General features: G+C 73.6%; 48 protein-coding genes (1 of these 48 cut by a window edge). 27 read left to right on the plus strand and 21 right to left on the minus strand.

Annotation, left to right across the window (positions count from 1 at the left end; genetic code table 11):
- Positions 1 to 288: the 3' end of an aa3-type cytochrome oxidase subunit I gene (gene ctaD / locus AMK11_RS25010; RefSeq protein ID WP_079187690.1), read on the plus strand. The gene continues 1,428 nt to the left of window position 1, outside the view; only the last 288 of its 1,716 coding nucleotides appear in the window; its start codon lies beyond the left edge, outside the window; it ends in the stop codon at positions 286 to 288.
- A gap of 9 nt (positions 289 to 297) precedes the next feature.
- Here ctaD and AMK11_RS25015 read toward each other — a convergent pair whose 3' ends face one another.
- Positions 298 to 1,539: a cytochrome P450 gene (locus tag AMK11_RS25015; RefSeq protein ID WP_073730257.1), complete on the minus strand. Its 1,242-nt coding sequence runs from the start codon at positions 1,537 to 1,539 to the stop codon at positions 298 to 300.
- Between the two features lie 153 nt (positions 1,540 to 1,692).
- On the opposite strand from AMK11_RS25015, the gene AMK11_RS25020 reads away from it, so the two are divergent.
- A complete protein-coding gene (locus AMK11_RS25020) occupies positions 1,693 to 2,559 on the plus strand; it encodes an MBL fold metallo-hydrolase (RefSeq protein WP_073730258.1) in 867 nt (288 codons plus the stop codon).
- 362 nt (positions 2,560 to 2,921) lie between these two features.
- Here the strand turns inward: AMK11_RS25020 and AMK11_RS25025 are convergent, their stop codons facing one another.
- Positions 2,922 to 3,335 carry an SRPBCC family protein gene (locus AMK11_RS25025; RefSeq protein ID WP_073730259.1) on the minus strand — a complete coding sequence of 138 codons (414 nt, stop codon included), beginning with the start codon at positions 3,333 to 3,335 and terminating at the stop codon, positions 2,922 to 2,924.
- A gap of 168 nt (positions 3,336 to 3,503) precedes the next feature.
- Between AMK11_RS25025 and AMK11_RS25030 the strand changes: the two genes are divergently transcribed.
- Complete coding sequence (locus AMK11_RS25030; protein ID WP_073730260.1) at positions 3,504 to 4,688, plus strand: PP2C family protein-serine/threonine phosphatase; 1,185 nt, start codon at positions 3,504 to 3,506, stop codon at positions 4,686 to 4,688.
- 27 nt (positions 4,689 to 4,715) lie between these two features.
- On the opposite strand, the gene AMK11_RS25035 is transcribed toward AMK11_RS25030, so the two are convergent.
- Positions 4,716 to 5,027, minus strand: a complete 312-nt coding sequence (locus AMK11_RS25035; RefSeq protein ID WP_073730261.1) for a hypothetical protein — start codon at positions 5,025 to 5,027, stop codon at positions 4,716 to 4,718.
- A 133-nt stretch (positions 5,028 to 5,160) separates the two neighbouring features.
- Here AMK11_RS25035 and AMK11_RS25040 point away from each other — a divergent pair, with 133 nt between their 5' ends.
- Genes AMK11_RS25040 through AMK11_RS25050 form a run of 3 tightly spaced genes read left to right on the plus strand, consistent with a single transcriptional unit; the run spans position 5,161 to position 6,928 of the window.
- Positions 5,161 to 5,883 (plus strand): nucleotidyltransferase family protein, encoded by a 723-nt coding sequence (locus tag AMK11_RS25040; protein WP_073730262.1) that lies wholly within the window; start codon positions 5,161 to 5,163, stop codon positions 5,881 to 5,883.
- A complete protein-coding gene (locus AMK11_RS25045; protein WP_241847073.1) occupies positions 5,880 to 6,203 on the plus strand; it encodes a BON domain-containing protein in 324 nt (107 codons plus the stop codon). Before AMK11_RS25040 ends, AMK11_RS25045 begins: the two co-directional genes overlap by 4 nt.
- Positions 6,203 to 6,928 (plus strand): metallophosphoesterase family protein, encoded by a 726-nt coding sequence (locus tag AMK11_RS25050; RefSeq protein WP_073730263.1) that lies wholly within the window; start codon positions 6,203 to 6,205, stop codon positions 6,926 to 6,928. The genes AMK11_RS25045 and AMK11_RS25050 overlap by 1 nt, the downstream gene beginning before the upstream one ends.
- Before the next feature lie 18 nt (positions 6,929 to 6,946).
- Here the strand turns inward: AMK11_RS25050 and AMK11_RS25055 are convergent, their stop codons facing one another.
- The gene (locus AMK11_RS25055; RefSeq protein ID WP_073730354.1) at positions 6,947 to 7,585 is read right to left on the minus strand and encodes a GNAT family N-acetyltransferase; all 639 of its coding nucleotides are present in this window, start codon (positions 7,583 to 7,585) and stop codon (positions 6,947 to 6,949) included.
- 110 nt (positions 7,586 to 7,695) lie between these two features.
- On the opposite strand from AMK11_RS25055, the gene AMK11_RS25060 reads away from it, so the two are divergent.
- From AMK11_RS25060 to AMK11_RS25075, 4 genes are all read left to right on the plus strand, one after another.
- A complete protein-coding gene (locus AMK11_RS25060) occupies positions 7,696 to 10,185 on the plus strand; it encodes a molybdopterin oxidoreductase family protein (protein WP_073730264.1) in 2,490 nt (829 codons plus the stop codon).
- Positions 10,182 to 10,673, plus strand: coding sequence for a hypothetical protein (locus AMK11_RS25065; RefSeq protein ID WP_073730265.1), 492 nt, complete (start codon positions 10,182 to 10,184; stop codon positions 10,671 to 10,673). Before AMK11_RS25060 ends, AMK11_RS25065 begins: the two co-directional genes overlap by 4 nt.
- A 153-nt stretch (positions 10,674 to 10,826) precedes the next feature.
- Positions 10,827 to 11,360, plus strand: coding sequence for a DoxX family protein (locus AMK11_RS25070; protein ID WP_073730266.1), 534 nt, complete (start codon positions 10,827 to 10,829; stop codon positions 11,358 to 11,360).
- Positions 11,361 to 11,447: 87 nt separating this feature from the next.
- Positions 11,448 to 12,011, plus strand: a complete 564-nt coding sequence (locus AMK11_RS25075; RefSeq protein WP_073730267.1) for a hemerythrin domain-containing protein — start codon at positions 11,448 to 11,450, stop codon at positions 12,009 to 12,011.
- A 67-nt stretch (positions 12,012 to 12,078) separates the two neighbouring features.
- Here AMK11_RS25075 and AMK11_RS25080 read toward each other — a convergent pair whose 3' ends face one another.
- Together AMK11_RS25080 and AMK11_RS25085 are read right to left on the minus strand one after the other, a co-directional pair.
- A complete protein-coding gene (locus AMK11_RS25080) occupies positions 12,079 to 12,849 on the minus strand; it encodes a glycosyltransferase family 9 protein (RefSeq protein ID WP_079187691.1) in 771 nt (256 codons plus the stop codon).
- Positions 12,846 to 13,847, minus strand: a complete 1,002-nt coding sequence (locus tag AMK11_RS25085) for an NAD-dependent epimerase/dehydratase family protein (protein WP_073730269.1) — start codon at positions 13,845 to 13,847, stop codon at positions 12,846 to 12,848. The genes AMK11_RS25080 and AMK11_RS25085 overlap by 4 nt, the downstream gene beginning before the upstream one ends.
- 450 nt (positions 13,848 to 14,297) lie before the next feature.
- On the opposite strand from AMK11_RS25085, the gene AMK11_RS25090 reads away from it, so the two are divergent.
- Positions 14,298 to 15,524, plus strand: coding sequence for an MFS transporter (locus AMK11_RS25090; RefSeq protein ID WP_241847074.1), 1,227 nt, complete (start codon positions 14,298 to 14,300; stop codon positions 15,522 to 15,524).
- Positions 15,525 to 15,949: 425 nt separating this feature from the next.
- On the opposite strand, the gene AMK11_RS25095 is transcribed toward AMK11_RS25090, so the two are convergent.
- From AMK11_RS25095 to AMK11_RS25105, 3 genes are all read right to left on the minus strand, one after another.
- Positions 15,950 to 16,465, minus strand: a complete 516-nt coding sequence (locus AMK11_RS25095; RefSeq protein WP_073730271.1) for a hypothetical protein — start codon at positions 16,463 to 16,465, stop codon at positions 15,950 to 15,952.
- A gap of 148 nt (positions 16,466 to 16,613) precedes the next feature.
- Positions 16,614 to 17,375, minus strand: coding sequence for a maleylpyruvate isomerase family mycothiol-dependent enzyme (locus tag AMK11_RS25100; protein WP_073730272.1), 762 nt, complete (start codon positions 17,373 to 17,375; stop codon positions 16,614 to 16,616).
- Between the two features lie 71 nt (positions 17,376 to 17,446).
- A complete protein-coding gene (locus AMK11_RS25105) occupies positions 17,447 to 17,770 on the minus strand; it encodes a hypothetical protein (RefSeq protein WP_043376270.1) in 324 nt (107 codons plus the stop codon).
- 82 nt (positions 17,771 to 17,852) lie between these two features.
- Between AMK11_RS25105 and AMK11_RS25110 the strand changes: the two genes are divergently transcribed.
- On the plus strand, positions 17,853 to 18,731 hold the full coding sequence (locus AMK11_RS25110) for a fructosamine kinase family protein (RefSeq protein WP_073730355.1): 879 nt from the start codon (positions 17,853 to 17,855) through the stop codon (positions 18,729 to 18,731).
- 3 nt (positions 18,732 to 18,734) lie between these two features.
- Here the strand turns inward: AMK11_RS25110 and AMK11_RS25115 are convergent, their stop codons facing one another.
- On the minus strand, positions 18,735 to 20,393 hold the full coding sequence (locus tag AMK11_RS25115; protein ID WP_073730356.1) for a catalase: 1,659 nt from the start codon (positions 20,391 to 20,393) through the stop codon (positions 18,735 to 18,737).
- A 182-nt stretch (positions 20,394 to 20,575) separates the two neighbouring features.
- Positions 20,576 to 20,812, minus strand: a complete 237-nt coding sequence (locus tag AMK11_RS25120) for a hypothetical protein (protein WP_073730273.1) — start codon at positions 20,810 to 20,812, stop codon at positions 20,576 to 20,578.
- A 158-nt stretch (positions 20,813 to 20,970) separates the two neighbouring features.
- On the opposite strand from AMK11_RS25120, the gene AMK11_RS25125 reads away from it, so the two are divergent.
- From AMK11_RS25125 to AMK11_RS25135, 3 genes are read left to right on the plus strand one after another with little or no spacing between them, the layout of a single operon-like run.
- Positions 20,971 to 21,636 carry a TetR family transcriptional regulator gene (locus AMK11_RS25125; protein WP_073730274.1) on the plus strand — a complete coding sequence of 222 codons (666 nt, stop codon included), beginning with the start codon at positions 20,971 to 20,973 and terminating at the stop codon, positions 21,634 to 21,636.
- Positions 21,637 to 21,646: 10 nt separating this feature from the next.
- Positions 21,647 to 22,438: an SDR family NAD(P)-dependent oxidoreductase gene (locus tag AMK11_RS25130; RefSeq protein WP_073730275.1), complete on the plus strand. Its 792-nt coding sequence runs from the start codon at positions 21,647 to 21,649 to the stop codon at positions 22,436 to 22,438.
- 43 nt (positions 22,439 to 22,481) lie between these two features.
- On the plus strand, positions 22,482 to 23,522 hold the full coding sequence (locus AMK11_RS25135) for an NAD(P)-dependent alcohol dehydrogenase (RefSeq protein WP_073730276.1): 1,041 nt from the start codon (positions 22,482 to 22,484) through the stop codon (positions 23,520 to 23,522).
- Between the two features lie 139 nt (positions 23,523 to 23,661).
- On the opposite strand, the gene AMK11_RS25140 is transcribed toward AMK11_RS25135, so the two are convergent.
- Positions 23,662 to 25,200: a helix-turn-helix domain-containing protein gene (locus tag AMK11_RS25140; RefSeq protein ID WP_073730277.1), complete on the minus strand. Its 1,539-nt coding sequence runs from the start codon at positions 25,198 to 25,200 to the stop codon at positions 23,662 to 23,664.
- Between the two features lie 135 nt (positions 25,201 to 25,335).
- Here AMK11_RS25140 and AMK11_RS25145 point away from each other — a divergent pair, with 135 nt between their 5' ends.
- A complete protein-coding gene (locus AMK11_RS25145; protein ID WP_073730278.1) occupies positions 25,336 to 25,956 on the plus strand; it encodes an L-threonylcarbamoyladenylate synthase in 621 nt (206 codons plus the stop codon).
- On the plus strand, positions 25,953 to 26,453 hold the full coding sequence (locus AMK11_RS25150; RefSeq protein ID WP_383585470.1) for a dienelactone hydrolase family protein: 501 nt from the start codon (positions 25,953 to 25,955) through the stop codon (positions 26,451 to 26,453). Before AMK11_RS25145 ends, AMK11_RS25150 begins: the two co-directional genes overlap by 4 nt.
- Before the next feature lie 244 nt (positions 26,454 to 26,697).
- Here AMK11_RS25150 and AMK11_RS25155 read toward each other — a convergent pair whose 3' ends face one another.
- Positions 26,698 to 27,675, minus strand: coding sequence for a TauD/TfdA dioxygenase family protein (locus tag AMK11_RS25155; protein ID WP_073730280.1), 978 nt, complete (start codon positions 27,673 to 27,675; stop codon positions 26,698 to 26,700).
- A gap of 165 nt (positions 27,676 to 27,840) precedes the next feature.
- Here AMK11_RS25155 and AMK11_RS25160 point away from each other — a divergent pair, with 165 nt between their 5' ends.
- Positions 27,841 to 28,671 carry an aldo/keto reductase gene (locus AMK11_RS25160; RefSeq protein WP_073730281.1) on the plus strand — a complete coding sequence of 277 codons (831 nt, stop codon included), beginning with the start codon at positions 27,841 to 27,843 and terminating at the stop codon, positions 28,669 to 28,671.
- A gap of 51 nt (positions 28,672 to 28,722) precedes the next feature.
- A complete protein-coding gene (locus tag AMK11_RS25165; RefSeq protein WP_073730282.1) occupies positions 28,723 to 29,343 on the plus strand; it encodes a DNA polymerase ligase N-terminal domain-containing protein in 621 nt (206 codons plus the stop codon).
- 48 nt (positions 29,344 to 29,391) lie between these two features.
- Here AMK11_RS25165 and AMK11_RS25170 read toward each other — a convergent pair whose 3' ends face one another.
- Genes AMK11_RS25170 through AMK11_RS25185 form a run of 4 tightly spaced genes read right to left on the minus strand, consistent with a single transcriptional unit; the run spans position 29,392 to position 33,337 of the window.
- Positions 29,392 to 31,734, minus strand: coding sequence for a SpoIIE family protein phosphatase (locus tag AMK11_RS25170; protein WP_073730283.1), 2,343 nt, complete (start codon positions 31,732 to 31,734; stop codon positions 29,392 to 29,394).
- Between the two features lie 55 nt (positions 31,735 to 31,789).
- The gene (locus AMK11_RS25175) at positions 31,790 to 32,257 is read right to left on the minus strand and encodes a peroxiredoxin (RefSeq protein ID WP_073730284.1); all 468 of its coding nucleotides are present in this window, start codon (positions 32,255 to 32,257) and stop codon (positions 31,790 to 31,792) included.
- Positions 32,254 to 32,634, minus strand: a complete 381-nt coding sequence (locus AMK11_RS25180) for a DoxX family protein (RefSeq protein ID WP_073730285.1) — start codon at positions 32,632 to 32,634, stop codon at positions 32,254 to 32,256. Before AMK11_RS25180 ends, AMK11_RS25175 begins: the two co-directional genes overlap by 4 nt.
- 52 nt (positions 32,635 to 32,686) lie before the next feature.
- Positions 32,687 to 33,337, minus strand: coding sequence for a TetR/AcrR family transcriptional regulator (locus AMK11_RS25185; protein ID WP_073730357.1), 651 nt, complete (start codon positions 33,335 to 33,337; stop codon positions 32,687 to 32,689).
- 210 nt (positions 33,338 to 33,547) lie between these two features.
- On the opposite strand from AMK11_RS25185, the gene AMK11_RS25190 reads away from it, so the two are divergent.
- The 4 genes from AMK11_RS25190 (at position 33,548) to hemC (ending at position 38,009) form a co-directional block, all read left to right on the plus strand.
- Positions 33,548 to 35,005: an MFS transporter gene (locus tag AMK11_RS25190; RefSeq protein ID WP_079187676.1), complete on the plus strand. Its 1,458-nt coding sequence runs from the start codon at positions 33,548 to 33,550 to the stop codon at positions 35,003 to 35,005.
- A 98-nt stretch (positions 35,006 to 35,103) separates the two neighbouring features.
- Positions 35,104 to 36,084 carry a non-homologous end-joining DNA ligase gene (ligD, locus tag AMK11_RS25195; protein WP_073730287.1) on the plus strand — a complete coding sequence of 327 codons (981 nt, stop codon included), beginning with the start codon at positions 35,104 to 35,106 and terminating at the stop codon, positions 36,082 to 36,084.
- A 134-nt stretch (positions 36,085 to 36,218) separates the two neighbouring features.
- Positions 36,219 to 36,998 carry an NPP1 family protein gene (locus tag AMK11_RS25200; protein WP_073730288.1) on the plus strand — a complete coding sequence of 260 codons (780 nt, stop codon included), beginning with the start codon at positions 36,219 to 36,221 and terminating at the stop codon, positions 36,996 to 36,998.
- Between the two features lie 75 nt (positions 36,999 to 37,073).
- Positions 37,074 to 38,009 carry a hydroxymethylbilane synthase gene (hemC, locus tag AMK11_RS25205; RefSeq protein WP_073730289.1) on the plus strand — a complete coding sequence of 312 codons (936 nt, stop codon included), beginning with the start codon at positions 37,074 to 37,076 and terminating at the stop codon, positions 38,007 to 38,009.
- A gap of 18 nt (positions 38,010 to 38,027) precedes the next feature.
- Here the strand turns inward: hemC and AMK11_RS25210 are convergent, their stop codons facing one another.
- Positions 38,028 to 38,552 carry a hypothetical protein gene (locus tag AMK11_RS25210; protein ID WP_073730290.1) on the minus strand — a complete coding sequence of 175 codons (525 nt, stop codon included), beginning with the start codon at positions 38,550 to 38,552 and terminating at the stop codon, positions 38,028 to 38,030.
- 301 nt (positions 38,553 to 38,853) lie between these two features.
- On the opposite strand from AMK11_RS25210, the gene AMK11_RS25215 reads away from it, so the two are divergent.
- Positions 38,854 to 39,645, plus strand: coding sequence for a SigB/SigF/SigG family RNA polymerase sigma factor (locus tag AMK11_RS25215; RefSeq protein WP_073730291.1), 792 nt, complete (start codon positions 38,854 to 38,856; stop codon positions 39,643 to 39,645).
- Positions 39,646 to 39,648: 3 nt separating this feature from the next.
- On the opposite strand, the gene AMK11_RS25220 is transcribed toward AMK11_RS25215, so the two are convergent.
- On the minus strand, positions 39,649 to 39,972 hold the full coding sequence (locus tag AMK11_RS25220; RefSeq protein WP_198941450.1) for an ANTAR domain-containing protein: 324 nt from the start codon (positions 39,970 to 39,972) through the stop codon (positions 39,649 to 39,651).
- Positions 39,973 to 40,199: 227 nt separating this feature from the next.
- Here AMK11_RS25220 and AMK11_RS25225 point away from each other — a divergent pair, with 227 nt between their 5' ends.
- Entirely contained in the window at positions 40,200 to 41,003 is an 804-nt protein-coding gene (locus AMK11_RS25225; RefSeq protein WP_073730293.1) for a VOC family protein, read from the plus strand.
- A 13-nt stretch (positions 41,004 to 41,016) separates the two neighbouring features.
- Here the strand turns inward: AMK11_RS25225 and glgX are convergent, their stop codons facing one another.
- Together glgX and AMK11_RS25235 are read right to left on the minus strand one after the other, a co-directional pair.
- The gene (gene glgX / locus AMK11_RS25230) at positions 41,017 to 43,164 is read right to left on the minus strand and encodes a glycogen debranching protein GlgX (RefSeq protein WP_073730294.1); all 2,148 of its coding nucleotides are present in this window, start codon (positions 43,162 to 43,164) and stop codon (positions 41,017 to 41,019) included.
- Positions 43,161 to 43,676 carry a pep a2 gene (locus tag AMK11_RS25235; protein WP_073730295.1) on the minus strand — a complete coding sequence of 172 codons (516 nt, stop codon included), beginning with the start codon at positions 43,674 to 43,676 and terminating at the stop codon, positions 43,161 to 43,163. Before AMK11_RS25235 ends, glgX begins: the two co-directional genes overlap by 4 nt.
- Positions 43,677 to 43,912: 236 nt before the next feature.
- On the opposite strand from AMK11_RS25235, the gene AMK11_RS25240 reads away from it, so the two are divergent.
- A complete protein-coding gene (locus AMK11_RS25240; protein ID WP_073730296.1) occupies positions 43,913 to 44,185 on the plus strand; it encodes a DUF5133 domain-containing protein in 273 nt (90 codons plus the stop codon).
- A 52-nt stretch (positions 44,186 to 44,237) separates the two neighbouring features.
- A partial coding sequence (locus tag AMK11_RS25245) for a maltotransferase domain-containing protein (protein ID WP_143194596.1) occupies positions 44,238 to 44,974 on the plus strand: 737 nt, incomplete at its 3' end.

Genomic DNA, 44,974 nt, shown 5'->3' on the forward strand with positions numbered 1-44,974 from the left:
TTCCTGCTGGGGCTGTCGACGCTGCCGTTCCTCTACAACGTCTGGAAGACCGCCAGGTACGGGCGGCCGGTCGGGGTCGACGACCCCTGGGGGTACGGGCGTTCACTGGAGTGGGCCACGTCCTGTCCCCCGCCGCGCCACAACTTCCACGCGCTGCCCCGGGTGCGTTCCGAGTCGCCGGCCTTCGACCTGAACCATCCTGAACTCGTCCGGCTCGACCAGGCCGAGCAGACGGGGCGGCGCGACGCGGTGGAGCCGGGCCGGGGGCACAAGGGCGCCCGCTCGTGACGGACCGCGTCAGGGCGCCCGTACGCCGGTGACGGCGAAGCCGCTGCGCGGGCGGGTCGGGATGCGGCGCAGGGGGATGCGCAGGTCCTGGGCGGGGACCGTGTACTCCAGGCGGGCCAGCCGCACCGCCAGCGCCTCCAGCAGGCCCACGGTGAGGCGCTCGCCGGGGCAGCGGTGACCGGTGGCCGGATCGGCGCCGCCCTGCGGGACCAGTTCGTCGCGCTCGGGGGGCCGGCCGAGGAACCGTTCGGGCCGGAAGGCGTACGGGTCGCCCCACAGCTCCTCGTCGTGGTTCTGTCCGTAGACGTCCAGCAGCAGGATGCCGCCGGCCGGGACGGACTCGCCGTGCCAGGTGAGGTCGGTGACGGTCCGGCCGCCGAGGAACGGGGCGAAGGGGTAGAAGCGGCGGACCTCGTGCGCGAACGCCGTGGCGAACGCGCCGTCCCCGCCACGCAGCCGCTCCCGGTGGCCCGGCCAACGGTGCAGGGCGTGCGCGGAGAAGGCCACGAACCAGCTGACGGCGGCCGTGGGCCGCAGCACGTTCAGCAGTTCCACCGCGGCGGTCCGGGCATCCAGTGGGCCGTCGGTGCCGTCGCGGTGCCGGGCGACCCGTTCGAGCACCGAGCCGGCCGGGGCGGTGACCGTCCCGGACCGCACGTCCTCGATCAGCCGGGCCGTCCGGGCCTCCTGCCGGGACCGGGCCCGGCGGGCCCGCAGGTGGCGCGGTCCCGGGGTGGCGAAGCCGTCGACCATCGCGATCAGGTCCCGGGCGAGGGGCTCCGCGTCGACGGCTTCGTCGGGGAGCCCGGCCCAGCGGCAGACCCCGCGGGTGAGCACCACGGCCGCCTCGTCGAACAGGACGACGCGGGCGCGTCCGCTCCAGGCGGGCACGGCCTCGTCCCAGGCCTCGGTGACGTGCCGGGTGAGGCCGGCGACCCGGTCGGGGTCGAGCAGCGGCAGGAACAGTTCCTTGCGGGCACGGTGGGCGCCGCCGTCGAGGGTGTGCACCGCGCCTTGCCCGAACAGGGTGTCCAGCACGGGCGCGGGGACGGCGCCGTGCCGGCGGACGTGTGTCTCGTCGTAGAAGAAGCGCACGGCGTCCGGTCCGCGTACGGCGAGCGCGGGCCTGCCGAGCAGCCGGGTGCGCACCACGGAGCCGGCGCTCTCGCGCATCCGGTCGGGCAGCCAGGCGTACCCCTCGGTGAGCACGGCCAGGGTGCGGTCCATGAGCGGGCGTCGTCGTGCGTCCATGGCCGGTGGGTGCCCCGGGCCGCGCCAGGGACACCTACGGCGTGGGCGGCCGGGTGAGGGTCCGAGGTCGGGGTACGCCGTCCTCCCACGGGGACCCGGAGCCGGGCGGCCCGGGCCCCGGCCCGTACTCCCGGACAGGATCGGACCACCCTCATGTCCCCGTCCACGCCTTCGTCCCCGGCCCAGAGCCCGGACGACTCCCTGCGGATCCACTTCGTCGGCAACGCGACGGTGCTGCTCCGCTACCGCGGGCTGAGCCTGCTCACCGATCCGAACTTCCTCCACCGCGGCGAGCGCGCGCACCTCGGGTACGGGCTGGTGAGCCGGCGCCTGACCGAGCCCGCGCTGGACCCCGGCGAGTTGCCGGAGCTCGACGCCGTGGTGCTGTCGCACCTGCACGGCGACCACTGGGACCGCAGGGCCCGGCGGTCCCTGTCGCGGTCGCTGCCGATCGTCACCACCCCGCACGCCTCCCGCCGCTTGCAGGGCGTGCACGGGTTCCACCGTGCCGTAGGGCTGCGCACCTGGCAGGAGGAGACCGTGCGGCACGCGGACGCGCAGGTGCGGATCACCTCGCTGCCCGGTCGGCACGCCGGGCACCCGGTGCTGCGGCGCCTGCTGCCGCCGGTGATGGGCAGTCTGCTGGAGTTCGGCCCGGCCGCGGGTCCCCCACGGCACCGGCTCTACGTCTCCGGCGACACCCTGCTCTTCGACGGCCTGGACGAGATCGCCCGGCGCTTCCCGGGCCCGGACCTGGCGGTGCTGCACCTGGGCGGGACGACGCTGCCGGGCGGCTTCGTGGTGACCATGGACGGACGCCAGGGCGCGGAACTCGCCCGCCGTCTCGACCCGCGCCTGATCCTGCCGGTGCACTACGACGACTACTCCGTCTTCCGCTCACCGCTCGACGCCTTCCTCGCCGAGGCCGACCGGAAGGGGCTCGCCGACCGGCTCGTGCACTGCCGGCGCGGTCAGCGGGCCGTCCTGCGCCCGGACGGCGGCCCGCCCGTCGTGACGTGACGGCGAACCGGCGGGACCGCTCGCGCAGCGTGTCGACCGTCTCGCCGACGTTCCTCGGCAGCGGGCCGGGCTGCCCGGCGGTGACCGGCCGGCCGGAGGGCGGTGTCGCGGCGGGCGTCGGGACCGCTCGGCCCGTCGGGTGCCGCGCTCCCTGACCGTCACCCGGAGGGCGCCGGTGCCGCACTCGGTCCGGTACCCGCGGTGGGAAACGGTGGGCGGCAGCGTCTCGCCGACGCACATCGGCAGCGGGTCCGGCTGCCCGGCGGTGACCGACCGGGCGGAGGGTGGCGTCGCGGCGGTCGCCGGGAACACGGCCACGGCGAGGGCGTACGCCCCGGCACGACCGCCACGGGCCGCCCGCGTCAGCCGGCCGCGTTGTCGGTGCGCATCCGCACCTGTTCCTCCAGGCGCCGCAGGCTGCCGTCCAGGGCCTCGGCCACCGCGGGCTGCCCCGGGTCGTGGTCCTCGTCGAAGAACGACAGGTGCACCGTCACCTCGCTGGCCCCGCTGTCCAGTCCGGCGACCTGCAGCCAGCCGGCGTAGCTGCCCTGGTCGCGGGTGCCCCACTCGAGCCGCATCTGCTCGGGCCGGGCGCTCAGCAGCGCGGAGGTGTCCTGGTCGGTGCGGTCCTCGTGCACGGTGACGGCGGGCGGTTCCTCCGGCTCCACGTGCAGGTCCCGAGGGAGCCACGTGTCGAGTTGCCCGACGTTCGCGGCCTGGTCGAAGACCTGTTCGGGATGGGCCGGCATGGTGCGGGAACGCTCGTACTCGGTCATGTGGCACCACTCCTCGGCGTTCGGGGGCCTACGACGGGACGCGTGCCCCCTCTGCCGGGACCGAAGCGCTCGGCGGGTGACCGGCCCGCCGGGCGGGGCGGGGCGCGCGGTGCCAGACTGCTGGCAACGTGTCCCGTCCCGGCGGGTTCGTCGACGAGGGGAGACGAGGTGTCGACGTCAGAGGCGAGCGAGGCGCTCCTGCAGGAGTTCCTCGCCGATCCGGCCCATCTGACACTGGACCTGGCCACCGCCGTGACCCGTTGCACCGAGGCCCTGGACCTCCAGCACGCCGTGGTCTACCTCGTCGACCTCCAGCAGCGGCACCTCGTGCCGCAGACCGACGTGGCACCCGTCATCCCCGTCGACGGCTCACTGGCCGGCTGGGCCTACCGGACGCAGGCGCTGCGCGTCGAGGAGTCCGAGACCGGCGGCGTCACGGCGTGGCTGCCCCTGCTCGACGGTGCCGAACGGCTCGGCGTGCTGGGGGTGCACACGCCGGCGCTCACCACCGCCACGCTGGTCCGCAGCCGGGCGCTGGCCTCGCTGCTGGCCATGATGATCACGTCCAAGAGGGCCTTCGAGGACTCGTTCGTCCGGCACACGCGCACCGAGCGGATGCACCTCACCTCCGAGCTGCTCCGTGCCTTCCTGCCGCCCCGCACCATCGGCAACTCGCACGTGGTGTCCACGGCCGTGCTGGAACCCGCCTACGAGCTCGGCGGCGACGCCTTCGACCACTCGCTCACTCAGACGAAGCTGCACGTGTCGGTCATCGACGCCATGGGGCACGACCTCGCCTCCGGACTGACGAGCGCGGTGGCACTGGCCGCCTGTCGCAACGCGCGGCGCAACGGGGCCGACCTGCCCACGCTCGTGCGGTGCGTCGACGAGGCGCTGGCCGGGTGGCTGCCGGAGCAGTACTGCACCGCGGTCCTCGCCCAGCTGGAGTACGAGACCGGGCTGCTGCGGTGGAGCAACTGCGGTCACCCCGCGCCGCTGCTCATCCGCGGTGACCAGTTGATCGTCGACGCCCTGGAGCGGGAGGCCGACCCGCCGATGGGCGCGCCGGCCCAGCTGTCCCCCGAGCCGCGCCGGACGCACGAGATGCGGCTGGAGCCCGGCGACCGGGTCCTGCTGTACACCGACGGGATCACCGAGGCGCGCACCCGGGAGGAGAAGCTGTTCGGGCTCGAACGGTTCGCGGACTACGTCATCCGGGCCACGGCGGGCGGCGAGCTGGCCCCGGAGACCTTGCGGCGGCTGATCCACTCGATCCTGGACTCGCAGTCCGGCGGGCAGCTGCGGGACGACGCGACGATCCTGATGTTCGAATGGCGGCCGCCGGCCCGCTGAAGTACCGCGGCGTTTCGGGCCGGGGCGTCACACCCGGTGCCCCCGCGCGCGCAGCCAGTCGTGCACGGTGTCCTTGTCGGCGGGGGTGATCCGGACGGGGCCTTCGACGTAGGGGCCCTCGTCCTGCGTGAATCCGGTGTCCGTGATCCTCGCCGTGACCCACGTGGCGAGGTCCTGGGCGGCCCGCTCGGACAGAGCGCCCTGTTCCCAGCCCGCGCGGGCCTCACGGGCCGCCGCACGGTCGTGGCGTTCGGTCTCCTCGAGCCACGCCGCCACCAGCCGTTCCACGGTCCGCCGGTCGTCGGCCACGGTCCGCCGCTGCGCCTGTTTGTCGTTCATGCCGCCCGGGTTCCCCCGATCGCCCCGCCGCCACAGCCCCTAGGGCCGTCGTGTCGGCGGTGGCGCGCAGGGTACCCGCAGGGCCAGAGGACGACCGGTCCGCGACAGGCAGCAGCCCGGAGAGGGGACAGCGATGACGCAGCCCGCCGACGACCACGCTCTCGACCAGCGCGCCGGCGTTTCCGAGCTCCGTCCGACGGTGGGGGATCCCGGGCCCGTCCCCCCGCACGACGCCCGCCACGGAGACCTCCCGCTCGACCGCAACCAGGCGATCCTCCAGGCGGCCAAGCAGGTGGGCGCGATCCTGAAGCGCAACGAGCACCCGTTCGCGCTGGCCGGCAGCGTCGCCGTCTACGCGCACGGCGGCACCCAGAATCTCCAGCACGACGTCGACTTCTGCATCCGTCCCGACGACGCGACGGCCGTGGCCGAGACCCTGCGGGAGGCTGGTCTGACGGTGTACACGCCGCCCGAGGACTGGCTGCTGAAGGCGAACTGCCTGGGCCAGCAGGTCGACCTCATCTTCGAGCTGGCCCACGAGTCCGTCACCACGGAGCTGCTGTCCCGGGCCCAGGACCTGTCGGTCGACTCGGTGCTCATGCCGGTGCTGGCACCGACCGACCTGCTGCGCGGTCTACTCGCGGCCTTCTCCGAGCACCACTGCGACTTCGGTGCGGTGCTGCCGATCGCCCGCACCCTGCGGGAGAAGATCGACTGGGACGAGTTGCGCCGCGACTGCGGTGACGCCCCGATGCCCGCCGCGTTCTTCTTCATCCTCGAACGGCTGGAGATCATCTCTCCGGCCGGTCCCCCGGCCGCCCCCGCGGCCACCGCCCCGAAGGAGGAGCAGCGATGAGCGACCCCGTCGGACACCAGGGCCCCGCGGCGAGCGGCCCCGCCTCCGCGGGCGGGACCGCCGGGAACGCGGGGAGTACCGAGAACGTCGAGTACCGCGTGGCCCACCTGCACGACCGGCTGGCCGCCGAGGAACTCGGTGAACTCGGGGTACGGGCCGAGATCCGGGCGGGGGCGATCGCGCTCACCGGCACGGTGCCGTCGGCGCGGTGCCGCGAGAGCGTGCTGCGGGTCGCCCGCGAGGAGCTGGCCGGGCTCACCGTGCACACCGACATCGTGGTGGCGGAGACCACCCGTCCCGACCATGCGGAGGAACTGTGATGATCCGCGTCGCCGCCGTCGGAGACATCCACATGGGCCCCGACAGCGAGGGGCTGCTGCGGCCCGCCTTCGAGACCCTGCCCGACTGTGCCGACCTGCTGCTGCTCGCCGGGGACCTCACCCGGCACGGCACCCCCGGGGAGGCCCGGGTGGTGGCGCGGGAGGTGCGCGGCCTGCCGGTGCCGGTGGTGGCCGTCCTCGGCAACCACGACCACCACGACGAACAGCCCGAGAAGATCACCGACATCCTCCGGGACGCCGGAGTGACCGTCCTGGAGGGCGAGGGGACCGTCGTGGAGTGCGCCGGGGGCCGGGTGGGGATCGCCGGGACCAAGGGGTTCGGCGGCGGGTTCGTCGGGCGCAGCGCCGGTGAGTTCGGGGAGCCGGTGATGAAGGAGTTCGTGCGCACCACCCGCCGCTCGGCGGACAGTCTGCACGCCGCGCTGAAGGGACTGGACGAGGAGGGCTGCGCGGCCCGGGTGGCGCTGACCCACTTCTCCCCCGTCGCCGACACGCTCGCCGGGGAGCCGCCGGAGATCCATCCCTTCCTGGGCAGCTACCTGCTCGCCGAGGCGATCGACACGGCCGGCGCCGACCTGGCCGTCCACGGCCACGCGCATCTGGGCACCGAGCACGGGATGACGGCGGGGGGCGTACGGGTGCGCAACGTGGCCCAGCCGGTCATCCGCCGGGCCTTCAACGTCTACCAGCTGGGTTCGGCCTGACCGCCACCGCGGGCCCCGTCAGGACTGGCCCGGGTCCTGGGTCGTACGCCCGAGGCAGGTGACGTCGGCGGGGTCGAGTCCGGCCGCCTCGATCACGTGGAAGCCCAGACGGTCGTAGAAGGCCCTGGCAGGTGTGTTGGCCGTGGCCATGACCAAGTGGACGGCCGGGACCCCGCGTTCGCGCAGCGCCCGCCAGAACGTCCGCATCAGCGCCCGGCCGTGGCCGCGGCCCTGCCACTCGGGCAGCAGGTCGATGTGCAGGTGGGCCGGGTAGGCGGCGAGCTCGGGGACGATCATCCGCTCCGGGTCGTGCAGCAGCCCGGCCATCACCTCGTCCGGTGTGCCGGGCGGGCCGGCGGGCGCCGGGTGGCGGTCCGCGACGCGCGGCAGCCACTTGGCGCGGAACTCCTCGGCGAAGCGCGGGGTGTCCGCCGTGCCGAGGATGTAGCCGACCGCCCGGCCGGTCCCGTCGTCCAGCACGAAGGCCAGGTCCGGGTCCAGGTGGACGTAAGGAGCGGCGAAGATCGCGGGCAGGACGGCGGGGTCGGCGTACACGGGCCGGCTGTCCCGGCCGTTGTGCGCGGTGCGGATGCAGATGTCGTCGAGGGCCGGGGCGTCGGCGGGACGGTACGGGCGTACGGCGGTGGTCGGGGTCACCACGTCATCCTCTCCCCTTGGGAGCGCTCCCACAAGTGGGTCCGCTTCGACCGGGGGCGCCCGGGTACCCGGCGGCCGGCAGTGTGGCGGACGTTGGCGGGAGGCCGGCGATGGAGGAAGCGACGGACCGGATCGCGCGGCCGTGGGGCGGCAGGACGCCCTACGGACGGCACGAGACCTGGCCGGCCCGGGTGGACACGTTCCTCGCGGAGGGGGTGGAACCCTCGGCGGTGCAGCGGTGGGTGCAGTCGGCGTCGATCCTGCACTCCGACGGCGACGCCATGGACATCGCGGTGGCCGACGGCCGGATGGTGGGCGTGCGGGGCCGCGACGTGGACCGGGTCAACCGGGGGCGTCTCGGCCCGAAGGACCTGTTCGGTTGGCAGGCGAACGCCTCGCGGGACCGGCTGACGCGCCCCCTGGTACGGCGCGACGGACGGCTGGTGGAGACGGACTGGGACACCGCGATGGACCTGGTGGCCGCCCGCTCGCGCGAGCTGCTCGACGAGCGTGGCCCGGGGTCGATCGGCTTCTACACCTCGGGCCAGCTGTTCCTGGAGGAGTACTACACCCTCACGGTCCTCGCCCGGGCCGGCATCGGCACCAACCACCTGGACGGCAACACCCGCCTGTGCACGTCGACGGCTGCGGAGGCGCTGAAGGAGACCTTCGGCTGCGACGGACAGCCCGGCAGCTACGACGACTTCGACCACGCCGACGTGATCGCGCTGTTCGGCCACAACATCGCCGAGACCCAGCCCGTGCAGTGGATGCGGCTGCTGGACCGGCTGGAGGGGGCCGATCCGCCGCGTCTGCTGTGTGTCGACCCCCGGCCCACGAAGGTCGCCCGGCACGCCACCGTGCACCTCGCGCCCCGCGGCGGCACCAACGTCGCGCTGCTCAACGCCCTGCTGCACGAGACGATCCGGCACGACCGCGTCGACCGGGACTTCATCGCCGCGCACACCGTCGGCTTCGAGGAGCTCGCCGAGCGGGTCGCCGACTGCACGCCCAAGTGGGCGGCGGACATCTGTGACGTACCGGCCGCCCGGATCGAGGAGGCGGCCGAACTCGTCGGCACCACCGACGCGTTGGTCTCCACCGTCCTCCAGGGCGTCTACCAGTCCCACCAGGCCACCGCGGCGGCGGTCCAGATCAACAACCTGCACCTGATCCGCGGCATGCTGGGCCGGCCGGGCGCCGGTCTCCTCCAGATGAACGGCCAGCCCACCGCCCAGAACACCCGCGAGTGCGGCGCCAACGGCGACCTGCCGGGCTTCCGCAACTGGCAGAACGACTCCCACATCGCCGACCTCGCGAAGGTGTGGAACGTCGAGCCGGAGACGATCCCGCACTACGCGCCGCCCACGCACGCGATGCAGATGTACCGGTACGCCGAGCAGGGCTCCATCAGGATGCTGTGGATCAGCGGCACCAACCCGGCCGTGTCCCTGCCCGAACTCTCCCGCATCCGCTCGATCCTGACGCAGAAACGCCTGTTCACCGTCGTACAGGACCTGTTCCTGACGGAGACGGCGCAACTGGCCGACGTGGTGCTGCCCGCCGCCACCTGGGGCGAGAAGACCGGCGCCCTGACCAACGCCGACCGCACGGTGCACCTGTCCGAGAAGGCCGTCGAACCCCCCGGCGAGGCCAAACCGGACCTCGACATCTTCCTGGACTACGCCCGGCGCATGGACTTCCGGGACAAGGACGGGGGCCCGCTGATCACCTGGGACGACCCCGAGTCGGCGTTCGAGGCGTGGAAGCGCTGCAGCGCGGGCCGCCCCTGCGACTACACCGGCCTCACCTACGCCAAGCTCCGCGACACCAGCGGCATCCAGTGGCCCTGCGACGAGGACGCGCCCGAGGGCACCGCCCGGCTCTACACCGACGGCATCAGCTGGGCGCACCCGGACGTGTGCGAGAGCTACGGCAAGGACCTGGAGACCGGGGCGTCGCAGGAGGTCGTCGAGTACCGCTCCCTCAACCCGGACGGCAGGGCGATGCTGAAGGCCGCCGCCTACTGGCCGCCGCACGAGGAGCCCGACGAGGAGTACCCGTTCCAGCTCACCACGGGCCGTACCGTCTACCACTTCCACACCCGTACGAAGACCGGACGCGCACCCCAGCTCCGCGACGCCGCCCCGGACGTGTGGGTGGAGGTCTCCACCGAGGACGCCGGCCGGCTCGGTCTCGCCGAGGGGGACCTGGTCGAGGTCGCCAGCAGGCGGGGCTCTCTGCGGGGCCGGCTGCGGGTGACCGACATCCGTCCCGGACTGCTGTTCGTGCCGTTCCACTACGGCTACTGGGACACCGCGAACGGGTCGGGGCCGGGCCCGGACACCCCCGGCCGGGCGGCGAACGAGACGACGGTCACCGACTGGGACCCGGCCTCCAAGCAGCCCCTGTTCAAAACGTCCACGGCGTCGCTCACCCTTGTCGAGCGCGGCGACGGCAGCCCGTCCCCGGCGCCGACCACCACCGCGTCGGCACCCGCCACCGCCGGTGCCGCCCGGCCCACCGAGGGCGGCGAGGCCGCGCACACGACTCAGGTCCCGGCCCCGTTCCCGCACGGCCGCGAGGAGGGCGCCCAGTGAACGGCATCACCCTGACCCTGCGCACGCTGCACCGCGGCGAGCGGCACCTGGCGCACGACCTGGTGACGGTGGCCGAGCGGCACCGCACCGAGCACGAAGTGCACCACGTCGCCACCGACCTCGCCGGCTGGTCCCGCGAGCACGTCCGGCGCCTGGCCGAGGTCGCCGCAGACCATGACGTGAAGCTCGGCGACCCGCCGGACACGTCCCCGGAAGGGCTGTTCGCGACGCTGCGCAAGAAGGCGTCGGAGGCGGTGGTGCACCGGCCCGAGCCCGGCCTGCTGCTCCTGCGCGACCTGCGCGAGCTGCACGTGGCCGCCGCGGAGAACTCGCTGCACTGGGAGATGCTCGCGCAGGCCGCGCAGGCTGCCCGGAACAGCGGACTGCTGGGGCTGGCCTCCTCCTGCCACCCGCAGACACTGCGCCAGATGCGCTGGACCAACACCATGATCAAGAACCTGTCGCCGCAGGTTCTGAACAGTCTGTGACCTGCGCGGACACCAGGTTCCACGCCACCGGCGAGAGCTCGCCCCGCGCGGCCCGCCGAATGGCGCCCACCGGCCCGGTCACCCGATGATCCCAGTAGTCGTCACACCCCCTGTCACTGCTCCGGTAACCCTCTTGGAGAGCGAGAGAGCGTCATGAGTCTTCTGCGTATCGCCGGCCGCCCGATGCTCGCCTCGATGTTCGTCGCGGGCGGTCTGCAGTCCCTGCGGCGGCCCGAGGACGTGGCACCGGTCGCCGAGCCGATCGTGCGGCCGCTGACCGACCGCGTGTCGGTGCTGCCGGACCGCACCGAACAACTCGTACGGCTCAACGGCGCCGTCCATGTCGTGGGCGGGGTCATGCTCGGGCTCGGCCGCTGTCCGCGCCTGGCCGCGCTGGCCCTGGCGGCGACGCTGGTCCCCACCACGCTTGCGGCACACCGCTACTGGGACGCCGACGACCCGTCCGACCGCGCCCAGCAGCGCATCCACTTCCTGAAGAACCTGTCCATGATGGGCGGGCTGCTGATCGCGGCCGACGACACGGGCAGCGCCCCCTCGCTGCTGTGGCGCGGCCGGCACGCCGCCCAGGACCTGCGCCACGACGCCCACCTGGTGCGGCGTTCGGTCCGTGCCGCGGCGCGCCCGGCGGCCACGGCGGGTGGCCTCAGGGCGAAGCTGTGCGGCTGAACCGGGCGTTAGCCCACCGAACGAGGGGGGACCCGACGCCCGTGGCGGGTCGGACCCGGCACGCCACGAGCCGGCTGGAGGTGAAACATGGGACACGGTGGAAACGTCATCGACGAATTGACGACCGATCACCGTGAGGTCGAGGAGCTCTTCGGCAAGATCGAGGCGCTGCCGTCCGGTCACAAGGACCGCAAGCTGTACGCGGATCAGGCGACGATCGAACTGATCCGGCATTCGGTGGCGGAGGAGGCCTACCTCTACCCCGCCGTCCGTGAGCACGTGGCGAACGGGAACGCCCTCGCGGACAAGGAGCTCGAGGACCACGCGGGCGCCGAGCAGATCATGAAGGACCTGGAGGGCTGCGCGTCGGACGACGCTGAGTTCGACCGGTTGATCGGCATGCTGATGAGCGAGATCCGCGAGCACGTCGCCGATGAGGAGGGCAACCTCTTCCCCCGGCTCCGCGAGGCGTGCCCCCCGGATGCCCTGAACGAGTTGGGCGACAAGGTCCGGCAGGCCAAGAAGACGGCGCCGACCCGACCGCACCCGTCCGCCCCGGACAAGCCGCCGATGAACAAGCTGCTGGCGCCCGGCGCGGGAATGGTCGACCGGGTGCGGGACGCGATGTCGGGCCGGGGCAAGTCCGGCTGACCCGTCCACCACCACCTGCGAGGGGGCCCGTTCGCGACGGCGACGGGCCCCCTCGCAGGCGCGGCGGTCAGTGTCCCAGCAGCGCCCGCACGGAGACGACCGGCGTACCGACGGCGGCGGCCAGCCGGGCAGACCCTCCGGACCCGGTGACGAGCGCGTCGGCGGCGCGCAGCACACCCGCGAACGTCCGCGGGTCGGTACGTCCGCCCAGGTCGACGCCCACGACACCGGCGACCCGGCGGGTCAGTACGGCCTCCTCCGGCCCACCGGTGACGACGACGCGGTGCCCGGCGTCGGCGAGCCGGGCGACCGCCGCCGCACCGTGTCCGGCCTCCCAGGCACGGCCGGGGTCCCCCGCCCCCGGGTGGACGACGACGTACGGGCCGTTCCCGGTGAGAGGGGCGGTGTCCGGCGCCGGCCGTACGCGGAGCCCGCCGTCGTCGCCGCGCCGCAGCCCGAATCCCATCGCCGCGGCCGCGTCGAGCGCCGCCTCTTCCTCGGAAAGACCGCTCGGCCCCTCGACGGCACCGATCCGCCGCACGCGCGCCGAGCGCAGCACCCCCGTCGTGTTCGAGGCCCCCCGGGCCTCGCGAGCGAGGACGAGCGCGACGTCGTACGACTCCGCGCGCAGCCGGTTCACCAGGCCGTCGGTGCCGTCGCCGCCCGGCTGCTCCCACACCACGACGTCGTCGACGTGCGGCAGCAGCCGGGCGGCGGGCGCTCCACGGGCCCCGCACAACATGGTGACGCGGGTGGCCCTGGTGCCCACCGCGCGGACCGCCGGGCCGGCCAGGAGGACGTCACCGAGTCCGCCGGGGCGGGCGACGAGCGCCTTCACGCCCACCACTCCCCCGCCCGCTCGGCCGGCGTCGCCGGGACCGGATCGGGCCGCTCCGCGAGGGAGGCGACGGTGCGCTCCAGGCCCTCGCGCCAGGTCACGCTCGGCAGCCAGCCGAAGATCTCGCGGGCGAATCCGGTCACCGGCCGGGCCTCGTCCGGCACCGTCCCCTCGACGAACACCAGCGGCGAGCCGGACCCGGTCAGTTCGATCACCCGGCGGGCGATCTCCACCGCCGTGGGCTCCTCGTCGCCACCGATGTCCACGGGCCGTACCGACCGCCCGGCCGCGACCAGCAGCACACCGTCGACCATGTCGTCGACGTAGCACAGCGGCCGGGTCCGGCTGCCGTCCCCGGTGACGGTGACGGGCCGGCCGGCCAGGGCCTGCTCGATGAAGGCACCGGGCGTGTCCCCGTCGTCCGTCCGCATGCCGGGCCCGTAGCCGGTGAAGAGGCGGACGATCCCGGCGTTCGAGCCGTGGGCGGCCGCGTGCGCGGCGACCAGGGCCTCGGAGAACCGGACGGCCTCGGCACGGACGGTGTGCGGCCCGACCGGGTCTGCACCGTCACCGACGGACACCGGGGGTGAGGAGGCCAGCAGGAACCGGGCGCCGTCCCGCTCCGCGACGGCCAGCGCGGCCCGGGTCCCGAGGCTGCCGGTGTCGAGGATCTCCACGGACCGCTCGGACCAGGACGCCGGTGAGAGTCCCGGCCCGGCCAGGTGCAGGACGAGGTCGTAGGGGCCGGTGAGCAGCTCGGCGCACCCCTCCCCCGAGACGTCACGTTCCAGGAAGCGGAAGCCGGGACGGCCCGCGAGGTGGGCCACCTTCTCGGCCCGCCCGGTGGAGAGGTTGTCGAGGCAGTCGACTTCGACCCCCGAATCGAGCAGGCGGGTGCACAGATGGGACCCGAGGAACCCCGCACCGCCGGTGACCAGGGCCCGGTGCCAGGGCGGCCGGGCCTCTTCCCGCGGGCTGAACGCCGCCGTCGGCATCATGAGGACGACCTTCCTTCCTCCGCGAAGCGCTGACGAGCGCGCCCCGGGTGCCCCACCGAGTAGCTTTCATGCTCTGACGCCTGCCGCGGCCCTCCGTACGGCCCGGCCGCTGTGGCCACCGTCACGCCGCCGCATCCTCCGGCGAGCAGGCGGCACCTCTGTGATCAAACCCACCCTCCTCACCAAGTGCCTTGCAGGTCAACGGACTTCGCTCCGCGTCACCCGGCCACGGGAGGCGCTCCGGTGAGGACTGTCCGGCCCCTTCTGCCACGATGGTCGGCGCCGTATCCGGCTCAGTGGAGTGGCCGCGCAGCGCAGCCGGGCTTCTCACTCCCGTCCCGTACCCCTCCGGGTCCCCCGGCCGTCTTCGAGTGGCGCACTGTGTCTTCTTCCCCTGCCCCCGCCCCCGCCCCGTCCCGTTCGCCGTGGCGGTCCCTGAGATACCGCAGCATGCGCTGGTGGTCGGTGGCGAACTTCGTCTCGAACGCCGGCACGTGGATGCAGCTCACGGTGCAGAACCTGCTGGTCCTGCAGATCACCGGGTCGGCCGCCGCGACGGGTCTGTCCATGTCCGTCCAGGCGGCGCCGGCACTGCTGATCAGCGTGTTCGGCGGTGCGGCCGTCGACCGCTGGCCGCGGAAGCTGACCGCCGCGGTCAGCCAGGCGCTGCTCGGCGCGATCGCGTTCGTGACGGCGCTCCTGGTGGCGCTCGACCGGCTGGACGTGACCACCCTGATGGTGCTGGCCGCCGTCACCGGTGTCATCGCCACCGTCGACGGCCCGGCGTGCTCTCTTCTGGGCAACGACCTGGTCCCGGCCGAGGACGTGCCCTCCGCGATCGGCGTGGGCGCGCTGGTCCACCAGGCGGGCCGCCTCACCGGCGCCGCGCTCGCCGGCGTGACCGTCGGTTTCCTGGGCACGGCCGCCGCCTACGCCGCCAACGGCGTGTCGTTCCTGTTCGTCGCCTCGGTCATACCGTTCCTGCGACCGGCCCGGGGCGCGGTCAAGCAGGTGGCGGCCACGCGCCGCGACACCATGAGCGTGCGCGAGGGACTGTCCTTCTTCGCCCGCCGTCCCCGGCTGCTGGCGCTGGCCGGGGTCACGGGGGTCAGCGCGGTCTTCGGGCGCAACTACCAGCTGACGCTGGCGGTGCTCGTCACCGGGCCCCTGGCGGGCGGCGCGGGCTCGTTCGGCACGGTCTCCACGGTGCTGGCGGCCGGTGGCATCGTCGGCGCGGTCCTGGGCGCCCGGCTGCGGCGGCCCTCCGTGCGGGTCGTGGGCGCGCTGGCCGCGGCGGGCGGACTGCTGCAGGTGGTGGCGGGTCTGTCGCCGTCGCTGGCCGTCCTCCTGGTGATGGTGCTGCCCATGGCCGTCGTGGAGTCCGTCTCCGACACCGCCGGCACGGCGGTCCTCCAGACCGACCCGCCCGCGCACATGCGGGGCCGGGTGCTCGGGGTGTGGGGCAGCATCGGCACGGTGTGGAGCCTCGGCGGCCCGCCGGCGCTGGGCCTGCTGATGGAACTGGCCGGCGCGCGCGGGGCCCTCGTCGCGGGCGGCCTCATCATCGCGGGCACGATCGGGGCGGGGCATGTGCTGCACGCCCGCAGGCCCGCGGGGGCGGTGCCCGTGCGGGGCGGTGAGGCGCCGGCGCAGGCGGCGCTGGGGACGGCGGCGTGACCCTGCGGGGCTTGAGCGGGTGACGTTGCCCGGCGTGTTCTCCCGCGACCGGCGTGGGGGTGGGCGTCGGGGGCGGGTCGCGCGGCCCGGCGTAGCGGGGTGCCTCCCCCACTCTCGGCTTCTCCCCCACGCTCGGCTTCGCTCGCGCGGGAGGTACCCCCATGAGCGGGAGGTGCCCCCACCGCCCACCCTCCCCCACTCTCGGCTTCGCTCGAGCGGGGGGACCCCCATCGCCCTGGGGGCACCTCCCAGGCCGTTCAGGCACTGGGGGAGGCACGACTGCCCGCAGCTACGCCGCAGCGGTTGGCGCGTCCGCGCCGTTCAGCCCCGTAGCCGACCTAGTTCGCGCCGTTCCGAGGACGGACACCCCCCCGCGCTACCCGAACCCGCACAGGCGCCGCGGGCATCCGCACCCCCACCGCCGGTCAGGCGACCAGTGCCTGGCCAGGACCCAGCCGTGCGTCGAGTTCGGCGCGGTGCAGTTCGGCCACGGGGGCGACGAGGTCGGGGTGGCGCAGCAGCGCCGCCGCCCGCCGGTCGCGGTCGTCCGGAGTCAGCAGGCGGCGGAACTCGACCGGCGTACCACCCTCGGTCAGCGCGGCCACCGCGCGAGCGGCGAGCGCGGGGTCGGTGAGCAGACAGGCCGCCCAGCTCACGACGACCTCGTCCACCCAGGTCCGCCAGGCCTCCTCCGCCGCGTCCACGCCCCCCGTGCCGTCCGCGCCGGTGATCCAGTCGAGGCGGGCGGAACCTCCCGGACCCGACACGCCCATCAGCCCGACGTCCATCGGCGTCGGGTAGCGAAGTCGCGCGGCCACCGTCACCGCCTGCCGTGCCTGCACCTCGGACAGGGCGCAGGCCAGCGCCCCGCCCGCCGCAGGGTAGGCGTGGGTGAGCCACTGGGCGGTCGCCGCGATGACGGGAGAGAGGTCTGCGTGCACTGCCGGGCCGTCCGAACTGCTCGTCGAGGGAAAACAGGGGATCCGCGAAAACCGTAGCCCGCGGCCCGCCGTACGGAACGTGGCCCGGCTCTCGTCGACCACGTGGTCTCGGCCACATCCCGGCCCCGCACCGGGAGTCAGCAACCGCTCACTGGGTCGCCATGACGACGCAGCGACGCAGCTCCTCGACCGCCTCGGGGGAGCCCTCGACGACCACTCCCCCGTCCCCGTTCCCGTCCCGGTTCCACAGCCGCCGCAGCACGGCCTCCGGCGAGCCGCTCAGCGTCACGTCGGCCGCGCCGCCCCCGGCACCGTCCGTCACGGTGAACTCCCCCGGACCGGTCCTCACCCGCCACGCCGCGTCACCGGCGCGCACCAGGACCGTGTGCCCGGGCGAACCGGCGAGGATGTCGGTGAAGTACTCGCCCCACTCGGCGACGGCGTACGCGGCGAAGACCTTCAGCAGTTCGTCGATCCCGTCCACGGCGAGGTCCGCCGGGACGGGTGCGACGGGCTGTCCGGTGGCGAGTTCGGCGTCGACGCGGTGGATGACGGTCTCCTGGGCCATCCGCCGGATCCAGAAGCCGACGCTCTGGTCGGGCCCGTACCAGGAGGCGGCCGCGTCCCCGGGAGCGCGGGTGGCGAACTCGGCGCGCAGCGCGGTGTACCCCCGGTCGAGCAGCACCGTCGCCTCCTCGTCGGCGAACTCCTTCGGGGGCCACGGCTCGGGCTCGACACCCTCCCGCATGGCCACGGTCTTGTGCAGGTAGACCTCGCCGACGTGGCGGGTCAGGTCGGCGACGGTCCAGCCGGGACAGGTGGGCACCGGTGCGTCGGCGCCGGATTCGACGACCGCCCGCAGCCGGTCGTAGTCGGCCGCGAGGCAGTCGAGAAGGCGAGTGAACTCCATGCCGGGATACATGACGCAGAGCCAAGCACACGCTCAGGGCCGCGGCACGGACTTTTCCACACCGCCCCCGGTCACCAGGCCACGCTGGGAATCGCGGGCCGGCGAACCGCCTCGGCGGCGTCCCGCAGGTGCAGTGCGACGGTGATCAGCGCGCGCAGGGCCGAGGGCCGCAGGCTCTGGGCGCTCTCGGCCGCCAGCACCAGCAGACAGCCCGCGGCCTGCTCCACGACGGGGACCGAGAAGGCGAAGTCGTCGCCGTCGGCCCCCCGGAAGGCACGCCACGGGGTCGCGGCGCCGTCGATGGCCTTGTGGACGGCCTGCTCGAGGTGATGGGCGGCCTGTTCGCACACCGGGGCGGGGAGGGTGATGGTGCGATGGAACGCTGAACTGGTCATAGTCCCACTGCTCCCCCGCGCCCCGGGCGTTCGATCGGCGCACCGGGCGTTTTTCACCGGGTCGGCCGCAGCGGGTCCTAGTCTGGTGGCCGTGCGCCCCGTCACCTCGCCCTCGGCCGCCGCCGCCCGGTTCACCGGCCGGCCGGTGACCGGTGAACGCCCGTTGTCCGGTTCGCTCACCGAGGTCACCCTCGACGACGGGCGCACGGTGATGGTCAAGCGCGGCGACGGGACGGGAGCGGCACGGGCCGAGGCGGCGGGGCTGCGCTGGCTGGCCGGCGCCGGGACGGTGCCGATCCCGGTGGTGCACGGTGACGACGAGCGGTGGCTGGTCACCGACCGCGTGGCGCAGGGCCGGGCGACCGCCGGGGCGGCGGACCGGTTCGGCCGGGACCTGGCCGCCCTGCACGCCGCCGGGGCGCCCGCGTTCGGCGCCGCTCCGCCCGGCGGACCCGAGGACGCGTACATCGGGCTCGCCCCGATGCGCAACGCCACGGGGGACGACTGGCCGCGCTGGTACGCCGAGCACCGGGTGCTCCCGTATCTGCGGGAAGCCGTCGACGCCGGAACCGTCCGGCCGGCCGAGGCCGCCGACGTCGAGCGGGTCTGCGAGCGGCTGCCCGGGCTGGCTGGGCCGCCGGAGCCGCCCGCCAGGCTGCACGGCGACCTGTGGAGCGGGAACGTGCTGTGGGGCGCCGACGGGCAAGTGCACCTGATCGACCCGGCGGCGCACGGCGGCCACCGGGAGACCGACCTGGCGATGCTGCGCCTCTTCGGCTGCCCGCACCTGGACCGGATCCTGGCGGCCTACGACGAGACCGCGCCGCTCGCCGACGGCTGGGCCGAACGCGCCGGCGTGCACCAGCTCTTCCCGCTGCTGGTGCACGCCGTGCTGTTCGGCCGGGGCTACGCCGAGCAGGCCCTGACGGCGGCCCGGACGGCGCTGCGCTCCGCCGGGTGAGCGTCAGCGCGTGACGACGTGCCGCTCGTTCGGGACGCAGTGGGTCATGGTCAGGCCCTCGACGTCGCGCGGCGGGTTCTTGCCGAGGTTGGCCAGCCGTTCGCGGTCCTCGTCGGTGAGGTCCTGGCTCGCCAGCGGTTCCAGGTGCTTGACGTCCTGCGGGCTGATGCCGATGCCTTCGCCGACCCGCAGCCCGAGGTCGTTCTCGACCAGCAGGAAGTGCCACACCATGCGTTCCTGCACCGGCCGGTCGCACTGGGAGAGCAGGTTGACGAAGTTCGCCACGAGGTCGTCGCGCTCCCACTCCTCCAGCAGCTGGTAGCGCTGCCCGGCCTGCAGGTAGTCGTTGGTGCGAGGGATGCGCTTGCGGGTGAGCCGCCCCTGGATCTCCGGTCCCTGCTCGTCGTGCGTGGGGTACTCGCCCTCGTGCAGGCCGCCGGTGATCGACGGCTCGTAGTTGACGATCGGGTTCGCCCCGCCGCCGTCCACGTGGTAGGTCATCTGACCGTCCCGCTGGTTGGTGCGGACCTCGGCGTTCTTGGCCTGGTTGACGGGCAGCTGGAGATAGTTCGGGCCGACCCGGTGGCGCTGCGTGTCGCTGTACGAGAAGGTGCGGCCGACCAGCATCTTGTCGTCGGAGAAGTCCAGGCCGTCGACGATGACACCGGTGCCGAAGGAGATCTGCTCGTTCTCGGCGAAGTAGTTGTCCGGCATCCGGTCGAGCACCATCCGGCCGACCGGCTTGGCCGGGAACTCCTGCTCGGGCCAGGTCTTGGTGTCGTCGAGCGGGTCGAAGTCCAGCTCCGGGTGGACGTGGTCGTCCATCATCTGGACGAGCAGTTCCCACTCGGGGTAGTCACCGCGGGTGACGGCGTCGTAGAGGTCCTTGGTGGCGTGGCCGAGGTTCTGCGCCTGGACATTGGCGGCGTCCTCCTCGGTCATGCTGCGGACGCCCTGCTTGGGCATCCAGTGGAACTTGACGAGCTTGGTCTCGCCGGCCGCGTTGACCCACTTGTAGGTGTTGACGCCGAAGCCCTGCTGGTGACGGTAGTCCGCCGGGATGCCGCGCGGGCTGAACAGGTTGACCAGCATGTGCATGCACTCGGGCGTCTGCGACATGAAGTCGAAGATGCGCCGGGGCTGCTGCTCGAAGGTGACCGGGTCCGGCTTGAGGGCGTGGATGACGTCCGGGAACTTGATCGCGTCGCGGATGAAGAAGACGGCGAGGTTGTTGCCGACGAGGTCCCAGTTGCCGTCCTCGGTGTAGAACTTCACCGCGAAGCCCCGGGGGTCGCGGGCCGTCTCGGCCGAGTCGCGTCCGCCGATGACGGTGGAGAACCGGACGGCGAGGTCGGTGCGCTTGCCCCGCTCCTGGAACAGCTTGGCCCGGGTGTAGCGGTCGATGGGCTCGTCGCCCCAGGCTCCGTACGCCTCGAAGTAGCCGTACGCGGTCACCCCGCGGGCGTGCACGACGCGCTCGGGGATGCGCTCGCGGTCGAAGTGGCTGATCTTCTCCAGGAACTGGTAGTTCTCCAGCGTGGCGGGGCCGCGGGCGCCGACCGTGCGCTGGTTCTGGTTGTCGTAGACGGGGTGCCCCTGGCGGTTGGTGAGCACCTTGCGGTCGTCGCCGGGGGCGGGCCCCTGGCTCGATACGTCCGTCATGTTCGTGGGCTCCTTCGACTCGTGGCCGCCGTCGGCCGCGCGCATGGGTGGTGCGGGTACCCCAGGGTGAGGCGCCCGCCACATACCGATGTGCACATATTTGCCGGGTTTCACACCGAGGACCCGGCCACCCGGCTCACGGGTGCGTCCGGGTCCTCGCGGGACGGGCGTGACGGGACGGGTCAGCCGCCGTTGAGGCGGGCGCGCAGCAGCCCCTTGCCCAGTTCGGCACCCTTGCGGCTGTCCGCCTGCGCCTTGCGGAACAGCTCCGCGACTTCGGTGTCCTTGTTGCGCTCGGCGTCCTGGATGTACGTCTCCAGGCGCAGCGCGTTGTTCAGGCACGACTCGACGTACCAGATCAGGTTGTAGTCCTTGTCCTGCGTACCGGTCACGCCGCCGGTCTCCGTGCCGCTGGTCATACGGTCCTCCTCCTCGAGGTTCTCGGTCCCAGGTCCGGGCCGGGTACCCGTGGCGCCGCAGGGCACACGACTCCTCGGACTCCGCCGGACCCCGGCCGCTCGATGTCCCACTGAGCCACATGTCCCACTGAGACATTTCCGGGTGTACGCTCGAAGGCATGACGGCAACGAAGCCCTCCCCCGCCTCCGGCGACCGGCGGCAGCGCAAGGCGCTGCGGACCCGCGACGCGCTGGCCACCGCCGCCTGCGACCTGATCCTGGAACGCGGGCCGGCGGCCACCACGGTGGAGGCCATCGCCGAGCGCGCGGACGTCACGCGCCGCACGTTCAGCCGGTACTTCGCCGGCAAGGAGGACGCCGCCCTCGACTTCGTCCGCCGGGACGGCGACCGCATCAACGCGTTGCTGCGGTCCCGCCCCGCGGGCGAGCCGCCCCTGCTCGCCTACCGCAGGGCCGTGCACGACTGGCTGACCGACCGGGACGACCCGGCCTGGCACGTGCGTCCCCGGATGCGCAGGCTGCTGGCCCTGGCCGACAGCGAGCCCGGCCTGTTCGCCGCCTACCAGCGCATCCGCGTCGACGCCCAGGAGGAGTCGATCCGGATCGTCGCCGGCCGGCTCGGCACCGACGACGCCCGGGACGTGCGCCCGGCAGCCGTCGTCGACGCCGCCGCCGGAGTCCTGATCGCCGCCATGCGCCTGTGGGCGCGCGACGACGGGCGGGACTCGGGAGCCGCAGACCTCGCCGCCCTCGTGGAGCGGGCCTACGACGCCCTGACCTCGGAGGCCGCGGCCGCGACCCCCGACAGCACCCCGGAAGAATGAGACACGCACCATGAGCACCACCGGCACCACCCCCGCTACCGCCGGCCGGCCCGCCGAGTTCACCGGGCGGACCGCCCTGGTCACCGGCGCCGCCTCCGGCATCGGCCTGGCCACGGCCCGCCGCCTCGGCGCCGCCGGGGCGAAGGTCGTCGTCGCCGACCACAACGCGGAGGGCGCCGAGAAGGCGGCCGCCGAGCTGCGGGCCGAGGGCGTCGAGGCCGCCGCCGCCGAGCTGGACGTCACCGTCCCCGAGTCCGTCGAGTCCGCCGTGAAGTTCGCCGTTGACACGTTCGGCACCCTGGACCTCGCCGTGAACAACGCCGGGATCGGCGGCCCCAGCGCCCCGACCGGCGAGTACGACGTGGACGCGTACCAGCGCGTCGTGCGCACCAACCTGGACGGCGTCTTCTACTCGATGCGCTACCAACTGCCCGCCATGGAGGCGGCCGGGCAGGGCGGCGCCATCGTCAACGTCGCCTCCATCCTCGGCTCGGTCGGCTTCGCCGGCTCCCCCGCCTACGTCGCCGCCAAGCACGGCGTGGTCGGGCTGACCAAGGCCGCCGCGGCCGAGTACGCCGCCAAGGGCATCCGGGTGAACGCGGTCGGCCCGGGCTTCATCGACACCCCGCTGCTGAAGACCATGGACGAGGCCGCCTACAACGGCCTGGTCGCCCTGCACCCGGCCGGCCGGCTCGGGCGCTCCGAGGAGGTCGCCGAGCTGATCGCCTTCCTGCTGTCGGACCGGGCGTCCTTCGTGGCCGGCAGCTACCACCTGGTCGACGGCGCCTACACCGCCGTCTGAGGCCCGACACATCCACCGGGGGGACGAACAAGGGAGTTCGACCATGAAGGCACTGCAGTACCGCACCATCGGGGCGCCGCCCGAGGTGGTGACGGTTCCCGACCCGGAGCCCGGCCCCGGCCAGGTGCTGCTGAAGGTCACCGCCGCCGGCGTGTGCCACTCCGACATCGCGGTGATGGGCTGGCCCGCGGAGGGCTTCCCGTACGAGCTGCCGCTGACCCTCGGCCACGAGGGTGTCGGCACGGTCGCCGCGCTCGGCGCCGGGGTGAGCGGGCTGGACGAGGGCGCCGCGGTCGCCGTCTACGGCCCCTGGGGCTGCGGCACCTGCGCCAAGTGCGCCGAGGGCAAGGAGAACTACTGCGTGCGCGCCGGCGAACTGGGCATCCACCCGCCGGGGCTCGGGCGCCCGGGGTCGATGGCCGAGTACCTGCTCGTCGACGATCCCCGGCACCTGGTACCGCTGGACGGGCTCGACCCGGTCGCGGCGGTGCCGCTGACGGACGCCGGGCTCACGCCGTACCACGCCGTCAAGCGCTCGCTGCCCAAGCTGGTCCCCGGGTCGACCGCGGTGGTCATCGGGGCCGGCGGTCTCGGGCACGTCGCCATCCAGCTGCTGCGCGCGCTGACCTCCGCCCGCGTCGTCGCCCTCGACGTCAGCGAGGACAAGCTGCGCCTGGCCCGTGAGGTGGGCGCCCACGAGACGGTGCTGTCGGACGCGAAGGCGGCGGACGCGGTGCGTGAGCTGACCGGCGGCCTCGGCGCCGAGGCCGTGTTCGACTTCGTCGGTGTGGCGCCGACGGTGAAGACGGCGGGCGCCGTCGCGGCCGTCGAGGGCGATGTCACCCTGGTCGGCATCGGCGGCGGGTCCATCCCCGTCGGCTTCGGTCTGCTGCCGTTCGAGGTGTCGGTCAACGCGCCCTACTGGGGCAGCCGCAGCGAGCTGATCGAGGTGCTGGACCTGGCCCGCTCGGGCGCCGTGTCGGTGCACACCGAGACGTACTCCCTGGACGACGCGCCGCTCGCCTACGAGCGGCTCCACGAGGGCAAGGTCAACGGCCGCGCGGTGATCCTGCCCCACGGCTGACCGCCCGCCCGGCGGGGCGCGGAGCCGCGGGGACGCGACCGGTCCCCCGTTCCGGTCGGACCCCCGCGGCCCCTCGAAACTACGTGGACGGCTCGGCCGATGTGAATCGTGCCGATGCCCGCTGCCGGACCATCCGGACTCACCCGTGCACAGATGAGTCCGGATGGTCCGTTTTCATCCCCTGCAGTTGCAGTGCGGGCTGGTCCAGGTCCCCGGCCACCAGGTGGGCGAGCACGACCTCGTACAGGTCGCTGCCGGCGGCGAGCAGCTGGCGTTCCAGGACGGGCTCGGCACTGCGGACGTGCTCGCGCACCGTCTGCGCGTGCACACCGAGCGCCTGGGCGGCCCGCTCGGCGTTGCCGCCGGCGGCGATCCAGGTGCGCAGCGTGCGCCGCAGGTCCCGGGCGTCGGACTCCAGGCGGCCCAGCAGGTCCCCGGCCCAGGCGCGCAGCGCGGGCCCGGCCAGCAGGTCGGTGAGACGGGCGGGGCCGGGCCGACCCGCGCCGGCGTCGGCGGCGTGCTGGTCGAGGCCGGCCTGTGCGTTCACAGCGAGGTGGACGGCCGCGCGGACCGCCAGGTCGGCGAAGTCCGTGCGCAGCAGCCCCTCGACCCGGTCCATCCGGGCGCGGACCGTGTTGCGGCTGACGCCGAGGATCTTGGCGGTGTTGACGGCGGTGAACTCCAGGCCGAGCCGGGTGGTGGCCAGCAGTTCGGCGCGGGTGTGGTGCGGGAGCGCGTCGAGGGGGCGCAGCAGGTGGGCCGTCCAGCCGTACAGGGCCGCCGGGTCCATGAGGCGTTCCGGGCGGGTGCGCTCGGCGTACACGGCCGCCTGCCGGGGCCGGTAGCGGGCGACGGCCAGGGCGCTGACGGCCTGTCCGTACGCCGTGGCGGTGCGGGCGAGGCTCTGCCGTGCGCTGCCGCCGAGGAAGACGCCGGGGAGACGGCCGACGAGCGAGCGCAGCTCCCGCCCGGCCGCGTCGCGGGGCGCCAGCACGATCACGTGGCCGTCCATCGCCGGGCACCGCACGACCAGCGCCCGGTCCCCGGTCGCCGACAGGCACTCCTCGGCGAGCCGGTCGCGCTCCCCCGCCGCGCACTCCACGACGTACACGCACGCCGTGTCGGTGTCGAGGAGTCCCGGCCAGAGTCCGGCGGCCACGCGGCGGGCGGAGACGGTGTCCTCCACCATCAGCAGTTGCAGGATGGCCAGGCGCAGGTCGGAGGTGGCGCGGCGCAGCCGGTGTCCGGCGGCGGTCGACTCGTGTCCGGCCAGAAGCAGTTCCAGCACCTGGGCGGTGTGCGTGACGATGTCGGAGGCACGGCGGTCGAAAGGGGTCTCGCGGGTCACCACGAGGACGGCGGCCGGCCCCGGGTGGACCCGTTCCACGCGGACGAGCCGCAGATGGCGGCCGCGGTCCTCCAGGGCGGCGGTGGCGATCCGGCCCGAGGTGATGTCGGCCACCAGCGACTCGTCCGGTGCGGTGCGGGTGCCGGCCAGCAGGCGGCCGGTGCCGTCCTGCAGCGACACGGCCGCGTGCGCGGCCGAGGCGAGCCAGGTCACCACCTTGTGCACGTCGCGTCCGGCGGGCCGCAGGTGGTCGAGCAGTTCCTCCGCCCAGTCGGCGTGTGCCCCGGCTCCCGCTTCCCGCTGCCGCGTTCCTTCCTCTCGGCCCGCCACGTCGGTCTTCCCATCTTCCTCGCCTCGCCCCCCGGCCCAGATGCGGACGGTACCGCACCGCCCGGGCGCGGGCGGCCTCCGTGCCGTCGACCGGGCCTGGCGGTCCGCGCGTGCCTGCGGGCATAAGCTCGGTGAATGGCGAAGTACTTCGACGTGCACCCCGACAACCCCCAGCCGCGCAGCATCGCGCAGGTCGCCGACAGCGTCCGGTCCGGCGCGCTGATCGCGTACCCCACCGACTCCTGCTACGCGCTCGGCTGCCGGCTGGGCAGCCGTGACGGCACCGAGCGCATCCGGTCGATCCGGCAGCTGGACAACCGGCACCACTTCACGCTGGTCTGCCAGGACTTCGCGCAGCTCGGCCAGTTCGTGCAGATCGACAACGACGTGTTCCGGGCGATCAAGGCGTCCACGCCCGGCAGCTACACCTTCATCCTGCCCGCGACGCGGGAGGTGCCGCGCATGCTCCAGCACCCGAAGAAGAAGACCGTGGGCGTGCGCATCCCCGACCACGTCGTCACCCAGTCCCTGCTCGCCGAGCTCGGTGAGCCGCTGCTGTCCAGCACCCTGCTGCTGCCCGGCGAGGACGAGCCGATGACGCAGGGCTGGGAGATCAAGGACCGGCTCGACCACGTCCTGGACGCGGTGATCGACTCGGGCGACTGCGGCACCGAGCCGACCACGGTCGTCGACTTCTCCGGCGGTGAGGCGGAGATCGTGCGGCGGGGCGCGGGCGACACGGCCCGGTTCGAATAGCGGATCGCCCGCGAGCACCCGAAAGAGAGGCAGGCCGGCACGCCTTCGGGCTGCGCCCGCGGCTGCGGGAGATGGCCGACCGGCTGGCCGGCTCCGGGTACACCGTCCTGGTGCCGAACGTCTTCCACCGGAACGGGCGGGCCCCGGTCGCGGAGCTGCCGGAGTTCATCGACCCGGCGGCGGACGGCCCGGTCGCGCTGGCGGCCGGTTTCCACGGCGCCGACCTGGCCACCGAGGCACCGGACGGCCCGCACCTGGTGGCCGGCCGGATCACCGCCGAGCTGTACTTCGGCCACGCCGACCAGGACCCGGGCCTGCCCGCCGAGCAGCAGGAGCGCCTGACGGCGGCCCTGGCCGGGGCCGGCGTCCGGCACCGCTGCGAGGTGTACGAGGGCGCGGCCCACGGCTACACGCAGGCCGACACCGCGGCGTACGGCCCGGAGGCGACCGAGCGGCACTGGGCGGCGCTGCTCGACCTGCTCGAGCGCACGTTCTGACCCGGGCGCCATCCCGGAGCCCACCTCTCTCCGCTCGACCTGCCGCTCGCGGTCCTCGGGCACGCGCCCGGCCCCGGCGGCCAGGGCGGTATGGACGTCGTGCCCGCCGCAGGGGCACGCCCGCGACGTGCGCGGTCCCGGTGTCGTAGGCGCCGGCTCCGGATGCGGCCCGCACGACCTCGGTCCGTCGCGCCCCACGAGTCGCGCGCGATGCCGACGACTTCCCCGGCGTCGGCCCGCGTGGTCACCAGCGGCCGGGCTCGCTGCCGACGACGGCCTCGGAGCGGGAGCCGTCGACGCCGGCCGGCACGTCCCCGGCGAGCATCACGCGGTGCATGGTCCGCGGGTGGTCGAGGTGCGCGTTGTCGCTCGGGGCGAGGTGGACGGTGGCCCGGTTGTCCCAGAAGGCGACGCTGCCCGGCTCCCAGCGGAAGCGGACGGTGTACTCGGGCCGGGTGGCCTGCTCCAGCAGCAGTTCCAGGACCGCCGCGCTCTCGGGGCGGGTCAGGCCGGCGATCTGCTCGACGTAGTAGCCGTTGACGAACAGCACCCGCTCCCCCGTCTCCGGGTGGACGCGGACCAGCGGGTGCAGGGTCGCCGTCTGGTGGTCCAGCAGGTGCCGGACGTAGGCGTCGTCGCCCGGCCTGGGCTGGTAGCCGACGCCGAGCCGGTGCTCGGCGCGCAGTCCGTCGGCGAAGGCGCGCATGGGCGCGGAGAGTCCGGCGTAGGCGGCGGCGAGGTTCGACCAGGTGGTGTCGCCGCCGTACGGCGGGACCGTCTCGGCGCGCAGGATCGTGAAGGCCGGCGGGTCGACCCGGGCGCCGTGGTCGCAGTGCCAGCCGCGCAGCAGGGTGTGGCGCCGGCGCCGCAGCCACTCGTCGTGCTCCATGCCGAAGCGTCCGCCCAGCTCCAGCCGGTCGGCGGTCGTCTCGATCTCCGGGTGGCCGGCCGGCGACGCCTTGCCGCGCCGGGGCAGCACCACCGGCTCGCCGAAGAGCCGGGCGAACGCGACGTGTCCGGCGTGGTCGAGGCGCTGGCCGCGGAAGAACACCACCTTCCAGCGCAGTACCGCCGCCCGGACCGCCGCGGCCTGCGCCGCGTCGAGGCCGTCCGCCAGGTCGACGCCGTGGATCTCGGCGCCGATGTGTCCGGCGGCAGGTGCCACCTCGATGCCGGCCGCGTCCGCCGCCGTACGTGCCGCCGCTGCCCTGTCCGTCGTCATGCGCACTCCCGTGGTCGGTCTCGGTCGTCCGTTCGGGCTCCAGGGAGATCGTGGCAGACGGGCGGGCGGCACCCGCCCCGTACCGTCCGGTTGATCACCGCCGGCCGGGTGGGCGAGGCTGGACGGACAGCACCCCGCAGCGCACGTTCGAGGGAAGGTCCCACGGTGATCAGCATCCCGGCACACACGCTCAACGACGGCACCGCGCTCCCGGCGCTGGGGCTCGGCACCTGGCCGATGACGGACGACGAGGCCCGGCGGGCGGTCCGGGAGGCCCTGGAGACGGGCTACCGCCTGATCGACACGGCGGCCAACTACCGCAACGAGACGGGCGTCGGCCGCGGAGTGGCCGACAGCGGCGTCCCGCGCGAGGAGATCGTGGTGACGACCAAGCTGCCGGGCCGCCACCACGGCTACGAGGAGACGCTGGCCTCCTTCGAGGAGTCCCGCGCCCGGCTGGGCCTGGAGTACGTCGACCTGTACCTGATCCACTGGCCGCTGCCCCGGGTCGACAAGTACGCCGACTCCTGGAAGGCCATGGTCAAGCTGCGCGACGACGGCCTGGTGCGCTCGATCGGCGTCTCCAACTTCACCGCCGGGCACATCGAGCGGCTGGAGAAGGAGACCGGCGTGCTGCCCTCGGTCAACCAGATCGAGCTGCACCCGCTCTTCCCGCAGGAGGAGCTGCGCGCCTTCCACGAGCGCAAGGGCATCCGCACCGAGAGCTGGAGCCCGCTGGGCCGCGGCAGCGACCTGCTGGCCGACCCGGCCGTCGCCGCGGTCGCCGGCGCGCACGGCGTGACGCCCGCCCAGGCGGTCCTGCGCTGGCACACGCAGCTCGGCGCGGTTCCCATCCCCAAGTCCGCCGACCCCGCCCGGCAGCGGGCCAACCTGGACGTCTTCGGTTTCGCACTGGACGACGCGCAGATGCGCACGGTCCCGGACCGGGCGCACCGCCGGATCGGCGGCGACCCGGAAGCGCACGAGGAGTTCTGAACCGGGGTACCCGGCTCCGGTCGGCGTAGGTCTTCCGGGAAGGAGCCGCAGGTGGGCGAGGGCGACGGGCTGCGGGAGTACCGCGGCAGGCGTGACTTCGGCAGGACCGGCGAACCGGCGGGGCACGGGGCGTCCGCGCGGGGCGGCGAGCCCCGGTTCGTGGTGCAGATCCACGACGCGAGCACCCTGCACTTCGACTTCCGGCTCCAGGTCGCGGACGTGCTCAGGTCCTGGTCCGTGCCGAAGGGGCCGTCGGCGGACCCGGGCGACAAGCGGCTGGCCGTGCCCACGGAGGACCATCCGCTGGAGTACGAGGAGTTCGAGGGCGTGATCCCCGCGGGCGAGTACGGGGGCGGCACGGTCATCGTCTGGGACCGCGGCACCTACGAGCCGCTGAGCCACGACCGCCGGGGACGGCGGGTCGACTTCGGCGAGTCGCTGGCGCACGGCCACGCCAGGTTCCGGCTGCGCGGCGCGAAGCTGCGCGGGGAGTACGCGCTGACCCGGTTCCGCGGCGGGCGGGACGGCGAAGAGGAGGAGGCGTGGCTGCTCGTACGGACGGCCACCGGCGGGGCGTCGCGCGGGCGGGGCACTCCGGATCCCCGGCGGGCGCGGTCGGCGCGGACCGGCCGGACGCTCGCCCGGGTCGCCGCGGAGGACGGCGGAAAGTAGCGGGTGGTGCCGTCGTTCCCGTCCCGGGGCGGTGGTCCGTCCGTGGTTTCACTCGGCGGGCAGCGCCTGTTCGGCCCAGATCGTCTTGCCGGTGGTGGTCTGCCGGCTTCCCCAGCGCTGGGTGAGCTGGGCGACCAGGAGCAGGCCCCGGCCGCCCTCGTCGTAGGCGTGGGCCCGGCGCAGGTGCGGTGAGGTGGAGCTGCCGTCGGAGACCTCGCAGATGAGGGCACCGTCGCGGATGAGGCGGAGCTGGATGGGCGGCTCGCCGTAGCGGATGGCGTTGGTGACGAGTTCGCTGACGACCAGTTCCATGACGAACGCCGTCTCGTCCAGTCCCCACGCCGACAGTTGTTCGGTGGCGGACCGCCGGACGGCGGCGACGTGCGCGGGGTCCGGGCTGATGTCCCAGGTGCGGATCTGGCCCGCTCCCAGTGCCCGGGTGCGAGCCAGCAGCAGCGCCACGTCGTCGCTCGGCTCCTCGGGCAGCACGGCCTTGAGCACGGTGTCGCACAGGGCGTCGAGCGAGGCGGCGGGCGCGGTCAGCGCGCGGCACAACTCCGCGGTGGCGTGGTCGACGTCGCGGTCGCGGTCCTCGACCAGACCGTCGGTGTAGAGGGCGACGACGGTGCCCTCGGGGAGTTCCACCTCGGCCGCCTCGAACGGGAGCCCGCCCACGCCGAGCGGCGGTCCCGCGGTCATCGCCAGGAGCCGGGTGGTGCCGTCGGGCAGGACGAGGGCCGGCGCGGGGTGGCCGGCGGCGGCCGCGGTGAGGCGGCGGGAGACCGGGTCGTAGACGGCGTACAGGCAGGTGGCGCCCAGTTCGGCGACCTCGTTGCCGGTGTCGCCGGCCACGAGGTGGGTGACGAGGTCGTCGAGGTGGGTGAGGAGTTCGTCGGGCGGCAGGTCGACGTCGGCCAGGGTGCGGACGGCCGTGCAGAGGCGGCCCATGGTCGCCGTGGAGGGGATGCCGTGGCCGACGACGTCGCCGACGACGAGGGCGACGCGGCTGCCGGAGAGCGGGATCACGTCGAACCAGTCGCCCCCGATGCCGGCCGCGGAGGCGGAGGGAAGGTAGCGGTGGGCCACCTCGACGGCCGCCGGTCCGGGCAGGCCCCTGGGCAGCAGACTGTGCTGGAGGACCAGTGCGGTGGCACGCTCGCGGGCGAAGCGGCGGGCGTTGTCGACGCAGACCGCAGCCCGGCTGGCGAGCTCCTCGGCGAGGACGACGTCGTCGTCGACGTACGGCTCCTGGGGCGCGACGCGGACGGCCACCGCCACTCCGAGGGTGGTGCCGCGCGCCAGCAGCGGAACGGCCAGGGTGGAGCGGACGCGGTCCCGGTAGGCGCGGTTGTGCGGGGCCTGCTCGTTGCGGACCCGCATCCACCGGTCGAAGTCCGGGTCACCGGGCTCCGACAGCACCACCCGCCCCAGGGCCAGCGCGCGGGCGGGTGCGGAGTACGGCGGGTAGACGTCCGCCTCGCCCAGGTGCACGGACGCCCGGGGGACCCCCTCGGCAGCGGCCCCGTGCGCGACGCGGCGCAGGGTGACGCCCTCGGCGGCCGGTGTGAGGGGTTCGTCCGTGCCGAGGACCCAGTCGAGCAGGTCGACGCTCGCGAAGTCGGCGAAGCGGGGGACGAGGAAGCCGATGAGCTCCTCGGCGGTGCGTACGACGTCCAGGGTGGTGCCGATGCCGGCGGCGGCCTCGTTCAGCAGGGCCAGCCGCTCGCGCGCCCGGTGCTGGAGGGTGGACTCGAAGCCCGCCACGGCCACGGCGGCCACCTCGTCGGACGCGTCGCGGACCGGCCACATCTCGATGGTCCAGGCGTGCTCGCCGAGCCGGGAGGAGGCCGGGGTGTAGGTCTCGTAGCGTGCGGACCGCCCGGTCTGCGTGACCTGCCGCAGGTGTCGCATGAAGCCCGAGCCGTCGGCGTCCACGTCTTCCATGACGTCCGGCAGCCGCCGTCCGATCAGGTCCTCGGACGGCAGTCCGAGCATGCGGCGCGCGGTGTCGTTGACCTGGAGGTAGCGCTGCTGGACGTCGTGCACGGACATCGACAGGGACGCCTGCCGGAAGGTCTCCCCGGTCAGCTGGAGCGTCGGGCGCTCGGACGGGCCCGCGGTCAGCGCGTACCCCTGCGGTGTGCCGGCCGTCCCGAGCAGGGGCGCGGCGCGCACGTGCGCGGACACGGCCGAGCCGTCGCGGTGACGGAGCAGGACGGTGCCGGACAGGCCGGACAGCGTCTCGGGCGGCACGTCCCGGGCGAGCAGCTCCCGCGCGTCCCGTCCCACCACCTCTTCGGCCGAGCGGCCGGTCAGCCGTCGGGCGCCCTCGCTCCAGCCCGTCACCGTGCCGCGGGTGTCCAGGGTCGCCACGGCGGAGGCATGCTCCATGATGTCCAGGATTGACCCGTTGCGGCGGGGTTTCAACCGCAACGGGCACGGGTGCCTACGCTCGGTGCTCGCGCAGTGCCGCGAGGGCGCGATCGGCGTGCGTGTTCATCCGCAGCTCGCTGCGGACGACCTCGAGCACGGTGCGGTCCCGGCCGACGACGAAGGTGACCCGCTTGGTGGGGGCCAGGCTGAACCCGCGTGTGACCCCGAACAGCTCACGGACCTCGCCGTCGGCGTCGGACAGCAGCGGCATGCCGAGGGCGTGGCGTCCGGCGAACTCCTGCTGCCGTTCGACGGGGTCGCCGCTGACGCCGACGGGGCGGGCGCCCGCCGCGGCGAACTCGGCGGCGAGGTCACGGAAGTGACAGGCCTCCGCGGTGCAGCCGGGGGTCAGGGCGGCGGGGTAGAAGAACAGCACGACCGGACCGTCGGCGAGCAGCTCGGACAGGCGGCGCGGGGTCCCGGTCTCGTCCGGCAGTGTGAAGTCGTCGACCGTGTCGCCGACGCCCGGCGCCCGGCTCACGACCGGCCCTCGCTGCCCTTGGCGACGCTGCGGGCCCACAGGACGAGCGGCACCTGCACGGGCAGCCGGCCGTAGGCGGCGGCCTTCTGCGGCGTGGGGCGGTGCCGCCAGTCCACGGCCATCTTGACGTTGGCGGGGAACACCCCGACGAAGAAGGCCGCCGTGGTCAGCGCGGCGGCCTTGCGGGTGCGGGGCAGGGCGACGCCCGCGGCCAGCGCCAGTTCGGCGACGCCACTGGCGTACGTCCAGACGCGCGGCGTGCCGGGCAGTCCGCGCGGCACGATCGCGTCGAAGGTGCGGGGGCGGGCGAAGTGCGCGACGCCGGCCGTGGCCAGCAGGCCGGCCAGCAGCAGAGGTGAGCGGTGGGAACGGGGCACGGTTCCTCCTCGGGGGGCAGGCGCGCGATATTACTCGACGGTAGGAACCGGGTCACGCCCGAGGCGTGACGGGCGCCAGCCACATGCCCACGATCGCGTCGACGAGCCCGTCCGCCGCCTCCTGCCAGCTGGCGCGAGGAGTGGGCCGCTCCTCGGCGAGGGCACGCTCCCGTTCGGCCGCCGTGTGCACGATCAGGTGGCGGGCCATGTCGCCCCGCTCGGCGCGGACCTCGCCGGGGAGCGCCGGCATGCACCGGTTGCGTCCCGCGACGATCTCCCGCAGCGACGCGGAGGCGCGGGACTCGTCGACCATGATCTGCCGCAGCGCCGGGTCGGTCATCACCTGGGCGCAGAACCTCGCGTACCAGGTGGGGCTGCCCAGCGCGGCCAGGTGGTCGAACTGCGGCCGCACCAGGCAGTCCACCCAGTCGCGCAGGTCCGTCGAGTCGCCGAGGGCGGCGAGCTGCCGGGCCCGCAGCTCCTCCACCCGCTCCGAGTGCCGCTGGGCGATGGCCCGGACGAGGTCGGACTTGGTGCCGAAGTGGTAGCCGACCGCGGCGTTGTTGCCCTGTCCGGCGGCCTCGCTGACCTGGCGGTTGGAGACCGCGTAGACCCCGTGCTCGGCGAACAGCCGCTCGGCGGTGGTCAGGATCAGCTGCCGGGTCGCGCCGGCCTGCTCCGTCCGTACCGTCCTGCCCGCCATGTCCACCACCGCGCCGGGACCCTCCTCACCGCCCGCGACGGCCGGTCCCTCGAGTCGTCGCAGGTCCGCCGCCGTACGGCGCGTCCTCACGGGAGCTTACGCAACGCCGTACCGGTACCGCCGCACAGGCCCCGGCGGGCGTCTCCACTCCTCGCTCCGTAAGATACTTCAATCGACTGACTTAAAAAGCTGATACCGAAAGGCTGCTCCATGCCCGCTTCCCCCACCGCCCCGCGGCCCAACGCCGTGGTGGCGCTACTGGCCCTGGCCGGGATCGTCGTCTCACTGATGCAGACCCTCGTCATCCCGATCGTGCCGGAGCTGCCGAAGCTCCTGGACGCACCGGCCTCGGACGCTGCCTGGGCGGTGACCGCCACGCTGCTCGCCGCGGCGGTGGCCACTCCGGTCGTCGGCAGGCTCGGCGACATGGTCGGCAAGCGGCGGATGCTGCTGCTCAGCCTGGTGCTGCTGATCGCCGGCTCGGCGGTGTGCGGCCTGAGCGACACCCTGGTGCCCATGGTCGTCGGCCGTGCCCTGCAGGGCCTGTCCGCCGCGGTGATCCCGCTCGGCATCAGCATCATGCGCGACGAACTCCCCGCGGAGCGGCTGGCGGGCGCCACCGCCCTGATGAGCGCCTCGCTCGGGGTCGGCGGCGCGCTCGGCCTGCCCGCCGCCGCGCTGATCGCGGACAACCTCGACTGGCACATGCTCTTCTGGCTCTCCGGCGTGCTCGGCGCCGTCGCCCTGGTGCTGGTACTGGCGCTGGTGCCCGAGTCGGCGGTGCGCACCGGCGGCCGCTTCGACGTGCCCGGCGGCATCGGCATGGCGGCCGGCCTGGTCTGTCTGCTGCTGGCGGTCTCCAAGGGCGCCGACTGGGGCTGGACCGGCGGGACCACCCTCGGTCTGTTCGCGGCGGCCGTGGTGATCCTGCTGGTGTGGGGCCGGTGGGAGCTGCGTTCCCCGCAGCCGCTGGTGGACCTGCGCACCACCGCCCGCCGTCAGGTGCTGTTCACCAACCTGGCGTCCATCGCCATCGGCTTCTCGATGTTCGCGATGTCCCTCGTCCTTCCACAGCTCCTTCAGTTGCCCGAGGCCACCGGTTACGGCCTCGGCCGCTCCCTGCTGACCGCGGGCCTGGTGATGGCGCCGTCGGGTCTGGTGATGATGGCGTTCGCCCCGGTCTCCGCCAAGGTCTCCAAGGCCAAGGGCCCGAAGGTGACCCTGATGACCGGCGCCCTGATCGTCGCGGCGGGCTACGGACTGAACATCGTGCTGATGGCCGAGGTCTGGCAGCTGGTGCTGGCCTCCTGCGTCATCAGCGCGGGCATCGGCTTCACCTACGGCGCGATGCCGGCCCTGATCATGGGTGCGGTGCCGGCGAGCGAGACGGCCGCCGCGAACAGCCTCAACACCCTCATGCGCTCCATCGGCACGTCCCTCGCCAGCGCGCTCGCGGGCGTGGTCCTCGCCCAGATGACCATCAGTCTCGGCGGCTTCGCCCTGCCGTCCGAGAACGCCTTCAAGGTGGTCATGGGCATCGGGGCCGGCGCGGCCCTGCTCGCCTTCCTGCTCGCGTCCTTCATCCCGCGGCACCGGCCCGGTGCCGGGAGCGCGGCCCGTCCCGCGCCGGCCGCCGGGACCGGTGCGAAGGCCGCCTCCGTCCACTGACGGCGACGGCGCCGGTCCCGGCGGCGGGACCGGCGCCGTTCAGGCGAACCTGGCGGGCAACGCGCGTGACGGCACCCGGGCGCGTCGAGAACTGACCCGTGGAGCTGCCGCTGATCCCTCCGATGCTCGCCGTCTCCGGCACCCTGCCGTCCGCCGCGCAGGACGCACGCTGGGCCTACGAGACCAAGCAGGACGGCCAGCGGGTGATCGTCTACCTGCCCGGCGACGGGAGCGTGCTGCTGCGGGCCCGCTCCGGCCAGGACATCACGGCCGCCTACCCGGAACTGGCGCCGCTGGCCACCGCGCTCGGCGCCACCCCCGCCGTACTGGACGGGGAAGTACTGGCCCTGGACGAACAGGGCCGCGCCGACTTCCAGTTGCTGCAGTCCCGCATGGGCCTGTCACACGCCCCCGGCCGGGCCGCGCACCGGGCGGCGAAGGCCCCCGTCCACCTGGTGCTCTTCGACGCCCCGCACCTGGCGGGCGAGTCCCTGCTCCGCCTCCCCTACACCCGCCGCCGCGAACGGCTCACGGACCTCGGCCTGGGCGGCCCGTCCTGGTCGACCCCGGCGGCACTCGTCGGCCACGGCGAGCAGGCCCTGCGGGCCACCCGGGAGCACGGCCTGGAGGGCCTGGTGTGCAAGCGGCTGGACTCGGTGTACGAGCCGGGGGTCCGCTCCCGCGCCTGGATCAAGATCCGCAACATGCGCAGCGAGGACGTCGTGGTCGGCGGCTGGCTCCCCGGCAAGGGGCGGCTCACCGGGCTCCCGGGCGCCGTCCTGGTCGGCCAGCGCGCCGCGGGCCGCCTGCGTTACGTCGGCGGGGTCGGCACCGGCTGGAGCGCGGCCGAGCGCACCGAACTGGCGGCGCTGCTGCGGACCGCCGCGACGGACGTGTGCCCCTTCGACCCCGTGCCGCCGGTGCCCGGGGCGCACTGGGTCGTGCCCCGGCTGGTCGGCGAGGTCCGCTACAGCACCCGGACGCGCGAGGGCATGCTGCGCCAGCCCTCCTGGCTCCGGCTCCGCCCGGACCTGGCCCCCGAGGAATCGGCCGCCGATCTTCCCGACGACATGGTGTGACGCGCGATCAGGTGTTGGGCCGGGCTTCACCAGGGGGACACTCGTGCGCCCTTGGCATGGAAGTGGAACGGCGGGATCCTGAACTCCCCTTCCCCCCACAGCCGTTGGGCTGCCCGGATTCTGAGGAGGACGCGATGCCGTCGCGTGCCGCCACCCCCGCCCGCCGCAGGAGATGGCTCACCGCCCCGCTCGGTGCCCTCGCCCTCGTCGTGGCCTTCCCCGCCACCGCCTTCGCCGCCCCGCCCCCGGGACTGCCCGGCAACGCCGACAGCCTGGAACGGACGTACCAGCCCGCCTACGACTACGACACCGACGGCTGTTACCCGACACCGGCGATCGGCGGCGACGGGACGGTCAACGGCGGGCTCAAGCCGGCCGGCGCCCTCAACGGGAACTGCCGGGACGCCGCGGACCTGGACAACACCAACGGATACGCGCGCGCCAAGTGCGACGGCGAGTGGTGCGCCTACATGTACGGCCTCTACTTCGAGAAGGACCAGGCACTGCCCGGCACCGGCCTGGGCGGCCACCGGCACGACTGGGAGCACGTCGTGGTGTGGGTGCGGGACGGGGCCGTCGAGTACGTCTCCACCTCCAGCCACGGTTCGTTCGACGTGCACGCGCGGTCGGAGATCCGCTTCGACGGCACCCACCCGAAGATCGTCTACCACAAGGACGGCATCAGCACCCACTGCTTCCGCCTGGCGACCTCCGGCGACGAGCCGCCGGAGAACCACGCGGGCACGTGGCGGTACCCGGCCCTGGTCGGCTGGAACGGCTATCCCGCCGGAGTGCGCGAGAAGCTCGCCTCTTACGACTTCGGCAGCGCCAACTTCGGCCTGAAGGACGGCAGCTTCGCCTCCCACCTGGCCGCCGCCAAGCCCGCCGGCGTTCCCTTCGACCCGAACGCCTGAGACGGCCGGATTCCCCCGGGGCCGATCGAGCGACGGACGAGACCGGATCGACCCCGGGAGCACTATCGTGTCCGCATGGCAGTCCCCGAACTGATCCGCATCGTCTCCCGTGACTCCCCCATGGCGCTGGCTCAGGTCGAGCGTGTCCGGGCGGAGTTGGCGGCCCTGCACCCCGGCGTGCGCACCGAGGTCGTACCGGTGAAGACCACCGGCGACAAATGGCTCGGCGACCTGTCGCAGGTGGAGGGCAAGGGCGCGTTCACCAAGGAGGTCGACGCCGCGCTGCTGTCGGGCGAGGCGGACCTCGCGGTGCACTGTGTGAAGGACGTGCCCGCCGACCGGCCGCTGCCGGCGGGCACGGTGTTCGCCGCGTTCCTGGAGCGGGACGACATCCGGGACGCCCTGATCCACCCGGGCGGACTCACCCTGGACGAGCTGCCGGCCGGTACCCGGATCGGCACCTCCTCGGTGCGCCGCGTCGCCCAGCTGGCCGCCACCCACCCGGACCTGCGGTGCGTGCCGTTCCGCGGCAACGCCAACCGGCGGCTGGCCAAGCTCGCGGCCGGTGAGGCGGACGCCCTGCTGCTCGCGGTCTCCGGCCTGGAGCGCATCGGCCGCCGGGACGTGATCAGCGAGGTCCTCTCCCCCGAGACGATGATGCCGCCGATCGGGGCGGGCATCCTCGCCCTCCAGTGCCGGGAGGGCGACACCGAGCTGATCGACGCGGTGAGCGGCCTCGGCGACCCGGACACGCACCGGGAGGCGACGGCGGAGCGCATGTTCCTGCACGTCCTCCAGGGGCACTGCAACAGCCCGATCGCCGGGTTCGCCCGAGTGGACCGCGGCGGGGAACTCTCCCTGCGGGCCTGCGTGTTCACCCCCGACGGCAAGACCCGGCTGAACGCCCACGAGTGGGCCGGCCGGCTCGATCCGGCGACCCTGGGCACCTCGGTGGCCGTGGCACTGCTGCGGCAGGGCGCCCGCGAGATCATCGACGGCATCGCGCACTGAGCGCCGGGCGCCCGGAGATCAGCCGGTTCCCTCCTCCGCCTGGCCGCGCAGAAAGGCGCTCACCTGGTGCGCCAGCCCGTCCTCGCGCACCGTACCGGGGAGCGCTCCGCACCCCCCGTCGGGCAGTCCCAGTCCGCCGGTCCACAGCCGGCGGTCGGCCCACTCCTCGTCCACCCGCAACTGCACCTGGACGTCGATCTGGCCGAGACTCGCCTCGGGCCCGGCCGCGTAGAGCACGGCGGTGGCCCGGCGCAGGGGGTAGACGTCGAAGCCCTCGATGAACTGGGAGTTTCGCCAGTCGAGGAAGGCGCTCTCCCCGTCGGGGCCGATCCGCACGTCGACCTGACCGTCCTCCAGGTGGATGCCGGTCTGCCGGCCACCCCGGTTCTCCACGGTCACCCGGACGCAGAAGTACGTCAGCCCCTCGGCGGCGTCGTCACGTCCACGCGGCGGCTCGGCCGGCTCGAGACGGTGGACGCGGACCCGCAGCCCGGCGTGCCCGTCGTACTCCTGCCAGTCCCCGACCACGTTCGGCTCGTACACGGTGCCCCTCTCGACCTCTCGACGCTGCTTCCTATCTGTGCGCTCAGCGCACTGTCAAATGAGCGGAATGCGCTGTGGCCAGGGGATTCGCCCCTTTTGATCGATGATCAAGCGCTGCCCAGCAACGATCCGCCGAGACCGGTACGGGGCGATCACCCGCGGCGTGCCGCACATCACGTCCGGCGGCGCCGGCGTCCCGGTCACCGGTCCGCAGCCGTTCGGGTGGCAGCCCGGGACTTTCGCGCTCAGTATCCATATATATGAGGACTTGCCAGCACCCCTGCTGAGGGAGGTGCGCCTGATGCACAGCGCCGGCAGAACCAAGCCCCACCCCCACGACGACGCCCCCGACACGGCGGCGGCGTTCGACCGGCTCGCCGGGCTCCCCGAGGGCCCCGAGCGCCAGGCACTGCGGGACGAACTGATCCGGGTCTGGCTGCCCATGTCCGAGCGGATCGCGGTCCGCTTCCGGGGCCGCGGCGAGAACCTGGAGGATCTCTACCAGGTGGCGGCCCTGGGCCTGGTCAAGGCCGTCGACCACTACGACCCGGAACGCGGCCACGCCTTCGAGGCGTACGCCGTGCCGACCGTGACCGGCGAGATCAAACGGCACTTCCGCGACCACATGTGGACCCTGCACGTGCCGCGCCGCATCCAGGACCTGCGCAACCGGGTCCGCAGATCCGCGAAGGAGCTGGCGCAGACCACGCCGGGACGCGCCCCCACGGTCGAGGAGATCGCCGAGCACGCGCAGCTGACCACGGTCGAGGTGCGTACCGGCATGGAGGCCCTGGAGTGCTTCTCGGCGCTCTCCCTGGAGGCCGAGATGCCCGGCACCGACGGGTACGCCCTCGGGGACGCGCTCGGCGCCCCGGACCCGGCCTTCGACGCCGTGGTGGACCGGGTGGCGGTGCGGCCGTGTCTGGAAGCGCTGCCCGAGCGCGAGCGCACCATTCTCTACCTGCGGTTCTTCGGCGGGATGACGCAGAGCCGCATCGCGCAGCAGCTCGGCATCTCCCAGATGCATGTCTCGCGGCTGCTCAGCGGCTGCTTCGACCGCATCCGGGAGGAGATCCTCGCGGAGGCCCGCTGACCGTCAGCCGGTCTGCGGCGGGGAGCCGGGGACCTGGGTCGGGGCGTGCCGGTCCAGGGCGTCTTCGAGAGCGGCCCGGATCTCCGGCGGCATCACTCCGGTGCGCCCCCAGATGAGTATCATTTCTGCCACATTGCGCAGTTTGATGTTCGTATGCTGGGAAACTTCCTTCAGTACGATCCACCCCTCGTCCGGGGTGACGCGGCCGAGGACCACGATCATTCCGATCGCCTGGTCGACGACGGCGTGCGAGACGACCGCCTCCTTCAGCTGCCTGACCTGTTCCTGCAGCTGGAAGATCTGGTCCGAGCCAAGGTCCGCGGGCATGGTCACCTCCGGGTCCGGCGGGTCACCGCCGCCTGTGCCGAGCGGTACGGCTCCGACGCGTCCATCGTCGCCACATGTGCGGGCCCGCGCCACTGGGCCGTCCGGGGCCGTTCCACCACCGTTTCGGTGCCGCGCCCGGGGTACTCGGCAGGCGCCCGCCGCACTCCCGGCCGGACACTGGTGTCGAGCCGGTGGCTGCCGGTGGACGAGACCAGGACGCGACTGCCATGAAACACGACATGCCCTTCCCCGCCGGCGGGGAGAGCCTCCTGTCCACGCACTCCGTGTACGGGGCTCCCTGCTGGGTGAGCCTGACCAGCCGTGATCTGAAGGTCACCGAGGAGTTCTACTCCGCCGTGCTGGGCTGGCAGTGGCGGCCCGCCAAGCTGGGCGAGCCGTTCCGCATCGCGCTGGCCGACGGGGTGCCCGTGGCCGGGATCGCCGCGGTCGCCGCGATGTGGCAGATGGCGGTGGCGTGGACGCCGTACTTCGCCGTGCGCAGCGCGGACGAGGCGGTGTCGCGGGCGGCCGAGCGCGGCGGCACGGCCGCGGTCGGGCCGATCTCCCTGCCGCCCGGGCGGGCGGCCCTGCTGGCCGACCGGGACGGCGCGACCTTCGGCATCTGGGAGGGCGAGCTGTTCAGCGACTGGGAGACCTGGCGCGCCTCGCGCCCCGCCTTCATCAGGCTGCACACCCGCGACGCCTTCGACGCCGCCATGTTCTACGGCGGGATCTTCGACTGGGCGGAGCCAGGCGGCTGCTGCGAGGTCGAGTACGAGGGCGACGAGGTGGTCCTGCGCAGCCAGGGGGACGTGGTGGCGCGCATCGAGTCGGGCGCGCTGGAAGCGGCGCCCGATCCGGCCATCCGGCCGCACTGGCAGGTGCACTTCGCCGTCGAGGACGTCGCGGCCTGCGCCCGCACCGCGGAACGGCACGGCGGCAGCGTGCTGTCGCTGGGCGACGACGAGGCCGTGCTGCGGGACACCGACGGCGCGCAGTTCACGGTGACCGCGCGCCGCTTCGGCGGCTGACCTCACGGACTGCTCACCGGCCGCTGCGGGACGGCCGGGAGAGCAGCACCAGGCTGCGCTGCTCGACGTGGACCAGGGTGCCCGCCTTGTGTTCGGCCTCGTCGGGGACGCCCTCCGGGTCCGCGGTGTCGATCAGGGTCGTCCAGCGCTCGCCGTAGGCGGCGCCGGGCAGCCGGAAGCCGCCGGGCTCCCAGTGGCTGTTGAGCAGCAGGACGAAGGAGTCGTCGGTCACGGGCCGGCCGCGGGAGTCCGGTTCGGCGATGGCGTCGCCGTTGAGGAAGACGCCGACGGTGTGCGCGTCGCCGCGCCGCCAGTCGTCGTCGGTCATCTCCCGCGCGTCCGGCCGCAGCCACACGAGGTCGGGCAGCGGCTGTTCCGCGTGGGTGACGGTCTCGCCGCGGAAGTAGCGGCGGCGGCGCAGCACGGGGTGTTCGGCGCGCAGCGCGATAAGACGCCGGACGAAGTCCAGCAGCGCGCGCTGTTCGTCGTCCAGCCGCCAGTCGATCCAGGAGATCTCGTTGTCCTGGCAGTAGGCGTTGTTGTTGCCGCGCTGGGTGCGGCCGAGTTCGTCGCCGTGGCAGAGCATCGGGATGCCCTGCGAGAGCAGCAGGGTGGCGAGGAGGTTGCGCTGCTGGCGGCCGCGCAGTTCCCGGACGGCCGGGTTCTTCGTCTCGCCCTCCGCGCCGCAGTTCCAGGACCGGTTGTGGCTCTCGCCGTCCCGGTTGCCCTCGCCGTTGGCCTCGTTGTGCTTGTCGTTGTACGAGACGAGGTCGCGCAGGGTGAACCCGTCGTGCGCGGTGACGAAGTTGACGCTGGCGCGGGGGCGGCGCCGGCTGTGCTGGTAGAGGTCGGAGGAGCCGGTCAGCCGGGAGGCGAACTCGCCGAGGGTGTGGTCCTCGCCGCGCCAGAAGTCCCGTACCGCGTCCCGGTACATGCCGTTCCACTCCGACCACAGCTGCGGGAAGTTGCCGACCTGGTAGCCGCCCTCGCCGACGTCCCAGGGCTCCGCGATCAGCTTGACGCGGCTGATCACGGGGTCCTGCTGGATGAGGTCGAAGAACGCGGAGAGCCGGTCCACCTCGTGGAACTGCCGGGCCAGCGTGGCCGCGAGGTCGAAGCGGAAGCCGTCGACGTGCATCTCGGTGACCCAGTAGCGCAGCGAGTCCATGATCAGCTGGAGGACGTAGGGGTGGCGCATCAGCAGGCTGTTGCCGGTGCCGGTGGTGTCGTAGTAGTGCTGCCAGTCGCCGTCCACCAGGCGGTAGTAGGAAGCGTTGTCGATGCCCCGGAAGGAGAGGGTGGGGCCCTTCTCGTTGCCCTCGGCGGTGTGGTTGTAGACCACGTCGAGGATCACTTCGAGGCCGGCCTCGTGCAGGGTCTTCACCATGGACTTGAACTCGGTGACCTGCTGGCCGCGGGTGCCGAAGGCCGCATAGCCGTTGTGCGGCGCGAAGAAGCCGATGGTGTTGTAGCCCCAGTAGTTGGACAGTCCCCGGTCCTGGAGGTGGCCGTCGTGGACGAACTGGTGCACCGGCATCAGCTCCACGGCGGTCACGCCGAGGGACGTGAGGTGGTCCACGATCGCGGGGTGCGCCAGCCCGGCGTAGGTGCCGCGCAGCTCCTCGGGCACGCCGGGGTGGGTACGGCTGAGGCCGCGCACGTGGGCCTCGTAGATCACGGTCTCGGAGTACGGGCGCCGGGGCGGGCGGTCGTCGCCCCAGTCGAAGAAGGGGTCGGTGACCACGCCCAGCATGGTGTGCCCGGCGCTGTCGCCCGGGTCGGCCCTGCCCCTGGCCCGTTCGTAAAGGGAGGCGTCGTTGTCCACCATTCCGTCCACCGCGCGGGTGTACGGGTCGAGGAGCAGCTTCCTCGGGTTGCAGCGGTCGCCCACGGACGGGGCCCACGGACCGTGGACCCGGTAGCCGTAGCGCTGCCCGGGGCCGACGCCGGGCAGGTAGCAGTGCCAGACGAAGCCGTCGACGTCGGGCAGCGGGATCGTGCTGTGGGTGCCGTCGTCGCCGACGAGGACGAGGTCGACGCGTTCCGCGACCTCGCTGAACAGGGCGAAGTTGGTGCCCTGCCCGTCGTACACGGCCCCCAGGGGACAGGGGAGCCCGCTCCACACGGGCGCCCCCTTCCAGCTCGGCCGGGAGCGGGTCACCGGGCCTCCTCCAGAACGCCGTTCACGATGTCGGCGGGACGGCCCAGCCGGGCCATCGGCATGATCTCTCGCGGCACTTCCAGCCCCTCCTGGGTGATCGGTTCCGGCGCCGTCGCGACCAGCGGCACCCGCTCGCCGGCCCGGGCACGCTGCGAGAACCAGATGACCTTGGCCCCCGTGTCCGCCGCGCAGCAGCCCCAGCCGTCGCTGGTCGCGGCGAGGTGCTGCAAGCAGGTGCGCAGGTCCTGGTCGGGACGGAGCGCGTGGTCGTTGCCCCCCACGGCCGTGATGAGGTGCTGGCGGTTCCACCACATCTCGATCGACGTGTTCTTGTCGCTCGCGTGCTCGTCGATCGCCCGGAGCAGCATCTCTGCTCCGGTGCAGACGGGTTCGACGAGGTTCTCCAGGTCCCAGAACCGGAGGTGGGCGGCCAGGATGCGCCTGACCTGTCCGACCCGTTCCGGGCTCACTTCCACGTCGAGGTGGTAGTAGCAGGGCACTGCGGTCTTCATCGTCGTGGCTCCTCACCGCGAAGGCTCCCGCTCCTCCTCGTCCCTTGGGGGACGGGCTCCCCGAACACGAAGCGTGAGCGCTGATCGCTTCTGAGTCACTCCAGAGTGGGAGCCGTAGCCCATTCGTGCAACACGAGGAAGCGGTTGAAGATCCAACAAGACGGCGAGTCACCGTGCGTGCACCATGTGTGAAGAACTCGATCGTCCGTACCGGACCGTCCGGAAGGTGACCGGCCATGCTGCTCCCTGCCAAGTCAGAGGTCGCCCGGCAGCTGCGGCTCTACCGCGCCTGGGAACGTTCGATGCTGGCGTCCCCCTCGGACGTCGGCGTCCGGGCGACCTTCGAGGACTGCGGCTACACCCTGTGCGTGCTGATGGGAAAGCGGTGCGCCCGCGAGGCCGCGGAGGCGGCCGAACGGTATCTGCGGACGAACCTGGTCACCTGTGCGCAGGAGCAGCCGGACCTGCTCTCCCCGTCGGGGCGGAAGACCCCCTCCGGCGCTGCTTGACCCAATCGGCCGGGCCGGCGCCCGGCCCCGAGCACGGCGGAGGTGAGAACGGATGAGCACGACCGTGGAAATCGGGCGTATCCCGGTACGGGACGTCCACCCGGTGGTGGATCACGGCAGGCGCCCGGCGAAGGCGGTGGCAGGAGAGACGTTCGAGGTCACCGCGTCCGTGTTCCGCGAGGGGCACGACGCGGTGGCCGCCAACGTCGTACTGAAGGACCCCGAGGGCCGGCCGGGCCCCTGGACCCCGATGCGGGAACTGGCCCCGGGCAGCGACCGCTGGGGCGCCGAGGTCACCCCTGGCGCCCCGGGCAACTGGACCTACCGGGTGGAGGCCTGGAGCGACCCCGTCTCCACCTGGCGGCGACACGCCCGGATCAAGGTGCCGGCGGGCATCGACACCGGGCTGGTCCTGGAGGAGGGCGCCGAGCTGTACCGCCGGGCCGCCGAGGGGGTGCCGGAGGACGCCGGGCGTGCCGTGGTGAGGGCCGCGGCCGAGACGCTGCTCGACGACACACTGCCGGTGGCCACCCGGTTGGCGGCGGCGTTGACGCCGGAGGTGGACGCGGTGCTGGCCCGGCATCCGCTGCGGGAGCTGGTCACCACCTCCGACCCGCTGCCCCTGCTCGTGGAGCGCGAACGCGCCCTGTACGGCGCCTGGTACGAGTTCTTCCCCCGCTCCGAGGGCACCCCCCAGCAGCCCCACGGCACCTTCCGCACCGCCGCCCGCCGCCTGCCCGAGATCGCCGCGATGGGCTTCGACGTCGTCTACCTCCCCCCGATCCACCC

This window comes from Streptomyces sp. CB02414 (assembly GCF_001905385.1).
GTDB lineage: Bacteria > Actinomycetota > Actinomycetes > Streptomycetales > Streptomycetaceae > Streptomyces.

Excerpts from the sequence above, each read along its gene's own strand:
- AMK11_RS25130 (WP_073730275.1), top strand. The coding sequence starts at position 21,647 with ATGAGCACCACCGGCACCACCCCCGCTACCGCCGGCCGGCCCGCCGAG.
- AMK11_RS25090 (WP_241847074.1), top strand. The coding sequence starts at position 14,298 with ATGCGCTGGTGGTCGGTGGCGAACTTCGTCTCGAACGCCGGCACGTGG.
- AMK11_RS25070 (WP_073730266.1), top strand. The coding sequence starts at position 10,827 with ATGAGTCTTCTGCGTATCGCCGGCCGCCCGATGCTCGCCTCGATGTTC.
- AMK11_RS25240 (WP_073730296.1), top strand. The coding sequence starts at position 43,913 with ATGCTGCTCCCTGCCAAGTCAGAGGTCGCCCGGCAGCTGCGGCTCTAC.
- AMK11_RS25155 (WP_073730280.1), bottom strand. The coding sequence starts at position 27,675 with ATGACGACGGACAGGGCAGCGGCGGCACGTACGGCGGCGGACGCGGCC.
- AMK11_RS25050 (WP_073730263.1), top strand. The coding sequence starts at position 6,203 with ATGATCCGCGTCGCCGCCGTCGGAGACATCCACATGGGCCCCGACAGC.
- AMK11_RS25045 (WP_241847073.1), top strand. The coding sequence starts at position 5,880 with ATGAGCGACCCCGTCGGACACCAGGGCCCCGCGGCGAGCGGCCCCGCC.
- AMK11_RS25190 (WP_079187676.1), top strand. The coding sequence starts at position 33,548 with ATGCCCGCTTCCCCCACCGCCCCGCGGCCCAACGCCGTGGTGGCGCTA.
- AMK11_RS25015 (WP_073730257.1), bottom strand. The coding sequence starts at position 1,539 with ATGGACGCACGACGACGCCCGCTCATGGACCGCACCCTGGCCGTGCTC.
- hemC (WP_073730289.1), top strand. The coding sequence starts at position 37,074 with ATGGCAGTCCCCGAACTGATCCGCATCGTCTCCCGTGACTCCCCCATG.
- AMK11_RS25135 (WP_073730276.1), top strand. The coding sequence starts at position 22,482 with ATGAAGGCACTGCAGTACCGCACCATCGGGGCGCCGCCCGAGGTGGTG.
- AMK11_RS25125 (WP_073730274.1), top strand. The coding sequence starts at position 20,971 with ATGACGGCAACGAAGCCCTCCCCCGCCTCCGGCGACCGGCGGCAGCGC.
- AMK11_RS25170 (WP_073730283.1), bottom strand. The coding sequence starts at position 31,734 with ATGGAGCATGCCTCCGCCGTGGCGACCCTGGACACCCGCGGCACGGTG.
- AMK11_RS25060 (WP_073730264.1), top strand. The coding sequence starts at position 7,696 with ATGGAGGAAGCGACGGACCGGATCGCGCGGCCGTGGGGCGGCAGGACG.
- AMK11_RS25075 (WP_073730267.1), top strand. The coding sequence starts at position 11,448 with ATGGGACACGGTGGAAACGTCATCGACGAATTGACGACCGATCACCGT.
- AMK11_RS25085 (WP_073730269.1), bottom strand. The coding sequence starts at position 13,847 with ATGATGCCGACGGCGGCGTTCAGCCCGCGGGAAGAGGCCCGGCCGCCC.
- AMK11_RS25200 (WP_073730288.1), top strand. The coding sequence starts at position 36,219 with ATGCCGTCGCGTGCCGCCACCCCCGCCCGCCGCAGGAGATGGCTCACC.
- AMK11_RS25115 (WP_073730356.1), bottom strand. The coding sequence starts at position 20,393 with ATGACGGACGTATCGAGCCAGGGGCCCGCCCCCGGCGACGACCGCAAG.
- AMK11_RS25025 (WP_073730259.1), bottom strand. The coding sequence starts at position 3,335 with ATGACCGAGTACGAGCGTTCCCGCACCATGCCGGCCCATCCCGAACAG.
- AMK11_RS25100 (WP_073730272.1), bottom strand. The coding sequence starts at position 17,375 with ATGGAGTTCACTCGCCTTCTCGACTGCCTCGCGGCCGACTACGACCGG.
- AMK11_RS25120 (WP_073730273.1), bottom strand. The coding sequence starts at position 20,812 with ATGACCAGCGGCACGGAGACCGGCGGCGTGACCGGTACGCAGGACAAG.
- AMK11_RS25220 (WP_198941450.1), bottom strand. The coding sequence starts at position 39,972 with ATGCCCGCGGACCTTGGCTCGGACCAGATCTTCCAGCTGCAGGAACAG.
- AMK11_RS25035 (WP_073730261.1), bottom strand. The coding sequence starts at position 5,027 with ATGAACGACAAACAGGCGCAGCGGCGGACCGTGGCCGACGACCGGCGG.
- AMK11_RS25215 (WP_073730291.1), top strand. The coding sequence starts at position 38,854 with ATGCACAGCGCCGGCAGAACCAAGCCCCACCCCCACGACGACGCCCCC.
- AMK11_RS25105 (WP_043376270.1), bottom strand. The coding sequence starts at position 17,770 with ATGACCAGTTCAGCGTTCCATCGCACCATCACCCTCCCCGCCCCGGTG.
- AMK11_RS25145 (WP_073730278.1), top strand. The coding sequence starts at position 25,336 with ATGGCGAAGTACTTCGACGTGCACCCCGACAACCCCCAGCCGCGCAGC.
- AMK11_RS25185 (WP_073730357.1), bottom strand. The coding sequence starts at position 33,337 with ATGGCGGGCAGGACGGTACGGACGGAGCAGGCCGGCGCGACCCGGCAG.
- AMK11_RS25235 (WP_073730295.1), bottom strand. The coding sequence starts at position 43,676 with ATGAAGACCGCAGTGCCCTGCTACTACCACCTCGACGTGGAAGTGAGC.
- AMK11_RS25020 (WP_073730258.1), top strand. The coding sequence starts at position 1,693 with ATGTCCCCGTCCACGCCTTCGTCCCCGGCCCAGAGCCCGGACGACTCC.
- AMK11_RS25040 (WP_073730262.1), top strand. The coding sequence starts at position 5,161 with ATGACGCAGCCCGCCGACGACCACGCTCTCGACCAGCGCGCCGGCGTT.
- AMK11_RS25225 (WP_073730293.1), top strand. The coding sequence starts at position 40,200 with ATGAAACACGACATGCCCTTCCCCGCCGGCGGGGAGAGCCTCCTGTCC.